The organism is Streptomyces humi (genome assembly GCF_001005085.2).
GTDB lineage: Bacteria > Actinomycetota > Actinomycetes > Streptomycetales > Streptomycetaceae > Streptomyces > Streptomyces humi.
The window spans coordinates 1-57,071 of the sequence record NZ_LBMU02000070.1; the positions used below are offsets into that span (position 1 = coordinate 1).

General features: G+C 72.9%; 51 protein-coding genes and 1 tRNA gene (1 of these 52 running past the window's edge). 27 read left to right on the plus strand and 25 right to left on the minus strand.

What is annotated here, in order from left to right; all coding sequences use genetic code 11:
* Positions 1–61: 61 nt before the first annotated feature.
* Positions 62–877: a hypothetical protein gene (locus AAW13_RS28200; RefSeq protein ID WP_052768776.1), complete on the minus strand. Its 816-nt coding sequence runs from the start codon at positions 875–877 to the stop codon at positions 62–64.
* Between the two features lie 2 nt (positions 878–879).
* Entirely contained in the window at positions 880–1,407 is a 528-nt protein-coding gene (locus AAW13_RS28205; RefSeq protein WP_046734654.1) for an RNA polymerase sigma factor, read from the minus strand.
* A 296-nt stretch (positions 1,408–1,703) separates the two neighbouring features.
* On the opposite strand from AAW13_RS28205, the gene AAW13_RS28210 reads away from it, so the two are divergent.
* From AAW13_RS28210 to AAW13_RS28220, 3 genes are all read left to right on the plus strand, one after another.
* Entirely contained in the window at positions 1,704–2,720 is a 1,017-nt protein-coding gene (locus AAW13_RS28210) for an aspartate-semialdehyde dehydrogenase (RefSeq protein WP_046734655.1), read from the plus strand.
* 207 nt (positions 2,721–2,927) lie between these two features.
* Positions 2,928–5,501, plus strand: coding sequence for an aminopeptidase N (gene pepN, locus AAW13_RS28215; RefSeq protein WP_046734656.1), 2,574 nt, complete (start codon positions 2,928–2,930; stop codon positions 5,499–5,501).
* Positions 5,502–5,691: 190 nt separating this feature from the next.
* Positions 5,692–6,150 carry a DUF5707 domain-containing protein gene (locus AAW13_RS28220; protein ID WP_046734657.1) on the plus strand — a complete coding sequence of 153 codons (459 nt, stop codon included), beginning with the start codon at positions 5,692–5,694 and terminating at the stop codon, positions 6,148–6,150.
* A 5-nt stretch (positions 6,151–6,155) separates the two neighbouring features.
* On the opposite strand, the gene AAW13_RS28225 is transcribed toward AAW13_RS28220, so the two are convergent.
* Positions 6,156–7,589, minus strand: coding sequence for an FAD-dependent monooxygenase (locus tag AAW13_RS28225; protein ID WP_046734658.1), 1,434 nt, complete (start codon positions 7,587–7,589; stop codon positions 6,156–6,158).
* A 299-nt stretch (positions 7,590–7,888) separates the two neighbouring features.
* On the opposite strand from AAW13_RS28225, the gene AAW13_RS28230 reads away from it, so the two are divergent.
* A complete protein-coding gene (locus AAW13_RS28230; protein ID WP_046734659.1) occupies positions 7,889–8,488 on the plus strand; it encodes a TetR/AcrR family transcriptional regulator in 600 nt (199 codons plus the stop codon).
* 123 nt (positions 8,489–8,611) lie between these two features.
* Here AAW13_RS28230 and AAW13_RS28235 read toward each other — a convergent pair whose 3' ends face one another.
* The 3 genes from AAW13_RS28235 to AAW13_RS28245 all read right to left on the minus strand — a co-directional run bounded on the left by AAW13_RS28235 (position 8,612) and on the right by AAW13_RS28245 (position 11,491).
* Complete coding sequence (locus AAW13_RS28235) at positions 8,612–8,878, minus strand: hypothetical protein (RefSeq protein WP_046734661.1); 267 nt, start codon at positions 8,876–8,878, stop codon at positions 8,612–8,614.
* Positions 8,879–9,199: 321 nt separating this feature from the next.
* Positions 9,200–11,281 carry a 4-alpha-glucanotransferase gene (malQ, locus tag AAW13_RS28240; protein ID WP_046734411.1) on the minus strand — a complete coding sequence of 694 codons (2,082 nt, stop codon included), beginning with the start codon at positions 11,279–11,281 and terminating at the stop codon, positions 9,200–9,202.
* The gene (locus tag AAW13_RS28245) at positions 11,282–11,491 is read right to left on the minus strand and encodes a hypothetical protein (RefSeq protein ID WP_046734412.1); all 210 of its coding nucleotides are present in this window, start codon (positions 11,489–11,491) and stop codon (positions 11,282–11,284) included. It lies immediately after the preceding gene.
* Between the two features lie 211 nt (positions 11,492–11,702).
* Between AAW13_RS28245 and AAW13_RS28250 the strand changes: the two genes are divergently transcribed.
* The 3 genes from AAW13_RS28250 to AAW13_RS28260 are packed head-to-tail and all read left to right on the plus strand — an operon-like array spanning position 11,703 to position 14,286.
* Complete coding sequence (locus tag AAW13_RS28250) at positions 11,703–12,236, plus strand: PadR family transcriptional regulator (protein WP_046734413.1); 534 nt, start codon at positions 11,703–11,705, stop codon at positions 12,234–12,236.
* Positions 12,233–12,931 (plus strand): ABC transporter ATP-binding protein, encoded by a 699-nt coding sequence (locus tag AAW13_RS28255; protein ID WP_046734414.1) that lies wholly within the window; start codon positions 12,233–12,235, stop codon positions 12,929–12,931. Before AAW13_RS28250 ends, AAW13_RS28255 begins: the two co-directional genes overlap by 4 nt.
* On the plus strand, positions 12,928–14,286 hold the full coding sequence (locus tag AAW13_RS28260; RefSeq protein WP_046734415.1) for an FtsX-like permease family protein: 1,359 nt from the start codon (positions 12,928–12,930) through the stop codon (positions 14,284–14,286). Before AAW13_RS28255 ends, AAW13_RS28260 begins: the two co-directional genes overlap by 4 nt.
* Before the next feature lie 87 nt (positions 14,287–14,373).
* On the opposite strand, the gene AAW13_RS28265 is transcribed toward AAW13_RS28260, so the two are convergent.
* Positions 14,374–14,910 (minus strand): HNH endonuclease, encoded by a 537-nt coding sequence (locus AAW13_RS28265; RefSeq protein ID WP_046734416.1) that lies wholly within the window; start codon positions 14,908–14,910, stop codon positions 14,374–14,376.
* 339 nt (positions 14,911–15,249) lie between these two features.
* Here AAW13_RS28265 and AAW13_RS28270 point away from each other — a divergent pair, with 339 nt between their 5' ends.
* The 14 genes from AAW13_RS28270 (at position 15,250) to AAW13_RS28335 (ending at position 34,799) form a co-directional block, all read left to right on the plus strand.
* On the plus strand, positions 15,250–16,353 hold the full coding sequence (locus AAW13_RS28270; protein WP_046734417.1) for a mechanosensitive ion channel family protein: 1,104 nt from the start codon (positions 15,250–15,252) through the stop codon (positions 16,351–16,353).
* Positions 16,354–16,756: 403 nt separating this feature from the next.
* On the plus strand, positions 16,757–17,968 hold the full coding sequence (locus AAW13_RS28275; protein WP_046734430.1) for an ROK family transcriptional regulator: 1,212 nt from the start codon (positions 16,757–16,759) through the stop codon (positions 17,966–17,968).
* A gap of 139 nt (positions 17,969–18,107) precedes the next feature.
* Positions 18,108–19,460: an ABC transporter substrate-binding protein gene (locus AAW13_RS28280; protein ID WP_046734418.1), complete on the plus strand. Its 1,353-nt coding sequence runs from the start codon at positions 18,108–18,110 to the stop codon at positions 19,458–19,460.
* A 2-nt stretch (positions 19,461–19,462) separates the two neighbouring features.
* A complete protein-coding gene (locus AAW13_RS28285; RefSeq protein ID WP_046734419.1) occupies positions 19,463–20,404 on the plus strand; it encodes a carbohydrate ABC transporter permease in 942 nt (313 codons plus the stop codon).
* A 2-nt stretch (positions 20,405–20,406) separates the two neighbouring features.
* Complete coding sequence (locus AAW13_RS28290) at positions 20,407–21,303, plus strand: carbohydrate ABC transporter permease (RefSeq protein WP_046734420.1); 897 nt, start codon at positions 20,407–20,409, stop codon at positions 21,301–21,303.
* 6 nt (positions 21,304–21,309) lie between these two features.
* Positions 21,310–22,578, plus strand: a complete 1,269-nt coding sequence (locus tag AAW13_RS28295) for a 6-phospho-beta-glucosidase (protein ID WP_046734421.1) — start codon at positions 21,310–21,312, stop codon at positions 22,576–22,578.
* A complete protein-coding gene (locus tag AAW13_RS28300) occupies positions 22,569–23,540 on the plus strand; it encodes an N-acetylglucosamine kinase (protein WP_046734422.1) in 972 nt (323 codons plus the stop codon). The genes AAW13_RS28295 and AAW13_RS28300 overlap by 10 nt, the downstream gene beginning before the upstream one ends.
* Positions 23,541–23,851: 311 nt before the next feature.
* Positions 23,852–25,204 (plus strand): hypothetical protein, encoded by a 1,353-nt coding sequence (locus tag AAW13_RS28305; RefSeq protein ID WP_046734423.1) that lies wholly within the window; start codon positions 23,852–23,854, stop codon positions 25,202–25,204.
* 14 nt (positions 25,205–25,218) lie between these two features.
* A complete protein-coding gene (locus AAW13_RS28310; RefSeq protein ID WP_046734424.1) occupies positions 25,219–26,256 on the plus strand; it encodes a glutamate ABC transporter substrate-binding protein in 1,038 nt (345 codons plus the stop codon).
* Positions 26,257–26,303: 47 nt separating this feature from the next.
* Positions 26,304–27,635, plus strand: coding sequence for a hypothetical protein (locus AAW13_RS28315; RefSeq protein WP_046734425.1), 1,332 nt, complete (start codon positions 26,304–26,306; stop codon positions 27,633–27,635).
* Complete coding sequence (locus tag AAW13_RS28320; protein ID WP_046734426.1) at positions 27,632–30,139, plus strand: serine/threonine-protein kinase; 2,508 nt, start codon at positions 27,632–27,634, stop codon at positions 30,137–30,139. Before AAW13_RS28315 ends, AAW13_RS28320 begins: the two co-directional genes overlap by 4 nt.
* A 3-nt stretch (positions 30,140–30,142) precedes the next feature.
* Positions 30,143–31,603 carry a PP2C family protein-serine/threonine phosphatase gene (locus AAW13_RS28325; protein ID WP_046734431.1) on the plus strand — a complete coding sequence of 487 codons (1,461 nt, stop codon included), beginning with the start codon at positions 30,143–30,145 and terminating at the stop codon, positions 31,601–31,603.
* A 131-nt stretch (positions 31,604–31,734) separates the two neighbouring features.
* Complete coding sequence (locus AAW13_RS28330; RefSeq protein WP_046734427.1) at positions 31,735–33,075, plus strand: vWA domain-containing protein; 1,341 nt, start codon at positions 31,735–31,737, stop codon at positions 33,073–33,075.
* Between the two features lie 77 nt (positions 33,076–33,152).
* Positions 33,153–34,799, plus strand: a complete 1,647-nt coding sequence (locus tag AAW13_RS28335; RefSeq protein ID WP_046734428.1) for an FHA domain-containing protein — start codon at positions 33,153–33,155, stop codon at positions 34,797–34,799.
* A 93-nt stretch (positions 34,800–34,892) separates the two neighbouring features.
* Here AAW13_RS28335 and AAW13_RS28340 read toward each other — a convergent pair whose 3' ends face one another.
* Positions 34,893–35,879, minus strand: a complete 987-nt coding sequence (locus AAW13_RS28340; protein WP_071659713.1) for a methyltransferase domain-containing protein — start codon at positions 35,877–35,879, stop codon at positions 34,893–34,895.
* A 77-nt stretch (positions 35,880–35,956) separates the two neighbouring features.
* Here AAW13_RS28340 and AAW13_RS28345 point away from each other — a divergent pair, with 77 nt between their 5' ends.
* A complete protein-coding gene (locus tag AAW13_RS28345) occupies positions 35,957–36,361 on the plus strand; it encodes a globin (protein ID WP_046731536.1) in 405 nt (134 codons plus the stop codon).
* 36 nt (positions 36,362–36,397) lie between these two features.
* Here the strand turns inward: AAW13_RS28345 and AAW13_RS28350 are convergent, their stop codons facing one another.
* From AAW13_RS28350 to AAW13_RS28385, 8 genes are all read right to left on the minus strand, one after another.
* Complete coding sequence (locus tag AAW13_RS28350) at positions 36,398–37,123, minus strand: DUF8010 domain-containing protein (protein ID WP_046731535.1); 726 nt, start codon at positions 37,121–37,123, stop codon at positions 36,398–36,400.
* Positions 37,120–37,533, minus strand: a complete 414-nt coding sequence (locus AAW13_RS28355) for an acyl-CoA thioesterase (RefSeq protein WP_046731534.1) — start codon at positions 37,531–37,533, stop codon at positions 37,120–37,122. The genes AAW13_RS28350 and AAW13_RS28355 overlap by 4 nt, the downstream gene beginning before the upstream one ends.
* Positions 37,534–37,539: 6 nt before the next feature.
* Positions 37,540–39,204 carry an energy-dependent translational throttle protein EttA gene (gene ettA, locus AAW13_RS28360; protein WP_046731533.1) on the minus strand — a complete coding sequence of 555 codons (1,665 nt, stop codon included), beginning with the start codon at positions 39,202–39,204 and terminating at the stop codon, positions 37,540–37,542.
* A 134-nt stretch (positions 39,205–39,338) separates the two neighbouring features.
* A complete protein-coding gene (locus AAW13_RS28365) occupies positions 39,339–39,704 on the minus strand; it encodes a hypothetical protein (RefSeq protein WP_071659714.1) in 366 nt (121 codons plus the stop codon).
* A 31-nt stretch (positions 39,705–39,735) separates the two neighbouring features.
* Positions 39,736–41,094, minus strand: a complete 1,359-nt coding sequence (locus tag AAW13_RS28370) for a Cys-Gln thioester bond-forming surface protein (protein WP_420855499.1) — start codon at positions 41,092–41,094, stop codon at positions 39,736–39,738.
* 404 nt (positions 41,095–41,498) lie between these two features.
* Positions 41,499–41,960 (minus strand): single-stranded DNA-binding protein, encoded by a 462-nt coding sequence (locus AAW13_RS28375; protein WP_046731530.1) that lies wholly within the window; start codon positions 41,958–41,960, stop codon positions 41,499–41,501.
* A gap of 282 nt (positions 41,961–42,242) precedes the next feature.
* Positions 42,243–44,375 (minus strand): GTPase, encoded by a 2,133-nt coding sequence (locus AAW13_RS28380; RefSeq protein ID WP_338059065.1) that lies wholly within the window; start codon positions 44,373–44,375, stop codon positions 42,243–42,245.
* Between the two features lie 390 nt (positions 44,376–44,765).
* Positions 44,766–46,373, minus strand: a complete 1,608-nt coding sequence (locus tag AAW13_RS28385; RefSeq protein ID WP_046731528.1) for a dynamin family protein — start codon at positions 46,371–46,373, stop codon at positions 44,766–44,768.
* Positions 46,374–46,694: 321 nt separating this feature from the next.
* On the opposite strand from AAW13_RS28385, the gene AAW13_RS28390 reads away from it, so the two are divergent.
* Positions 46,695–46,767 (plus strand) — tRNA-Arg (locus AAW13_RS28390).
* A gap of 236 nt (positions 46,768–47,003) precedes the next feature.
* On the opposite strand, the gene AAW13_RS28395 is transcribed toward AAW13_RS28390, so the two are convergent.
* Complete coding sequence (locus AAW13_RS28395) at positions 47,004–49,283, minus strand: ATP-binding SpoIIE family protein phosphatase (protein WP_046731527.1); 2,280 nt, start codon at positions 49,281–49,283, stop codon at positions 47,004–47,006.
* Positions 49,284–49,499: 216 nt separating this feature from the next.
* Entirely contained in the window at positions 49,500–50,189 is a 690-nt protein-coding gene (locus AAW13_RS28400; protein WP_046731546.1) for a GAF and ANTAR domain-containing protein, read from the minus strand.
* A gap of 221 nt (positions 50,190–50,410) precedes the next feature.
* Here AAW13_RS28400 and AAW13_RS28405 point away from each other — a divergent pair, with 221 nt between their 5' ends.
* Positions 50,411–50,695 (plus strand): chaplin, encoded by a 285-nt coding sequence (locus tag AAW13_RS28405; protein ID WP_046731526.1) that lies wholly within the window; start codon positions 50,411–50,413, stop codon positions 50,693–50,695.
* Positions 50,696–50,772: 77 nt separating this feature from the next.
* Here AAW13_RS28405 and AAW13_RS28410 read toward each other — a convergent pair whose 3' ends face one another.
* From AAW13_RS28410 to AAW13_RS28440, 7 genes are all read right to left on the minus strand, one after another.
* A complete protein-coding gene (locus AAW13_RS28410) occupies positions 50,773–51,639 on the minus strand; it encodes a tyrosinase family protein (protein ID WP_046731525.1) in 867 nt (288 codons plus the stop codon).
* Complete coding sequence (locus AAW13_RS28415) at positions 51,623–52,123, minus strand: tyrosinase family oxidase copper chaperone (RefSeq protein WP_046731524.1); 501 nt, start codon at positions 52,121–52,123, stop codon at positions 51,623–51,625. The genes AAW13_RS28410 and AAW13_RS28415 overlap by 17 nt, the downstream gene beginning before the upstream one ends.
* 123 nt (positions 52,124–52,246) lie before the next feature.
* On the minus strand, positions 52,247–52,762 hold the full coding sequence (locus AAW13_RS28420) for a hypothetical protein (RefSeq protein ID WP_046731523.1): 516 nt from the start codon (positions 52,760–52,762) through the stop codon (positions 52,247–52,249).
* A gap of 140 nt (positions 52,763–52,902) precedes the next feature.
* Complete coding sequence (locus AAW13_RS28425; protein ID WP_046731522.1) at positions 52,903–53,487, minus strand: vitamin K epoxide reductase family protein; 585 nt, start codon at positions 53,485–53,487, stop codon at positions 52,903–52,905.
* A complete protein-coding gene (locus AAW13_RS28430; protein WP_046731521.1) occupies positions 53,487–53,987 on the minus strand; it encodes a DUF5949 family protein in 501 nt (166 codons plus the stop codon). The genes AAW13_RS28425 and AAW13_RS28430 overlap by 1 nt, the downstream gene beginning before the upstream one ends.
* A gap of 155 nt (positions 53,988–54,142) precedes the next feature.
* Complete coding sequence (locus AAW13_RS28435) at positions 54,143–54,433, minus strand: hypothetical protein (RefSeq protein WP_046731520.1); 291 nt, start codon at positions 54,431–54,433, stop codon at positions 54,143–54,145.
* Positions 54,434–54,675: 242 nt separating this feature from the next.
* The gene (locus AAW13_RS28440; RefSeq protein ID WP_046731519.1) at positions 54,676–54,915 is read right to left on the minus strand and encodes a chaplin; all 240 of its coding nucleotides are present in this window, start codon (positions 54,913–54,915) and stop codon (positions 54,676–54,678) included.
* 214 nt (positions 54,916–55,129) lie between these two features.
* Between AAW13_RS28440 and AAW13_RS28445 the strand changes: the two genes are divergently transcribed.
* The 3 genes in view from AAW13_RS28445 to AAW13_RS28455 are tightly spaced (at most 56 nt apart) and all read left to right on the plus strand, a layout consistent with a single transcriptional unit that may run on beyond the window.
* Positions 55,130–55,549 carry a hypothetical protein gene (locus AAW13_RS28445; RefSeq protein ID WP_052768643.1) on the plus strand — a complete coding sequence of 140 codons (420 nt, stop codon included), beginning with the start codon at positions 55,130–55,132 and terminating at the stop codon, positions 55,547–55,549.
* Positions 55,550–55,605: 56 nt separating this feature from the next.
* The gene (locus AAW13_RS28450) at positions 55,606–56,748 is read left to right on the plus strand and encodes a glycosyltransferase (protein ID WP_046731518.1); all 1,143 of its coding nucleotides are present in this window, start codon (positions 55,606–55,608) and stop codon (positions 56,746–56,748) included.
* Positions 56,745–57,071, plus strand: partial view of an exopolysaccharide biosynthesis polyprenyl glycosylphosphotransferase gene (locus AAW13_RS28455; RefSeq protein WP_046731517.1) — the beginning only. It continues 1,095 nt past the right edge of the window; 327 of the gene's 1,422 nt are visible here — the first part of the coding sequence; the start codon lies at positions 56,745–56,747; its stop codon lies beyond the right edge, outside the window. The genes AAW13_RS28450 and AAW13_RS28455 overlap by 4 nt, the downstream gene beginning before the upstream one ends.

Genomic DNA, 57,071 nt, shown 5'->3' on the forward strand with positions numbered 1-57,071 from the left:
GGGGTGGATGAAGGCCAGGGGTGGATGAAGGCCAGGGGTGGCTGGGCTGGGGGGTGGGTGTTCAGTTCTGGCAGGGGAGGGTGCGGGACGCGGGGAGGTCGCGGAGGATCCAGGTCCGCTCCGGGGCGATCTCCGACTCCCCCACCGCCAACCGGTCGGGGGTCTGCTGTCCCCGCGTGATGCCGACGAGGAGGCGGACGCCCACCCCGATCCGGGTGTCGGTGCCGGAGGCGAGCGGGAACCGCACCTCCTCGGCGGTCCTCGCCGGCTTGTAGGCGCGGGTCACGCGCAGGGTGACCCGCGCCTCCCCGGAGTCCGGGATCTCCCGCACCGCGGTCACCGTGCCCTCCACGACCAGCCGGGCGCAGGCCAGGTAGCCGGGGCCGCCGGCCTGCTCCTGACCCTTGGCACCGGACGCGCTGCCGGCCGCGGCGTCACTGCTCGCCCCCTTCGACATGGCCTCCGAGCCGCTGTGGGACGCGAGCCACCCGATGCCGAACACGGCCGACGCGAACGCGGCGGCGAGGGCACCGGCCAGGCCCAGCGCACGCACACCGGAGTGCCGCCGGGGACGCGGACGCCCGACCGGACGCGGCTGCGACTGCGGCTGCGGCTGCGGCTGCGGCTGCGGGGACGGCGGCGGGCCGGCGAGGGCGTCCCCCAGGATCCCGAGCCCCGCACGCAGCAGGGCCACGTCGTCGGCGGCGGCACGATACCCGGCCATGAAGACGGGGTCGGCACGCTGGACATCACTGAGCTCCCCGTCCATGAGCACGGCCAGCAAGGCATCGTCCTCGACACCCCGTCCGCCGCCGCCGTGATCACCCACGTCGCCCCGGCCGTCGTGCCGCTCGTGTCCGTCGTGTTCGGCGGGCATGGTCACACCACCTCGTCCTCGTGCAGGCGGGCGCGCAGGGCCCGTACCGCCGTGTGCAGCCGGCTCTTGACGGTGCCTTCGGGGATGCCGAGCCGCTCGGCTATCCCCCGTACCGGCAGGTCGGCGTAGAAGCGCAGGACGAGGATCTGGCGCTGGGCGTCCGGCAGTTCGTCCAGGCCGCGGGCGACGGCGGCGGAGAGCAGGCTGCTGTCGTCGCCCACGGCGTCGTCGGGCCGGCGGAGGGCGGCCAGCCGTTCACCGAGGCGTTCCTGGCGGCGCTTGGCGCGATGCCAGTCCATGGCGAGGTTGGAGGCGACCACCGCCGCCCACGCCGAGACGTCCCGCGGTGCCTCCCGGCCGCCCGCGGCCCGCTCCAGCAACCGCAGCCGTACCTGCTGTACCCCGTCCGGCAGGTCCGCCTGCGGTACCCCGCCCAGCGCGAGCACCGCCCGCACCCGGCGTTCCTGGTCCGCGTCCAGGGGGTCACCGTGCTGATCCCCCTCGACGCGGCGGGCCTTTCTGCGCAGCACGACCCACCCCCTCACGCGTTTCCCCTACGACGCCACGGGTCCCGGAAACGTTCGGCCGGAGCCGGGATTTCTTTTCCGAGGCGTACGTCACACCGCCGCGCAGCGCAGCACAGCTTGCGGCACGACGGCCACGTGAAGGTAATTTCTCCAGCTCAGCGCGGGTGCGGGCGGGAGTTCCACAGGCCGGTTGATCCGGTCGGCGGGTATGCCGCGCAAAGAATTGGACAGGCTGACCCGGGTCGGCCGCATGATGGAAAGGCCGCAGACACACGTCAACGTACGCAGAGGGAGACACCGTGAGGGTCGGAATCGTCGGAGCCACCGGTCAGGTCGGCACGGTCATGCGCAGGATCCTCACGGAGCGCGACTTCCCGGTGACCGAGCTGCGCCTGTTCGCCTCGGCGCGTTCGGCCGGCACCGTGCTCGACGGTGTGACGGTGGAGGACGCGGCGACCGCCGACTACACCGGCCTCGACATCGTGCTGTTCTCGGCGGGCGGCGCCACCTCGAAGGCGCTGGCCGAGAAGGTCGCCTCGCAGGGTGCCGTCGTGATCGACAACTCCTCCGCCTGGCGCAAGGACCCCGAGGTCCCGCTGGTCGTCTCCGAGGTCAACCCGCACGCGATCGCCGACCGCCCCAAGGGCATCATCGCCAACCCGAACTGCACCACGATGGCCGCGATGCCGGTCCTGAAGGTGCTGGACCGGGAGGCTGGTCTCCAGGCCCTTGTCGCCACCACCTACCAGGCGGTCTCCGGCTCCGGTCTCGCGGGCGTCGCCGAGCTGCACGGCCAGGTGCAGAAGGTGGCCGCCGACGCGGAGAAGCTGACCCACGACGGTTCGGCGGTCGACTTCCCCGAGCCGCAGGTCTACAAGCGGCCCATCGCCTTCAACGTGCTGCCCTTCGCCGGCAACCTCGTCGACGACGGTCTGAACGAGACCGACGAGGAGCAGAAGCTGCGCAACGAGTCCCGCAAGATCCTGGAGCTCCCCGAGCTGAAGGTCTCCGGTACCTGCGTGCGCGTCCCGGTGTTCTCCGGCCACTCCCTCCAGATCAACGCGCGGTTCGCCCGGCCGCTCTCGCCGGAGCGGGCCACCGAGCTGCTGTCCGAGGCGCCCGGTGTCGAGCTGTCCGACATCCCGACCCCGCTGCAAGCGGCCGGCCAGGACCCCTCGTACGTCGGCCGGATCCGCCGGGACGAGACCGTCGAGAACGGGCTGGCGCTGTTCGTCTCCAACGACAACCTCCGCAAGGGGGCCGCGCTGAACGCCGTGCAGATCGCGGAGCTGGTGGCGGCGGAGCTGTCGGAGTAAGGACGCCTGAAGCGCCTCAGGGGGGTGCCGCGGTCTGCCGTCGTGCGGCCGCGGCACCGTCCTGGCCGGTCGCGCGGGTCCCCGCGCCCCTCCGGGGCGCGTCACCGCGAGGGCGCTGACTGGCCATCTCTCGGGTTTTCCCTCGACGCCCCGGGCACTGTCCCATGGAAGGATGGCGCAACCCACACATAACGAGGAGATGACCGCGTGCCTGGCACAAACCTGACTCGCGAAGAGGCACAGCAGCGGGCGAAGCTGCTCACCGTTGACTCGTACGAGATCGATCTCGACCTCTCCGGCGCGCAGGAGGGCGGTACCTACCGGTCCGTGACCACGGTGCGCTTCGACGTCGCCGAAAGCGGCGCCGCGTCCTTCATCGACCTGGTGGCCCCGGCGGTCCACGAGGTCACCCTGAACGGTGACTCGCTGGACCCCGCCGAGGTCTTCGCGGACTCCCGGATCGCGCTGCCGGGCCTGCTGGAGGGCCGCAACATCCTCCGGGTGGTCGCGGACTGCGCCTACACCAACACGGGTGAGGGTCTGCACCGGTTCGTCGACCCGGTCGACGAACAGGCCTACCTCTACACCCAGTTCGAGGTGCCGGACGCCCGCCGGGTCTTCGCCTCCTTCGAGCAGCCGGACCTGAAGGCGACCTTCCAGTTCACGGTCAAGGCGCCCACAGGCTGGACGGTGATCTCCAACTCGCCGACGCCCGAGCCCAAGGACGACGTCTGGATCTTCGAGCCGACGCCGCGCATCTCGTCGTACATCACCGCGCTGATCGTCGGCCCGTACCACTCCGTGCACAGCGTGTACGAGAAGGACGGCCAGTCGGTCCCCCTCGGCATCTACTGCCGTCCCTCGCTCGCCGGGTTCCTGGACTCGGACGCGATCTTCGAGGTGACCCGGCAGGGCTTCGACTGGTTCCAGGAGAAGTTCGACTACGACTACCCGTTCAAGAAGTACGACCAGCTCTTCGTACCGGAGTTCAACGCGGGCGCGATGGAGAACGCGGGCGCGGTGACCATCCGCGACCAGTACGTCTTCCGGTCCAAGGTGACCGACGCGGCGTACGAGACGCGTGCCGAGACCATCCTGCACGAGCTGGCCCACATGTGGTTCGGCGACCTGGTCACCATGGAGTGGTGGAACGACCTGTGGCTGAACGAGTCGTTCGCCACGTACACCTCCATCGCCTGCCAGGCGTACGCGCCCGGGTCGCGCTGGCCGCACTCGTGGACCACCTTCGCCAACTCCATGAAGACCTGGGCGTACCGGCAGGACCAGCTGCCCTCCACGCACCCGATCATGGCCGAGATCCGTGACCTGGACGACGTCCTCGTCAACTTCGACGGCATCACGTACGCCAAGGGCGCGTCCGTCCTGAAGCAGCTGGTCGCGTACGTCGGCATGGACGAGTTCTTCACCGGCGTGCAGGCGTACTTCAAGCGGCACGCGTACGGCAACACCCGCCTGGCCGACCTGCTGGGCGCCCTGGAGGAGACCTCCGGGCGCGACCTGAGCACCTGGGCGAGGAAGTGGCTCCGGACGGCGGGCATCAACATCCTGCGCCCGGAGGTGGAGACGGACGGCGACGGTGTCGTCACCTCCTTCGCCGTCCGTCAGGAGGCCCCGGCGCTGCCGGCCGGTGCCAAGGGCGAGCCGACGCTGCGTCCGCACCGGATCGCGATCGGCCTGTACGACCTCGACGAGGCGAGCGGCAAGCTGGTGCGCACCGACCGGATCGAGCTGGACGTGGACGGCGAGCTGACGGCCGTACCGCAGCTGGCCGGCCGGCGCCGCCCGGCGGTGTTCCTGCTCAACGACGACGACCTGTCGTACGCCAAGGTCCGCCTCGACGAGGAGTCCCTGCGCCTCGTCACCGAGCACCTGGGCGACTTCGAGTCCTCGCTGCCCCGCGCGCTGTGCTGGGCGTCCGCCTGGGACATGACCCGGGACGCCGAACTCCCCGCCCGCGACTACCTGTCCCTCGTGCTGTCCGGTATCGGCAAGGAGTCCGACATCGGTGTCGTGCAGTCCCTGCACCGCCAGGTGAAGCTGGCCGTCGAGCTGTACGCCGACCCGACCGCCCGCGAGGCGCTGCTCACCCGCTGGACCGACGCCACGCTGGCCCACCTGCGGGCGGCCGCGCCGGCGAGCGACCACCAGCTGGCCTGGGCCCGCGCGTTCGCGGCGACCGCCCGCACGCCCGAGCAGCTGGACCTCCTGGAAGGCCTGCTGGACGGCACCCAGACCGTCGAGGGCCTGGCCGTCGACACCGAACTGCGCTGGGCGTTCGTGGAGCGGCTGGCCACGGTCGGCCGGTTCGACGAGGCGGACATCGCGGCCGAGTACGAGCGGGACCGGACCGCCGCCGGTGAGCGCCACGCGGCCACCGCCCGCGCCGCCCGGCCGACCGAGGAGGCGAAGGCCGAGGCGTGGGCGTCGGTCGTCGACTCCGACAAGCTGCCGAACGCCGTGCAGGAGGCGGTGATCGGGGGCTTCGTCCAGACCGACCAGCGTGACCTGCTGGCCCCGTACACCGACAAGTACTTCGAGATCCTGAAGTCGGTGTGGGACTCCCGCTCGCACGAGATCGCCCAGCAGATCGCGATCGGTCTCTACCCGTCCCTCCAGGTCTCCGCGGAGACCCTCACGAAGACGGACGCCTGGCTGGCCTCGGCCCAGCCGAACGCGGCCCTGGCCCGTCTCGTCTCGGAGTCCCGCGCGGGCGTCGAGCGTGCCCTGAAGGCCCAGGCCGCGGACGCGGCCGCGCGGTAGCGGACGGTACGGCACAGCGGGCGCCCGGTGCACGGCACTGGGCGCCCGCTCGTGGTTCTCCTCCGGATACGTGTCTTCTGCTCCCCATCACCCAGGGCGAGTTGAGTATCCGCACTCAGTTCCGGGGTGCCCGGGTGTTGCGAGCATCGGTGCAACGAAGCGGCCCTCGAACACCTACGGAGAACCTGTCATGTCCCGTCGTATCGCACTGTCCGTCGTCGCCGGTGTCGTCGTTCTGGGAGGTGCCGGCGCCTTCGCCCTCGCCTACGCCGGGGACCAGGACAAGGCGCCGGTGCTGGCGCACAGCGGCACCCGCTACACCGCCCCCGCCGGCGGGCACGGGGGCTCGTTCTCCTTCACCACCGAGGTCACGGCGTCCTCCGGGGTGCAGAGCCTGAAGGTGCTGGCCTGGCCGGAGAAGTCGGAGTTCGCGAAGAAGCGGCTGACCGCCGAGGAGATGACCCAGGTGGAGTCGGCGACCTGCACACCGGCCGGCGCGAAGACCGTCCGGTGCGTGTACAGGTCGCCGGTGTCCGCCGCCGACGCCGCGTCCTCCGCACACGGCCTCTGGCACGTCGCCGTGCTCGCCACCGCGAAGGACGGACACACCACCTTCGACACCAGGGCCGCGGACTTCACCCTCGCCTGAGCCGGTCACCCGAGGTGGGCGGCCAGCGCCCGCCCGATGTCCGCCGCCCGCGCGTCGTCGGCCGCCCAGGCCGCGTAGCCGTCGGGGCGGACCAGGAGGGCCGTCCGGCGGTCGCTCGCCCAGTGGGCCGCCGTCAGACGGTCCGCACGCGCCGGGTCCGCCTCGTACGACCCCGGGGTGACCAGGACGAACCGGCCGTCGCGCAGGGCCTCGTGGAGGCGGCCGCCGCCGGCCAGCGCGAGGTCGGGGACGCGGGCGCCGGTGAGGGGGTGGGCGCCCCTGGGGGCCGGGTACCGGTAGCCGATGCCGGTGACCTGGCCGATCGCCCGGCGGCGGGCCGGCGGGAGGTGGTTCAGGGCGGTCGCGAGCGCGGCCCGCACCGGCAGCTGCCAGCCCTTGGCCATCGCGAGGCGGACGATCGCGCCGCTGCTGCGCAGGACCGTCCTGCCCACGGGGTGGCGTTCGCTCTGGTAGGTGTCGAGCAGGGCGGGGGCCGCGTGCCCGCGCAGGACGGCGGCGAGCTTCCAGCTCAGGTTGGCCGCGTCCTGGAGGCCGGTGTTCATGCCCTGGCCACCGGCCGGGGTGTGCACGTGCGCGGCGTCACCGGCCAGGAAGACCCGGCCGACCCGGTACTCCGGGACCTGGCGCTCGTCGCTGTGGAAGCGGGACATCCAGCGGGCGTCGTGCATCCCGTAGTCCCGGCCCAGCGCCAGCCGGGTGATCTCCTTGATCTCGTCGAGTCCGACCGGCTCGTGGTCGGGGACGTCACGGCCGCGGTGCCAGCAGATCACCCGGTGGTAGCCGTCGCCGAACGGCACGAGGAAGGCGAACGCGTCGCCGACCGCGGCGGCCGTGAGCACCGTCTCGGGCCGCTCGGCGAGCAGCACGTCGGCGAGGACGACGGACCGGATCGCCGACCGCCCCGGGAACGGCATCCCGACCGCCTCCCGCACCGCGCTGCGCATCCCGTCGGCGCCGACGACGTACGCGGCGCGCAGCCTGTCGGCGCCCCTGACGTGCACGGTGACCCCGTCGGCGTCCTGGGTCAGGCCGGTCACCTCGCACTCGTTGCGGAAGTCGACGCCCGCCGCCACCGCCCGGCGCTCCAGCACCTTCTCGACCTCGTACTGCGGGAGGACGAGGACGTGGGGGAACCGGGAGGGGAGCGTGCCGAGGTCGAGGGTGAGGCCGTCGAAGAGGTTCAGGCGGGTGATCGGGCGGCCCACCGCCTCGAGGTCGTCGGCGACTCCGCGGGCGTCGAGCTGCTCCAGGGCGCGGGCGTGCAGGACGAAGGCGCGCGAGAGGTTGCTGATGCCGTGCGGGCGTTTTTCGAGGAGGGTGACCGGGATGCCGGCGACGGCGAGGTCACCGGCGAGCAGCAGCCCGGTGGGGCCGGAGCCGACGACGATCACGCGCGGCGGTTCGGTGGTGCCGTTCATGAGGACCTCCTGGGTGCCGGCGTCTTGTGTGGGTCAACAGGTGTGGCCGAACACTTGTGGGCCAACAGATGTGGGCCAACGAGCGTTGGTCAACGCTTGTTGGCAAGCGTAGGTCGCGCGAGGCTGCCGGTCAACACTTGTTGGCCCACGATCGTTGACCTACGCCCGTTGACCTACGACTGTTCGGCCTAGGCTTGCCGGCAGCCGCCGGTTGGCCCACACCCGTTGGCCACAGCTGTTGGCCCACACCCGTTGGCCCACAGTTGTTGGCCCACGAATGTTGGCCTACGCTCGTTGGCATGACCGGCTCCCCCAGTAGAGACACAGCGCCCGTGGGCGGCTCGGCGGCGCGCCGCTCCGATGCCAGCCGTTCCGCCATCCTGGCCGCCGCCCGCGAGCGCTTCGCCACCGACGGATACGAGCGCGCCACCATCCGCGCCATCGCCAGGGACGCGCACATCGACCCCTCCATGGTCATGCGCTACTTCGGCAACAAGGACGGCCTCTTCGCCGCCGCCGTCACGCTCGACCTGCGGATGCCCGACCTGTCGCAGGTACCGCGCACCGAGGTCGGGCACGCGCTGGTGGGGCACTTCCTGACCGTCTGGGAGGAGAACGAGGAGCTCACCGCGGTGCTGCGGGTCGGCGTCACCAACGCTGCGGGGGCCGAGCGGTTGCAGGGCATCTTCCGGGACCAGGTGGTGCCGGTGGCCCAGCGGGTGTGTCCCGATCCCGAGCAGGTGCAGACGCGGGCGGGGCTGTGTGCCGCGCAGCTGATGGGGCTCGCCCTCACCCGCTACGTGGTGCGGCTGCCGCCGGTCGTGGCGCTGGGCCGCCCGGAGATCCTGGCGTGGCTCGGGCCGACCGTCCAGCGGTATCTGACGGCACCGAGTCCCTGAGGGGGCCGGGAACGGCCAGGGGGCCGGGGAAGCACCGAGGGCGCCGGCCGACTTCCGTACGCCGCGAGGCGGTCCGTACGGAAGGCGGCCCGCGCCCTCGGTATAGAAGCGGAGAAGCTGAGGTCAGACCTTGGCCTTGGCCTTCGCCGAGCCGGGCTTGACGACCCGCACCGTGGACTTGTCCAACACCATCACCAGGCCGGCGATGACCGCGAACAGCACGAGCGGGGCCAGGACGTAGAGGCCCAGCGTCTCGATGACGCTCAGGCCGTTGCCGGGGTCGTCACCGTCGTCGCGCGTGAGCGCGAGCGCGGGGGACGACATGAGCAGCATCATCAGCGTCGTACCGGCAGCCAGGGCGCCGGCGCGCAGGGCGTTCTTCTTGTCCACGATCCCCAAGTTAGCGGGCCGACTTCGGGGACGCGCGCCCGGGGTCCCCCTAGCCGCCTCCGGGCACCCCGGCCGCCGCCCCGGGAACCACCGCCTCCCGACGTCCCGACCCCGGCGTCACCGGTCGACACCCGGCATCACCCCGGCCGGAACCCGGCATCGCCCCGGCCGGAACCCGCCATCACCCCGGCCGACACCGAACTCACCCCGGCCCGCGCTCGCCTGCCCCGCCCCGCCCCACACCGGGCTCACCCCGGCCCGCGCTCCGGCTCACCCCGCCTCACCCCGGCCCGCGCTCACCCGCCCCGCCCCATCCCCGGCTCACCCCGGCCCGCCGTCCCCGGCCGGGGAGCCTGCCGGGTCGTTCTCGCGGAGGACCTCCAGCAGCGCCCGTACCCTCCGCGATCCCCGCAGTTCCTCCAGCGTCACCGGCCGGCCCTTCGCGTCGGCGATCGGCAGGCGCCAGTTCGGGTACTGGTCCCAGGTGCCGGGCAGGTTCTGCGGGCGGCGGTCGCCGATGGCGTCGGGGAGCCAGACGCCGATCATGCGGGCCGGGGTGCGGAGCAGGAAGCGGTGCACGGCCCGGATCCCGGCCTCCTCGTCGCCGACGTCGGTCCCGGCCAGCAGACCGAGGCTGATCAGCAGGGCCAGCCACTCCGCCGTGTCGGCCTTCGCGTCCGCCAGTTCCTCCGCGGTCGGCCGGGTCAGCAGGCCCAGCCGGTCGCGGAGTTCGACGTGTTCGCCGGTGAGGCGGGCGGCGGTGGGCGGCAGGTCGTGGGTGGTGGCGGTGGCGAGGCAGTCGGCACGCCAGCGTTCCGGGGGCAGGGGGCGGCTGTCGCCGTCCCAGTCCCGTTCGAACCAGAGGACGGACGTGCCGAGCACGCCGTGGCGCTGGAGCGTCTCGCGGACGCCCGGTTCCACGGTCCCCAGGTCCTCCCCGATCACCACCGAGCCCGCCCGGGTCGCCTCCAGGGCCAGCAGGGCGAGCATGGCCTCGGCGTCGTAGCGGACGTAGGTGCCCTCGGTCGGCGGGCCGCCCTGGGGGACCCACCAGAGCCGGAACAGGCCCATCACGTGGTCGATGCGCAGGGCGCCGGCGTAGCGGAAGAGGGCGCGGAGCAGGTCCCGGTAGGGGGCGTGGCCGGAGGCGGCGAGTCGGTCCGGGCGCCAGGGCGGCAGGCCCCAGTCCTGGCCGCGGGCGTTGAAGGCGTCGGGCGGGGCGCCGACGGACATCCCGGCGGCGAAGAAGTCGCGCTGCGCCCAGGCGTCCGCGCCCTGGGGGTGCACACCGACGGCGAGGTCGTGGACGATCCCGACGGGCATCCCGGCCTCGCGGGCGGCCCGCTGGGCGGCGGTGAGCTGGGTGTCGGTGAGCCAGGCGAGCCGGGTGTGGAAGGCGACGCGGTCGGCGAGTTCGGTACGGGCGCGGGCGGTCTCGGGCGAGCGGGGGTCGCGCAGCGGCTCGGGCCAGTGGTGCCAGTCGGAGCCGTGCCGTTCGGCGAGCGCGTACCAGGTGGCGTGGTCCTCCAGGGCCTGGCCCTGTTCGGTGCGGAAGGCGTCGTAGGCGGCCTGCCGTCCGGGGCCGAGCGGGACGGCGGCCGCTTCCTCCAGCGCCTCGCGCTTCAGTTCCCACACCGCGTCCCGGTCGATGAGCGCGCCCTGGTCGAGGACGGCGGAGCGCAGACGGGCGGCCCGTTCCGCGAAGGCCGCCCCGTGGCCGTACTCGGGGACGGACTCCGGTCGCAGGTGGACCGGGTCGGGGAAGCGGCGGGACGAGGGGCGGTACGGCGACGGGTCGGTGGGGGCGCCGGGTACGGCCGCGTGCAGTGGGTTGACCTGCACGAATCCGGCGCCGGCGGTGCGTCCGGCCCAGTCGGCGAGGTCGGCGAGGTCACCGAGGTCGCCCATGCCCCAGGAGCGCTCGGACAGGAGCGAGTAGAGCTGGACGAGGAGTCCGTAGGAGCGGTCGGCGGGCGTGGGCAGCCGGTCAGGGGCGACGACGAGGTGACAGCGGCCGCTGCGGCCGTCGGGCGCGGTGGCGGTCAGCAGGTGCACGCCGGCCGGCAGGTCCTGTACGTCGTCGCGGGTCCGCCCGTCCTCCGTGCGCACCTCGACGCGGGTGCCGGCGGGCAGGTCGAGGGCGATTTCGCCGCTGCCCGTCCAGTGGACGAGGGTCGGTGGCAGCAGCCGTTCGGCGAGGTGGCGCTCCCGGTCGGCGAGGGCGGCGCGGACGGCCCGCGGATCGCTCGCGTCGACGCCCAGGGCGCCCAGCACGGCGATCACGGCGGAGGCCGAGGCGGGGACCGTGCGGTCCGGGGAGGGGCTGTAGGAGGTGGCGACGCCGTGCAGCTCCGCCAGCCGGGACAGCTCCCCGTCGAGGGGAGCGTCGAGGGCTCCGCTCATCTACAACCCCGGCTCGCTGGTCAGCGGGGCGGCGTCGGCGAGCGGCGGTTCGCTGGTCAGGGGTTCGGCGTCGGGCAGCGGCGGCTCGCTGGTCAGCGGCGCCTCGACGCGGACGGCCTCGGCGCTGAACACGCACGGGCAGGGTTCGTCCACGGTCTCCACCGGGGGTTTGAACTGGGCCGGGATCGGATGATGAACCGTTGCGGCCACGGTGGCCTCCTTGTCGGTACGTCGGGTACGGCGGTATCTGCCGGATCAGCGGTATCTCCCGGATCAGCGGTGTCTACCGGATCAGCGGTGTCCGCCGGACCGGCGCTGTCCGCCGGTCGGGAAAGGCCTACCCAGTGAACCGGACCGCACGCGTGGCGGAATCCGAACTGACTATTCACTCAGCACATGTATTCAGTGCATACTGATCTCCATGAGCACCCGGCACATCCTCCTGGGGCTGCTGGAGGCAGGGCCGAGTCATGGCTACGACCTCAAGCGGCGCCACGACGAGCGCTTCCCGCAGGCCCGGCCGCTGGCCTACGGGCAGGTCTACACGACCCTGCAACGCCTGGTCCGCGACGGTCTGGCGGAGGTCGAGGGGACCGACGCCGACGGCGGACCGGAGCGGACCCGCTACCGCTCGACGGAGGCGGGCGCGCACGAACTGGCCGTGTGGGCGGGCGCGATCACCCCGCCGGCGCCCTTCGTGGCGAACGAGATCTTCGCCAAGGTCGTCGTGTCGATCCTCGCCGGCGGCGACCCGGCCGCCTACCTCGGCGCCCAGCGCGCCGCGCACATGGAGCGGATGCGCGAGCTCACCGCCGTCAAGACGGCTCCGACCGCCGATCTGACGACCGTGCTCTCGGCGGACTTCGCCCTCAACCACCTCGACGCCGACCTCCGTTGGATGAACACGACGGCGGCCCGGCTCACCACTCTGACCGCGGAGGTCGACTCAGCATGAGCAACCAGGGGGGCACCCCGCCGCCGCTGCTGGCGGGCCGGGACCTGGCCAAGGCACACGGCAGGACCGAGGCCCTGCGCGGCGCCTCGGTCGAGCTGCGCGCGGGCGAGATCCTCGCCGTGACCGGCACCAGCGGCAGCGGCAAGTCCACACTGCTGCACTGCCTCGCCGGGATCGTCCGGCCGGACGCGGGCTCGGTGACGTACGCCGGGGAGCGGCTGGACCGGCTGCCGGAGAAGCGGCTGAGCGAGCTGCGGCGGACCGACTTCGGGGTGGTCTTCCAGTTCGGGCAGCTGATCCCGGAGCTCACGGCGCTGGACAACGTGGCGCTGCCGCTGATGCTCGCGGGAGCGACGCGCGCGGACGCCCGGACGCGGGCCGGGGAGTGGCTGGAGCGGTTCGGGGTGCGCGGGCAGGGGGAGCTGCGGCCGGGCGCGATGAGCGGCGGGCAGGCCCAGCGGGCCGCGCTGGCCCGGGCGCTGGTGACCGGCCCGAAGGTGGTCTTCGCGGACGAGCCGACCGGGGCGCTGGACTCGCTGGCGACCGAACAGGTGATGACCGCGCTGGCGCACACGGTCCGGGAGGCGGGCACGGCCGTCCTGCTGGTCACGCACGACGCCCAGGTGGCGGCGTACGCGGACCGCGAGGTGCGGCTGAGCGACGGGGCCGTGCTGCCTTCGGAGGTGACCGCGTGAGGGCCGATGTGAGGCTCGCCTGGCTGCTGACGCGGGGGTCGGACCGGCGGGAGTGGTGGCGGGTCGCGCTGACCGCGCTCGGGGCAGGACTCGCCACCGGGTTCGCGCTGGCGGCCGTCGCCCTCGCCGCGGTGCGCGGCACGTACGACATCGGGCTGGCGCACGGCCTGCTGGACCGGCCCGGGGAGCGTTCCGGGGTGGTGTTCAGCCTGCTCCTGCTGCTGATCCCGGTGCTCGGCTTCCTCGGCCAGAGCGCGCGGATCGGTGCCGTCCACCGGGACCGGCGGCTGGCCGGACTGCGGCTGGCCGGCGCCACGTCCTGGCAGGTCCGCCGGATCGCCGCGCTGGAGACGGGCCTGGTCTGCCTGCTGGGCTCCGGGCTCGCCACCGTGGTCGCGGTCCCGGTCCTGCTGTCCCTGTGGTCGCGGCCCACCGCACTCGCCTGGGCCGGGATCGTGCTGGTCGCCCTGGGCGTGCCGGTGCTGGGAGCGGCGGCGAGCGCGCTGGCGCTGCGCCGGGTGGTGGCCTCGCCGCTCGGCCGGGTCCGCCGGACACGGTCCGCGCGGCCCCCGGGGCGGCTGTTCCTGGTGGTGACCGGTCTGAGCACGGTACTGGTGCTGCTGACCGTGCTGACCCCCGACAACGGGGACCGTCTCGCCTCCTCCCCGGCCCCGCTGCTGGTCTTCGCGCTGATCGCGCTGGCCGGTCTCGCGGTGGTGTGGCTGCCGGGCTGGTGGTCGGGGCTGCTGGGCCGGGTGCTCGCGGACCGCGCGGGGCGGCCGGCGCTGCTCATCGCGGCCGAACGGCTGCGTGACGACCCCTGGGCGGCGGCCCGCACGAACGCGGCCGTGCTGCTGGTGACGCTCGTGGGCACGGGCTTCGCCGGGATACGTCAGGTGCTGCTCGCCGATCTGCACGCCATGCGCCGCGACGGCTCGCTCGGCACGGACCTGTCCTTCTACACGACGGGGATCGATCTGACGGGCGCCGCGCTGCTCGTCGCCCTGGCGATCGTCCTGTCCGCTCTCGCCGTCGGCACCGCGGAGTCCGTGGCGGCCCGGCGCCGGGGACTGGCCGCGCAGACCGCCGCCGGGGTGCCGCGGGGGGTGCTGGTCCGGGCGCTGCTGTGGGAGACCGCGCTGCCGCTGGCCCCCGGTGTCGTGCTGGCGGGCGCGGCCGGGACCGCGATCGGCGTCTGGTACGCGGCGCTCGCCACGCGGCACACCGCCGTGGGGGTGCCGTACACGGCGCTGCTGGTCCCGGTGGCCGTGTACGCCTGCTGTCTGCTCGCGGCGGCCACCTCGCTGCCTCTGCTGCGCCGCTCGGTGCGCCCGGCCGAACTGCGCTACGCGTGACCGCCGGATGAGCGTCCGGTCCCGGGGGCGCAGGGGACTCCCGGGGCCGGGGCCCACGTGTGCTCGGGTATGCGAAGGCCCGGGTCGTCAGGCGGAGATGCCGTCGATCCGGGCCAGGGCGTCGTCCGCGCCGTACGGCTGCAAGTAGGGCAGCCAGCGCGGGTCCCTATGGCCGGTGCCGATGATCCGCCAGGCCAGGCCGGTGGGTGGGGCGGGCTTGTGCCGCAGCCGCCAGCCGATCTCGACGAGATGGCGGTCGGCCTTGACGTGGTTGCAGCGGCGGCAGGACGCCACCACGTTGTCCCAGACGTGCTGACCCCCGCGACTGCGCGGGATGACGTGGTCGACGCTGGTTGCGACGCCACCGCAGTACATGCACCGGCCCCCGTCGCGCGCGAAGAGCGCCCTGCGGGTGAGAGGAACGGGCCCCCGGTAGGGAACCCGTACGAATCGCTTGAGCCGGACCACGCTGGGTGCGGGGACTGTGACGGTCGCGCTGTGCATATAGGCGCCGGAATCCTCCAAGGCGACTGCCTTGTTCTCCAGGACGAGGACGAGCGCGCGGCGGAGCGGTACGACGCCGAGCGGCTCGTACGACGCGTTGAGGACCAGGACATGCGGCACGGGTGCCTCCTTGGGCGTCGGCGGCGCGTGGCTCGCGCCGGGACGATCTGTGGCCAGTCTCCCCTCTTCGCTGGTGGCCGCGCCACCATGTCCGCGTAACGGGCTGGGAGTGTTTTCGACCACATCGCATTCATCCCCCGGCCGCCCCCCTCCTCAAGCAGGGCTGTTCAAACGGCAGTGAGCGCGGTCTCTCCTTCACGTTTCGGTGCGGTGCGCACACGATGCGCCGTTAGTGTGGTGATCCTGCCCGTCCGGTGACCTTTTCGTGACCTTGACCGCCGTATCCGACCGTGATCGCCGTACCGGAGGGCAGCACCGCACCGCCTGGAGGTACCCGCCGTGTCCTTGCCCGCCGTCCTACTGGCCGCCGGTTCGTCGCCGTCGCCGACCCCTTCGGGATCGTCGACCCCGGCGGTGCCCACGCTCCAGGACGCCCAGGAGAGCGCCACCAACGCCGCGAGCTGGGTCGAGCAGAACTGGTCGACCTGGCTGGCGATCGGGCTGAAGGTGCTGCTGATCCTGGTGATCGCGGTGGTGCTCAGAAGGGTCGTGCTGCGGGCGATAACCAAGCTCATCGACCGGATGAACCGGACGGCCGAGTCCGCCGAGGGCACCACCCTGGGCGGGCTGCTGGTCAACGCGGAGCGGCGGCGGCAGCGGTCGCAGGCGATCGGGTCCGTGCTGCGGTCGGTGGCCAGCTTCGTGATCCTCGGCACGGCCGCGCTGACCGTGCTGTCCGCCTTCCAGATCAATCTGGCACCGCTGCTGGCCTCGGCCGGTGTCGCCGGTGTGGCGATCGGTTTCGGCGCCCGCAACCTGGTCACGGACTTCCTGTCCGGTGTCTTCATGATCCTGGAGGACCAGTACGGCGTCGGTGACACGATCGACGCGGGGGTGGCCGCCGGCGAGGTGATCGAGGTCGGCCTGCGGGTGACCAAGCTGCGCGGCGACAACGGCGAGATCTGGTACGTCCGCAACGGCGAGGTCAAGCGCATCGGCAACCTGTCGCAGGGCTGGGCCACCGCCGGCGTGGACGTCACCGTCCGGTCCAGCGAGGACCTCGACGGGGTCCGGGCCGTGCTGGACGAGGTCGCCGAGAAGATGGCGAAGGAGGAGCCCTGGAACGAGCTGCTGTGGGGCCCCATCCAGGTACTCGGCCTGGACTCCGTCCTCATCGACTCGATGGTGGTGCGGCTCTCCGCCAGGACCATGCCCGGCAAGGCGCTGACCGTGGAGCGCGAGCTGCGCTGGCGGATCAAGCGGGCTTTCGACGCGGCGGACATCCGGATCGTCGGCGGGGTCCCGACCGCCCTCTCCGAGGAGGAGGCGGCCGACCCGGTGGCGGCGGTGGCGGCCCCGGCGGTCTTCGCCGACGCGGACTCCCCGCAGGTGGCGGCGACGACGCCGATACCTCCGCAGAGGCCGACGGCCCCCGGGAAGTAGGGGAACGGCAGCACGCTCGTCCGAGTGACGGGCGGGGAACCGGCGGGGAACCCTCGGCACCGCCCCGTTCCTGGCTGGCTGACCGGTTTCCCGACGCAGCACTGAGCAGCACGGAGCGGCACTGAGCAGCACGGAGCGGCTTCCGAGCGGCTACCGCGGTCTCCGCGCCGAAAGGCCCGTCCGGTCTCCCGGGCGGGCCTTTCGCATGTCCGTGTCCAGGTAACGACTGGGTTGCCGCACCGGCGGGCTATTGACGCCCTTCTCCCGGCGGCCTACTTTTCCAGCCAACAGGAAACTTTCCTAACAGTGATCAAGGGGAACCGGTCCGGACCTCCCACCCGGCTGGACCGACGACCCGGGTCACTGGGAAACTGAGCGGCTGGAAAGGCAGGTGTCGAACCACATGGCAGGAACCGCCGGTACGCCGGGCACCCCTCGCGTGCTGCGCGCCATGAACGACCGCGCCGCACTGGACCTGCTGCTGGAGCACGGCCCGCTGTCCCGCACCCGGATCGGCAAGCTGACCGGCCTCTCCAAGCCGACCGCCTCCCAGCTGCTGGCCCGCCTGGAGGCGGCCGGACTGGTCCTGGCGACCGGCACCAGCGAGGGCCGTCCCGGCCCCAACGCCCAGCTGTACGCGGTGAACCCGGCCGCCGCGCACGCCGCCGGACTCGACGTCAGCCCCGACCGGATCCGCGCCGCCGTCGCGGACATCACCGGCCGCACCGTCGGCGAGTACGAACTCCCCACCCCGGGACGGCGCTCCGCCCACCCCGTCGTACGTCAGGTCACCGACGCGCTCGACGGCGCGGTGAAGGCGGCCGGGCTGGCCCGGGACGACGTGCGCCGGCTGGTCATCGGCACCCCCGGCGCCTTCGACCCGAACACCGGCCGCCTGCGCTACGCCTCGCACCTGCCCGGCTGGCACTCCCCCGCGCTGCTCGACGAACTCGCCGCCGCGCTCCCGATGCCGGTCGAGTACGAGAACGACGTCAACCTCGTCGCCATCGCCGAACAGCGGCTCGGCGCGGCCCGCGGCCACGGCGACTTCGTGCTGCTGTGGAACGAGGAGGGCCTCGGCGCCGCCCTGGTCCTCGGCGGCCGGCTGCACCGCGGCTGGACCGGCGGCGCCGGAGAGGTCGGCTTCCTGCCGGTGCCCGGCACCCCGCTGGTGCGCCAGGTCACCAAGGCCAACAGCGGTGGCTACCAGGCCCTCGCCGGTTCCCAGGTACTGCCCGGGCTGGCCGCGGAGCTCGGCATCGACGACGTACCCACCGGGTCGCGCGCCGAGGCCGGTGCCGCCCTCGTCGCCCGCGCCGCCGACCACGGCACCGGACCGCACCGCGAACTCCTGAAGACCTACGCGACCCGGCTAGCCACCGGTCTCGCCGCCCTCGTCTCCGTCCTCGACCCCGAACTCATCGTCCTCAGCGGCACCGTGCTGACCTCCGGCGGCGAGGTGCTGCGCGCCCTCGTCCAGGCCGAGCTGGAGGAGCTGGCGGCCGCCCGGCCGCGGCTCGTCGTCGGCGACGTCCGCGAACACCCCGTGCTGCGCGGCGCGCTGGAGAGCGCACTCGCGACCACCCGCGACGAGGTCTTCGACACCTCGCGCTAGCCGGCCCCGGTTCCGCCCCGTCTTCGCCCTCCTTCATCCGTATTCACCCGTCTCCGCCCTCCTTCACCCGTCTTCACCCGTCTTCTCGTCACGCCCGCATCCGTTCTTCCCGTCCCGCCCGCCCCTGGGAGATCCCGTCATGCCCACACGCACATCCTCGACCGCCCGAAAGACGGCTTTTGCCCTGACCGTCCTGACCAGTTCACTGGCCCTGCTCACCACCGCCTGCACCGGGCAGTCCTCCTCCGGCGCCTCCGACGACGCCTCCGCGGACACCACCATCAACTTCTGGCACGCCTGGAGCGCCCCCAACGAGGTGAAGGCGGTCGACGCGCTGATCGCCGGCTTCGAGAAGGCGCACCCCAACATCCACGTCAAGGTCGTCAGCAACATGACCGACGACAAGATCAACCAGGCGCTGCGCTCGGGCGGCGACAAGGCCCCGGACGTCATCTCGTCGTTCACCACCAACAACGTGGGCAAGTTCTGTTCCTCGGGCGCGCTGGTCGACCTCAACCCCTTCTTCAAGAAGTCGGGCATCGATCCGCAGACGACGTTCCCGAAGGCGATGAACGAGTACACCCAGTTCGAGGGCGACCGCTGTTCGGTGCCGCTGCTCGGGGACGCGTACGGGCTCTACTACAACAAGACGGCGTTCAAGGCGGCAGGCATCACCAGCCCGCCGAAGACGTGGTCCGAGTTCGAGACCGACGCCAAGAAGCTGACGATCACCCAGGGCGACAGCTACAAGCAGCTCGGTTTCATGCCGGACTACCACGGCTGGGAGACCACGACCGAGCACTACCTCGGGCAGTTCTCGCCGACGTACTTCGACAGCGAGGGCAAGTCGCAGGTGGCGAAGGACCCGGCCTTCGAGAAGGCGTTCACGCTCCAGAAGCAGCTGGTCGACCAGCTCGGCGGCTACCAGAAGCTGGAGAAGTTCCGGGCCACCCTGGGCGACGAGTGGGGCCCCAAGCACCCCTTCCAGACCGGTCAGGTCGCCATGCAGCTCGACGGTGAGTGGCGGCTCGGGATGGCCCTGGACGCCAAGCCGAAGTTCGACATAGGCGTCGCCCCGCTGCCGGTCCCGGACGACCAGGCCGCCCAGTACGGCAAGGGCTACATCACCGGCACCATCGCCGGTGTCGCCGCCACCAGCAAGAAGCAGAACGCGGCCTGGGAGTTCGTGAAGTACATCAGCACCGACACGGACGCGGTGGTGAACTTCTCCAACGCCATCCACAACGTGCCCTCCACGCTGGCCGCCCTCAAGTCGCCGAAACTGAAGTACGACCCGCGGTTCAAGACGTTCCTGGACATCGCCGCGAACCCGGACTCCACCACGGCACCGGCCTCCGTCAACGGCGGTGTGTACCTGACGACGGTCCAGCAGCTCGGCTACGACTACGAGAGCGGCAAGGTCACCGACCTGAAGGCGGGCCTGAAGCAGGCCGCCGCGCAGATCGACACGGACATCGCGCAGGCCAAGTAGCGATGAGCACCGTCACGTTGGCGTCGAAGCGCCGCCGGTCGGCGCTTCGTACGGCCGCCTTCATGTCGCCCTGGCTGATCGGCTTCGCGGTGTTCTTCGCGTATCCGCTGATCTCGACGGTCTACTTCTCGTTCATGCACTACGACGGTTTCCGACCGCCGACGTGGAGCGGCACGAAGAACTGGACGTACGTCTTCGAGCACTATCCGTTCTTCTGGCCCGCGATGCGCAACACCCTGTGGCTCGTGGTCGTGATGGTCTCGCTGCGGGTCGTCTTCGGACTCGGCATCGGGATGCTCATCACGAAGATCAAGACGGGTACCGGTGTCTTCCGCACCCTCTTCTACCTGCCGTACCTGGCCCCGCCGGTCGCGGCGACCATGGCGTTCGCGTTCCTCCTCAACCCGGGTACCGGGCCGGTCAACTCGATCCTCGAGAAGGCCGGCATCCCGGCCCCCGGCTGGTTCAACGACCCCACCTGGTCGAAGCCGGCGCTGACCCTGCTGGCCCTGTGGGGTGTCGGCGACCTGATGGTCATCTTCATGGCCGCGCTGCTCGACGTACCCGCCGAGCAGTACGAGGCGGCGGAACTCGACGGCGCGTCGGCATGGCAGCGGTTCCGGTTCGTCACCCTGCCGAACATCTCGCCGATCGTGATGTTCGCGGTCGTCACGGGCGTCATCCAGACGATGCAGTACTACACACAGCCACTGATCGCCGGAAAGGTCGCCTCCGGTGTCATCCAGGGCGCGGGAACGCAGTTCGAGCCCGGTTATCCGGAGAAATCGACGCTCACCCTCCCGCAGCTCGTCTACAACCTCGGTTTCCAGCGCTTCGACTACGGCTCCGCCTGTGTCGTCGCCCTCGTCCTCTTCGCCCTGTCCATGGCGTTCACCGCTCTCCTGATGCGGCGCCGGGGCGGTCTCATCCAGGCAGGTGACTGACGATGACCCAAGTGCTGGACCGGCCGGCGGAACTGGCCCCCGGGCCGCTGTCCGCGGCCGAACGCACCGCCCGCCGCAAGGCGTTGCTGAACTGGGTGGCGGTGCACTCCCTCGGCGTCGCCGCCGCCCTGTTCTTCACGCTCCCCTTCGTGTTCGTGTTCCTGACCTCGCTGATGAGCGACACACAGGCACTGAGCCGGGACCTGATCCCGCACACCTGGGAGTGGGGCAACTACCGGAAGGTCTTCGACACACCGGGCTTCCTGACCTGGTGGAAGAACACCCTGCTCTACGCGGGCCTGGGCACCGTCCTGACCGTGGTCTCCTCGCTGCCGGTGGCGTACGCGCTCGCGAAGTTCCGCTTCCGGGGCCGCAATCTCTCCCTGATGCTGGTGATCTCGATGATGATGCTGCCGCCACAGGTGGTCGTCATCCCGATGTACCTCTTCTGGGCGAAGCAGCTGGACCTGTCGGGCACCCTGTGGCCGCTGATCGTGCCCATGGCGTTCGGTGACGCGTTCTCCATCTTCCTGCTGCGCCAGTTCCTGATGACGATCCCGAACGAGTACCTGGACGCGGCGAAGGTGGACGGCTGCGGGGACCTCAGGACCCTGCTGCGGGTGGTGCTCCCGATGGCGAGGCCCGGCATCGCCGCGGTGGCGTTGTTCCAGTTCTTCTACGCCTGGAACGACTACTTCGGCCCCCAGATCTACGCCTCGGAGAACCCGGGCGCCTGGACCCTCTCCTACGGCCTGGAGTCGTTCAAGGGCATGCACCACACCGACTGGAACCTCACCATGGCCGCGACCGTGCTGGTCATGGCCCCCGTGATCCTCGTGTTCTTCTTCGCCCAGAAGGCGTTCGTCGAGGGCGTCACGCTCACCGGAGTGAAGGGTTAACCAAGCATGAAACTCACTGTGGTCGGCGGAGGCTCGACCTACACCCCCGAACTCGTCGACGGCTTCGCGCGGCTCAGGGACACCCTGCCCGTCGAGGAACTGGTGCTGGTCGACCCGGCCGCCGAACGCCTGGAACTGGTGGGCGGACTGGCCCGCCGCATCTTCGCCAAGCAGGGTCACGGCGGCCGTGTCGTCACCACCTCCGACCTGGACGCGGGGGTGGAGGGCGCCGACGCGGTGCTGCTCCAGCTGCGCGTCGGCGGGCAGGCGGCCCGGCAGCAGGACGAGACCTGGCCGCTGGAGTGCGGCTGCATCGGCCAGGAGACCACCGGCGCGGGCGGCCTGGCCAAGGCGCTGCGCACGGTCCCGGTCGTCCTGGACATCGCCGAACGGGTCCGCCGTACCAACCCGAACGCCTGGATCATCGACTTCACCAACCCGGTGGGGATCGTGACCCGCGCCCTGCTCCAGGCCGGCCACAGGGCGGTCGGGCTGTGCAACGTGGCGATCGGCTTCCAGCGGAAGTTCGCGAACCTGCTCGGGGTCACGCCGTCCGACATCCACCTCGACCACCTCGGCCTGAACCACCTCACCTGGGAGACCGCGGTCCGCCTCGGCGGCCCCGAGGGCGACGACGTGCTGCCCAAGCTGCTCGCGGAGCACGGCGAAACGATCGCCGCGGACCTGAAGCTGCCGCCGGCCCTCCTCGACCGCCTGGGGGGCGTGATCCCCTCGTACTACCTGCGCTACTACTACGCGCACGACGAGGTGGTGCGGGAACTGCGCACCAAGCCGTCCCGGGCCGCCGAAGTGGCCGCGATGGAGAAGCAGTTGCTGGAGATGTACGGCGACCCGACGCTGGACGAGAAGCCGGAGCTGCTCGCGAAGCGGGGCGGCGCCTACTACTCGGAGGCGGCGGTGGACCTGACGGCGGCGCTGCTGGGCGGCGCCGGGAACCCCTACCAGGTGGTGAACACGTACAACGGCGGCACGCTGCCCTTCCTGCCCGACGACGCGGTGATCGAGGTGCAGGCGGCGGTGGGCCCGTCCGGCGCCCTGCCGCTGGCCGTCCCGGACGTCGACCCGCTGTTCGCGGGCCTGGTGGCGAACGTGACCGCGTACGAGGAACTGGCGCTGGAGGCGGCGCTGCGCGGCGGCCGGGACCGGGTCTTCCGGGCCCTGCTCGCCCACCCCCTGGTCGGCCAGTACGAGTACGCCGACGCCCTGACCGACCGACTGATCGCGCACAACCGGGAGCACCTCGCGTGGGCCTGACCGCAAGTGTCCTCGCCATCGACGCGGGCAACAGCAAGACCGACGTCGCGGTGGTGGCGGCGGACGGCGAGGTCCTCGCCACGGCACGGGCCGGCGGCTTCCGGCCGCCGGTGGTGGGTGTGGAGCAGGCCGTGGACGAGGTGGCCGGGGCGGTCGCCGAGGCGTACGCCGCCGCCGGGGTCACCTCGGTCGCCCATGTCTCGGCCTGCCTCGCCAACGCCGATCTGCCGGTCGAGGAGGAGCAGTTGGCCGCCGCGCTGGCGGCCCGCGACTGGGGCGGCTCGGTGACCGTCCGCAACGACACCTTCGCCATCCTGCGGGCGGGCGTCGCCGAGCCCCGGGGCGTCGCCGTGGTGTGCGGCGCGGGCATCAACTGCGTCGGCATGCGCCCCGACGGCCGTACCGCCCGCTTCCCGGCGATAGGGCGGATCTCCGGTGACTGGGGCGGCGGTTGGGGCCTGGCCGAGGAGGCGCTGTGGCACGCGGCCCGGGCCGAGGACGGCCGGGGGGAGCCGACGGCCCTGGCCCGCACGCTGCCCGCGCACTTCGGGCTGACGTCCATGTACGCGCTGATCGAGGCGCTGCACCTGGAGCACGTCGAGCACGGCCGCCGGCACGAGCTGACGCCGGTGCTGTTCGCGACGGCGGCGGAGGGTGATCCGGTGGCGCGGACGGTCGTGGACCGGCTGGCGCAGGAGGTGGTGACCATGGCGACGGTGGCCCTGACCCGGCTGGAACTCCTCGACGAGGAGACGCCCGTGCTGCTGGGCGGCGGGGTACTGACCGGCGGGCATCCGCAACTGGACGACGGGGTGCGGGAGCTGCTGGCGGTCCGCGCCCCGAAGGCGGTCCCGAGGGTGGTGACGGCCCGTCCGGTGCTGGGCGCCGCGCTGCTGGGCCTGGACACGGTGGGCGCGGGCCCGGACGCGCAGGGGAGGGTGCGGGAGCACTTCGAGAACTGACGTCGTGTGAAAGCGCCCCGTCAGGGGCGCTGGGGGTACCCCCGGCCGAAGGCCGGGGAAGGAACCGCGCGACCAGCGCCCACCCCACCCGCGCCCCGGAACGACGCCACACCACCCCTCCGGAACCGAACCGAACCCCCCGGCGTATTCATGGGCAGGGGTTCCGCTGCGATCCGATCAAGATCCAGTGAACGCCGGTGCCGAATGTCAGTCCGGGCGGCGATACTGGGCGGCGACCGGATGACCATGGGGGAGGTCGAGTGACACACCCGCCGACAAGCAGTACGGCACCGCCAGGAGCAGGCCCCGCCGTGCCCGCCCCGGCCCCCCGGGTCCCCCAGGCCGCCCCGCGCCGCCCCGCGTTCGTGGAGGGCGTCGACCGGCTGCGGGCCGCCGCCACCACGGAGCCCGGCCGGCTGCGCCTCATCGGCGCCGTGCTCGCCGCGCTGATCGTCGCGTTCGGTGCCGTCACCGCCTGGCAGATGAGCGACCGCGCGGCCGCCGCCGACGACGTGCTGCACCGCAGTCAGCCGCTCAGTTCGAGCGCGGCGGACATCTACCGTTCCCTGGCGGACGCCAACACCGCGGCCTCCGACGGCTTCCTGGCCGGCGGCCAGGAGACGGCGGCCTCCCGCACCACGTACGAGCAGGACATCCGCAACGCCGCCGAAGGCCTGGTCAACGCCGCCGCCAACTCCGAGCCCGGCTCGCCCTCCGAGGCGGCCGTGGCGAAGCTGAACAGGCTGCTGCCGGAGTACAAGGGGCTCGTGGAGCGGGCCAGGGTCTACAACCGGCAGGGCTACCCGGTCGGCGGCGCCTACCTGCGCTACGCGAACGACAAGATGCAGCACGAGATGCTCCCGGCGGCGCAGCAGCTGTACACGAAGGAGAACGCGCGGCTCGCCTCCGACTACTCGGACGCGACACCGTACCCCTGGGCGGCGATCGCCCTCGGTCTGCTGGCGCTCGCCGCGCTCGCCTGGGCCCAGCTGCGCCACTACCGCCGTACCAACCGGGTGCTGAACCACGGCCTGGTCGCGGCCTCCGCGGCGACCGTCGTCACGCTGCTGTGGCTGGTCGTCGGCCACAGCATCGCGCGCGCCGGCCTGGACGACTCCTACGACCACGGCGTCCGCTCGCTGAACGTGCTGCACGACGCCCGGATCGCCTCCCTCAAGGCCCGTGGCAACGAGAACCTGAGCCTGGTGGCGCGCGGCGCCGAGACCGTCAAGGTCGGCGACCAGACGTACGACACGTACTACTACGACTTCGACAAGGACATGGACGCCCTCGGCAAGGGCCTCGCCCAGGCGGCGGCGCTCGCGGACGACTCGGGCGGCAGCAAGCCCGTGGTGGCGGCCCAGGGGAACATGAAGGTGTGGAAGGAGCGGCACGCCGACGCCCGCCGCGAGGACGAGAACGGCGACTACGCGGCGGCGCTGGCCAAGGTGATCGGCCCGAAGGACGCGACCGGCGAGTGCTTCGACAGCGTCGACGCCAACCTGAAGACCGCGCTGGACCACGAGCAGCGCGAGTTCCAGCAGCAGGCCACCGACGGGCGGGACGCGATGACCGGGCTGCCGATCGGTACCGCCATGCTGGGGGTCGCGGCGGCGGCGGGCGCGCTGTTCGGCATCGGACGCAGGCTTTCGGAGTACCGGTGAGAGGGGGCGTGGCGATGTTCGTACGAAGGCTGCGGTTGTCCCTGCGCGGCTGGGGCGGGGTGGGCGCGATGGCGGTCGGCTGCGTGCTGGCGCTCGCGTTCGTGCTGCTGCTGCCGCTCACCCAGTCGCACGGAGAGGACGGCGGCGACAGCGCGTCCGGCGGCGGGAAGCTGGCCACCGGCCGCCAGGCGCGCGCCGGCGACTGCGTGGACTCGCAGGTGCAGAACGACACCTGGGCGCCGTCGGGCGCCGACGGCGCGACGATCGAGGCCATCAAGGCCCGCAAGGGTTCCGCGCGGAAGCTGGTCGTGGGCGTCGACCAGAACAGCTACCGCTGGGGCTACCGCAACCCGAACAACTCGGATGCGGACCTGGAGGGTTTCGACATCGACCTGGTGCACCGGATAGCCAAGGACATCCTCGGCGACGCGAACGACGTGACGTTCAAGGCGATCCCGACGAGCCAGCGGATACCGGCGCTCCAGCAGGGCCGGGTCGACATGGTGGTGCGCACCATGACCATCACCTGCAAGCGACTGGACGACGTCGCGTTCTCCGCGCCGTACTTCAGGACCGGACAGCAGGTGCTGGCCCCCAAGTCCTCGCCGGTCAGCGGGTACAACACGACGCTCGCGGACAAGCAGGTGTGCGTGGCCGCCAGTTCGACGGCTCTCGACGACGTGACCGCCGACCGGCAGTCCGGCAAGGTGCCCTCCTCGGTCAGGATCACCGTCGTCCCCAACCAGCTGGACTGCCTGGTGCGGTTGCAGCTCGGCGAGGTCGACGCGGTCATCACCGACGGCGCGCTCGCCGCCAGCCAGGCCGCGCAGGATCCGACGGTCGCGCTCAAGGGCCCGGCGTTCACCACCGAGTACTACGGCGTGGCGATGAACAAGAAGGCGACCGATCTGGTACGCCGGGTCAACCAGATCCTGGTGGACTACCGGTCCGACGGCTGGCAGGACTCGTACACCAAGTGGTTGTCGGCGACACTGGGAGCGGACTCGGCGGCGTCGGAACCGCCCGCGCCGCAGTACCTGCGCACGAGCTGACCCGCATCCGCGCGGCCATGCCCCGACGAGCGAGCGAGAGGTGATCGATGGGCGTCACGGACCCCGCCGGGCCGGTGATGGACCGGGACGAGGTGGACCGTGCGCTGGCGCGGCTCGGCGCGGAGCACGAGGCGATCGAGACCTCGCTGCTCGCCCTTCAGGACCACGCGGGCCGCAGACTCCTCGAAGGCGCCGAGCTGACCGGGACGACCCGGGAGCGGTGGACGACCGCCGAGGCGTCGATCAGCCTGCTGTGGGCGTACTTCGACGCGTACTCGGACGCGTTGCGCGGCGCCCGGGAGATCCGGGCCCGGCGCCGCTGGTCCAGCCGTGAGGACCTGGTGGAGCTGACCGAGCTGCTGCGCGGCGAGTCGGTGACGGTGGCCGGCAGTGCCACGGCGACGGCGAACGCGCCGACGCTGCTGTCCGCGGCGGGCCGGCTCAGCGAGCGTTTCTCGCTGGCGGCCCTGGTCGACCGGATGAACGAGCTGTACGCGGCCTCGCTGGACATGGTCGTGACCGCGGACGCGGTCTGGTCGGCGCTGCCCGCGCGGATCGATTTACTCGCCGCGGAGCTACAGCGCACCCGCAAGCTGGCGCACTCGGTGGGGGTGCGCCCCGGCGAGCACCCGGCGGGTGACGACCTGGAGCGGATCACCCGGATACTGACGAGGCTGCGTGAGGACGTGGTCTCGGACCCGCTGAACTTCTGGGTTCCCGCGCAGGGCAGTTCGGCCCCGGGCGGCGGCCGTCCGGACACCACGGTGTACGACCGGGAGGCGCGGGCGCTGGAGGACGTGCGGCGCGAGATCGACGCCGTGCTGACGGTACGGCAGGACGCCGAGGCCCGGCTGATCAAGCTGCGGGACGTGCTGTCCCGCGCGGACCGCACCCTCGCCGAGGCGCGCACCGCGCGCGGTGAGGTGCTGGCGAAGATCGCGGCGACCGAGGTGCCGGTGGTCAGCGGTCCGCCGACCGCGTTGCAGGAGCAGCTGGCGACGGCCGCCGAGTACCGCAGACAGGCCCAGTGGCACCGGCTGTCGCCGCTCCTGGAGTCGCTGGAGCAGAAGGCGGACGACGAACTGCTGCGCGCCCGCGAGTCGTTGACGGCGGTCACCGCGCCGCTCGCGGTGCGCGCGGAGCTGCGCGGCCGGCTGGACGCGTACAAGGCGAAGGTGGCCCGGCACGGGCTGGCCGAGGACCCGTTCCTGATCGAGCGGTACGACGCGGCGCGGCGGATGCTGTGGAGCGCGCCCTGCGACCTCAGGGTCGCGGAGCAGGCGGTGCTGCGCTACCAGCGGGCGGCGGCCGAGGCGCTGGGGGCGCCGCGGGTGCCGCAGCAGGGCGGGCCCGAGGACCGGAGGGGGGAGCAGGTATGAGCCAGGCGGGACAGACGTGCCAGAGGCCGGGCTGCGAGGGGTCGTACGAGGACGTCGGCGGCGGCGAGCTGTACTGCGACACCTGCGGTCTCGCGCCGGTCGTCTCGGCGAAGGGGACGCTCGACTCGCCGCCCACCGGGATCACGGTCGGCGGCCGGGAGTCGGCGGGCAGCGGGAGTTCGCGCGCCACCGGCCGCAGTTCGCGTACGTCGTCGCAGTCGTCGAAGTCGCGGCGCTCGGTCTCCGGGCGGCTGTCGCGGTCCCTGTCGGGCCGGTCGACGGGGCGTTCGGTGTCGGTGCGCAGTTCGGGTTCGTCGACCAGCACGTCGGGGCGCAGCAGGCTGGGCGCGGGCCTGGTGGCGGTGCCGCAGGTGCCGAAGCCGGACCCGCGCGAGATGGTCCTGGACAACCCGGAGGTGCCCGAGCGCAAGCGGTTCTGTTCGCGTTCGGACTGCGGGGCGCCGGTGGGGCGGGCCCGGGGCGAGCGGCCGGGCCGGACCGAGGGGTTCTGCACCAAGTGCGGCAACCCGTACTCGTTCGTGCCCAAGCTCAAGGCCGGTGACGTGGTGCACGGCCAGTACGAGGTGGCGGGCTGTCTGGCGCACGGCGGTCTGGGCTGGATCTACCTCGCCGTGGACAAGGCGGTGGCGGACCGCTGGGTGGTGCTCAAGGGCCTCCTGGACACGGGTGACCAGGACGCGATGGCCGCCGCGATCTCCGAGCGGCGGTTCCTCGCGGAGATCGAGCACGCCAACATCGTGCGGATCTACAACTTCGTCGAGCATCTCGACAAGCGCACCGGTTCCCTCGACGGCTACATCGTCATGGAGTACGTCGGCGGCAAGTCACTCAAGGAGATCGCCAACGCCCGGCGCACCCCGGAGGGCCGCCGCGACCCGCTGCCGGTGGAGCAGGCCTGCGCGTACGGCATCGAGGCCCTGGAGGCGCTCGGCCATCTGCACAGCCGCAACCTGCTGTACTGCGACTTCAAGGTCGACAACGCGATCCAGACCGAGGACCAGCTCAAGCTGATCGACATGGGCGCGGTGCGCCGCATGGACGACGAGGAGTCGGCGATCTACGGCACGGTCGGCTACCAGGCCCCGGAGGTCGCCGAGGTCGGCCCGTCGGTCGCCTCCGACCTGTACACCGTGGGCCGCACGCTGGCCGTGCTCACCTTCGACTTCCAGGGCTACACGACGGTGTTCGTGGACTCGCTGCCCGACCCGGACAACATCGAGGTCTTCCGGCAGTACGAGTCCTTCTACCGGCTGCTGGTGCGGGCCACCGACCCGGACCCGGCCCGCCGGTTCGCCTCCGCGCAGGAGATGGCCGAGCAGCTGACGGGGGTGCTGCGGGAGGTCGTGTCGGTGCAGACCGGCCGGGCCCGGCCCGCCCTGTCGACGCTGTTCGGGCCGGAGGTGAAGGTCACGGACACGGAGTTGTTCCCGAAGCTGGACGGGGAGGTGTCCCGGCTGGGCGGCCGGGCGGTGGCCTCCAGAACGCTCGCGCTGGAGCCGCCGGGCGGGTCGACGGCCCGCTCCGATCCGGCGCCCTCCCTCGTGAAGGGTGTCGCCACCCCGGCCGCCGGGCTCGCCCTGCCCGTCCCGCTGGTCGACCAGAGCGATCCGAACGCGGGTCTGCTGGCGGGTCTGATGATGACCGCGGCGCCGGGCGAGCTGCTCGGGGCGCTGGCCGCGGCGCCCACGCAGACCGTGGAGACCCGGCTGCGGGGGATCCGGGCCCGGCTGGAGAGCGGCGAACACGAGGCCGCGCTGACCGCGCTGGGCGAGCTGGAGGGCGAGCGGCCCGACGACTGGCGGGTGGTCTGGTACCGGGGGGTGACCGCCCTGGTCACCGGTGACTTCGAGGGCGCGGCGCTGTCCTTCGACGCGATCTACGACGCGTTCCCCGGCGAGAGCGCGCCCAAGCTGGCGCTCGGCCTGTGCGCGGAGGTGCTGGGCCAGCTGGACAACGCGGCCGAGTACTACCGGCTGGTGTGGGCGACCGACCCGAGTTTCGTGAGCGCTGCCTTCGGGCTGGCCCGGGTGCAGCTGGCGGCCGGCGACCGGCGGGGTGCCGTGCGGACGCTGGAGTCGGTGCCGGAGGCCTCGATCCACTACACGGCGGCCCGGGTGGCGGCCGTCCGGGCGCGGTTGCGGCACCGGACCGCGGCGCTGGACGACACCCCGTTCCTGGACGATCTGACGGCCGCCGCCGGGCAGATCGAGGGGCTGGACGCGTACGGTCTGGATCCGGCCCGGCGCGAGCAGTTGTCGGCGGAAGTCCTCGGCTGCGCGCTGGACTGGATACTCTCCGGGGGCCAGGGCGTACAGCCCGCCACCGGTGGCCGGGTGCTGCTCGGCAGCGGTCTGGACGAACGGGGCCTCCGCTTCGGCCTGGAACGCTCGTACCGCACGCTGGCCAGACTGGCGACCGGCGGTGAGGAGAGGATCGACCTGGTGGAACGGGCCAACCGTTACCGCCCCCGGACGTGGGTGTAGTTGATGTCGCAGATGCCCCAGCAGGCCGCACCGGCGAAGTGCCCGAGCTGCGCGGAGCCGCTCGAATCGGGTGACCTGTTCTGTGGTGCGTGCGGGTACGACCTGTCGGCCGTGCCCGCCGCGCCGCAGGACCACCCGACCCTCACCATGGGCGCCCCCGGTGTGGGACCCTCCGGTGTGGACTGGCCCCCGCCCGAGCCGGAGAGCTCCTCGACGCCCGCTGCCCCGCATCTGCCGACCGATCTGCCCGGCACCGACTCGGGCGGCAAGCCGCTGCCCGCTTCGGCACCGCACGGCTCGCCGGTACCGCCCGGATCTCCGGCGCCCCACGGTTCGCCGGTACCGCCCGGTTCTCCGGCGCCCCACGGCTCGCCGGTGACGCCGGCGTCCGGGGTGCGGTTCGACCGGCCGCCGGTGCCCGACGACGACTACGCGTTGCAGGCGCCGGACCCGCGGGTGGCCGCCTCAGCCACCGGGAACGCCGAGAACGCCGAGAACGCCGAGAACACAGCGGGCGCAGCGGGCGCCGAGAGCACCGGTTCCGGGGCGGCGCAGGTGTGCGTGGCCTGCCGGGCGGGCCGGGTCGACGACGACGGCTACTGCGAGAACTGTGGGCACGCCCAGCCCCGCGAGCGCGACCACATGGAGCAGGAGTCGGGGCCGGTGGCCGCCGTCAGCGACCGCGGGCTGCGCCACCACCGCAACGAGGACGCGTTCGCCGTCGGCCACACCGCGCTGCCCGACGGCACCCCGGCGGTGCTCGCGGTCGTCTGCGACGGGGTCTCCTCGGCGACCCGTCCCGACGAGGCCTCGATGGCCGCCTCCCGGGCCGCGGGCGAGGCGCTGCTCGCCGCGCTGCCGCAGGGCACCCATCCGCAGGCGGCGCTGCACGAGGCGATCGTCGCCGCGTCCCACGCCGTCAACGCGCTGGCCGACGAACCCACTTCGGCCCGTGAGCACACCCCGCACCAGAACGCGCCGGCCTGCACGATCGTCGGTTCGGTCGTCACCTCGGGCCTGCTGGTGGTCGGCTGGGTGGGCGACAGCCGCGCCTACTGGGTGCCGGCGGACCGCAGTTCACCCCCGGCCCGGCTCACCGAGGACGACTCCTGGGCCGCGCAGATGGTGGCCGCGGGGCTGATGAGCGAGGCGGAGGCGTACGCCGATGAGCGGGCCCACGCGATCACCGGCTGGCTCGGCGCGGACGCCTACGAACTGGAGCCGCACACCGCCTCCTTCAAGCCGGACCGGCCCGGTGTGGTGGTGGTGTGCACGGACGGCCTGTGGAACTACGCGGAGTCGGCCGAGGAGATGTCCGAGATCGTGCCCGCGGACGTGGCGCAGCGACCGCTGCACGCGGCCCGGGTCCTGGTCGGTCACGCCCTGGACGGCGGGGGCCACGACAACGTAACAGTGGCGCTGCTCCCGTTCCCGGCGCCGTCACAGGGGGCAGGATCCGCCTGAGGCCGCCGCAAAACGGCCGTAAACGGGAGAGCGGAACGGGGCAGCGCAGGGGAAGCACAAGCGGACCGGAGGGGACCGGTCCGCACATCGTCAGCACCCATCACGCTGGGTGGAGGGGGACCGGAGCAGTCATGGCCAATTTCTCGAAGTCGAACGTGCCGCAGTTCTCGGTGGACGTGTACCAGAACGAGTACCTGCCGGACGGCGGCCGCGAGGTCAACGCGATCGTCACGGTGACCTCGACCGGCGGGGGCACCGTCGGGACCGCGGTCGGGGCGTCGTACGCACCCGGGCAGGGGCCGTCGGCCGGCGTGGTGGTCATGGTCGACTGCTCGGGCTCGATGGACTACCCGCCCACCAAGATGCGCAACGCCCGGGACGCCACGGCGGCCGCGATCGACACCCTGCGCGACGGCACCCACTTCGCGGTGGTCGGCGGCACGCACGTGGCCAAGGAGGTCTATCCGGGCGGCGGGCGGCTCGCGGTGGCCGACCGCACCACCCGGGAGCAGGCCAAGCAGGCGCTGCGCAGACTGAGCGCGGGCGGCGGCACGGCGATCGGCACCTGGCTGCGGCTGGCCGACCGGCTGCTCTCCTCCGCGGACGTCACGATCCGGCACGGCATCCTGCTCACCGACGGACGCAACGAGCACGAGTCGCCGGAGGACCTGAGGGCCGCCCTGGACTGCTGCGCCGGACGGTTCACCTGTGACGCCCGCGGTGTGGGCACGGACTGGGAAGTGAAAGAAGTCACAGGGATAGCCTCCGCGCTCCTCGGCACCGCCGACATAGTCGCCGATCCCACGGGTCTGGCCGCCGACTTCACGCAGATGATGGAGACGGCGATGGGCAAGGAGGTCGCGGACGTGGCGCTGCGGCTGTGGACCCCGGTCGGCACGACCGTCAAGTTCGTCAAGCAAGTGGCGCCCACGGTGGAGCAGTTGACCGACCGGCGCACCGAGGCCGGGCCGCGCGCCGGGGACTACCCGACCGGCTCCTGGGGAGACGAGTCGCGCGACTACCACGTCTGCGTGGAGGTCCCCTCGGCCGGTCTCGGCCAGGAAATGCTCGCCGCCCGGGTCTCGTTGGTGGTCCCGCAGCCCGACGGCAGCGTGCAGAACCTGGGCGCGCAAGGCCTGATCAGGGCGGTCTGGACGGACGACATGGCCGCCTCGACCTCCATCAACCCGCAGGTCGCCCACTACACGGGCCAGGCCGAACTGGCACAAGCCATCCAACAAGGTCTGGACCTTCGCAAAGCGGGCGATATGGACGGAGCAACCGCCAAACTGGGGCGGGCCGTTCAGTTGGCAAGCGCTTCCGGGAACGCGGATACTGCGAAACTGCTTGCGAAGGTGGTGGACGTGGTCGACGCCGCGACGGGTACTGTGCGACTGAAAGCGAAGGTTGCGGAGGCCGACGAGATGACTCTCGAGACAAGGTCCACAAAGACTGTTCGTGTAAAGAAGTGACCTGAGAACGGACCCAGCAGTACCGCAGGACACCCAGACAGGCTCAGGACGAACCTGACAGAGAGGGAAGCGCCGACATGCCGACCTGCCCGAACGGACACCAGTCGGGTTCCGACGACTGGTGCGAGGTGTGCGGTCACCGCATGGCCGGTGCCGTACCTCCGCAGCCCCCGCCGACCGCCGGCGGCGGCTACGGCTTCCCGCCGCCCGCGCCCGGCGCCCCGGCCGGCGGCCCGGGGGGCGGCCCCGGGGGCCGTCACCTCTCGGCCGTGCCGAACGGCTCCGAGGCGGAGCTGTGCCCGCAGTGCCGTACGCCCAGGGAGGGCGGTGCGCCGTTCTGCGAGGAGTGCCGCTGGAACTTCCTGACCAACACGGCCACCTCGTACACCCCGGCCGCGCCGCGCCCGCCGGCGCCCGGCGCGGGCGCGCCCACCTTCCGGCCGCCCGCCCCGCCGTCGTACGGCGGCAACACGGACTCGTACGAGTACCAGGGCTCGCGGCCCTCGCAGATGAACCGTCCCGCCGAGCCGATCCCCTCCTTCGGCAGCGAGCCCTCGGGCCCGACGCCGTTCGGGGGCGACCGCGGCGGCCGCCCGTCGGGCCCCCCGTCCCCTCCGGCGTTCGGCGGCGACCGCGGCCAGTCCGGTCCCCCGCCCTTCGGTGACGACCGCGGCCAGTCCGGTCCCCCGCCCTTCGGTGACGACCGCGGCCAGTCCGGCCCTCCGCCCTTCGGCGACGACCGGGGCCAGTCCGGCCCGCCCCCCTTCGGTGGTGACCGCGGCCAGTCGGGTCCCCCGGCGTACGGCGAGCGCGGCCAGTCGGGCCCCCCGCCCTTCGGCGGTGACCGCGGCCAGTCCGGCCCGCCTCCGTTCGGCGGCGAACGCGGGCCTTCGGCCTTCGGCGGCGGTCCGGGGCAGAACGCGGGCGGTCCCCCGCCGTTCGGCGGCGCGCCCGGCACCGGTCAGGCGTCCGGCCCCTACACCCGCGACCCGGCCGGCGGTCCCGCGGCGAGCCCCTTCGGCGGCGACCCGTCCCGGCCGCCGGTGCCGCAGCCCGGCGGTCCCGGTGCGACCGCGGGTGGCGCTCCCGGCGCCTACCAGCAGTCCGCCCCGCCGGCCCCGCCCGGTTTCCCGCAGGAGACCCAGCGGCCCCCGGCCGGCGGTCCGTCCTTCGGCGGCGGTGACGACGACTGGGTGATCTCCCCGCCGACGGGCGGCCCCGGCGCACCGGGCGCCCGCGCCGGCGGCTACGGCTATCCGCAGCCCGGCCCCACGCAGGCCCCGCCCGGCCCCGGCTTCCCGCAGGCCCCGCAGGGACCGGCGACCTGGACGGCGACGATCGGTCCGGACCGCGAGTACTTCATGGCGATGATGCAGCGCTCGGGCCCCGAGGCGGCCGGCCTCAACCTGCCCGCGTACTCCCCCGAGCAGCAGCGCACCCTCACCGGCAACCAGGTCACCATCGGCCGCCGCCGGCACTCCACCGGCGACACCCCCGACATCGACCTGTCGGTGCCGCCGGAGGACCCGGGCGTCTCGCACCAGCACGCGGTCCTCGTCCAGCAGCCGGACGGCAGCTGGGCGGTCGTCGACCAGAACTCGACGAACGGCACCACGGTGAACGGCGGCGAGGAACCGATCCAGCCCTTCGTCCCGGTGCCGTTGCAGGACGGCGACCGGGTGCACGTGGGCGCCTGGACGACGATCACCGTCCGCCGAGGCTGAGCCGGAGCGCCCCCCAGGGGCGCGGGGCGGTACCGACGTGCGGCTCCGCCGCGAGGCGCAAGCCCCCCACCGGCGCGCAGCCGACGACGATGCTCAGGCCGGGAGCGGCCAGACGAACGGCCCCTCCCGGTCATCCAGCCACACCCACTCCCCGTCCGCCTCCACGGTCACCCCGTACCGCTCCCGTCCCGGCCTGTCCTCCCCCACCCACACCGCATAGGCCTCTTCCGGCGCGAGCACGCCCCGGGTCAGCTCCGCCAGGAACTGGAACGACTCGTCCTCCAGGGCCCAGGTCGGCACCCCGCCCACATCCCCCACCCCGGCCCTCGCCATACCCCGCAACGGCACGAAGAACGCCGCCGACGCCAGAAACCGCCCCTCGGCACTCCCCGCACCCGCCACGGCCAGCGCCAGCAGCCCCGTGGAGACCGGCGTGAGGATCCGCGCCCCCGCCCCGCACTGCTCGACCCAGGCCCGTGGCACACCCGGCAGCGCGCACGTCGCGATGATCCGGTCGTACGGCGCCCGTTCCGGCACCCCGCGCGCCCCGTCTCCCGTGACGACGGCCGGCCGGTACCCCGCCGAGGCCAGGTGCCGCCGTGCCGACTCGGCGATCTCCGGCTCCACGTCGACGGTCGTGACCAGGCCGTCGTCCCCCAGCCGGCGGGCCAGCAGCGCCGCGTTGTATCCGGTCCCCGTACCGATCTCCAGCACCCGGTCGCCGTCGGCGATCCGCAGCGCCACCAGCATCCGCGCCATCAGCGACGGCTGGCTGCTGGAGGACAGCAGCTCACCGTCGCGCAGCCGGGTGGCCAGCGGAACGTCCTCGTAGGCGCCCCGCACCCACCGCTCCCGCGCGGCCCGGTCGGGGCTCTCGCCCCAGCGGCGCTCGTACCCGCGCGCCCCGGCGACGTAGTAGTACGGCACGAACAGATGCCGGGGCACCGCCTCGAAGGCCGCCCGCCACACCGGCTCCGTCGCCCAGACCCGCTCGGCGTCGATCTCCCGCACCAGCTCGCCGCGGGCCACGGCGGCGAGCTCCTCGATACCGGCGTCGGTACCCGCGTCGTAGGCGCCCATACCCCAAGCCTAGGCACCCGCCGGCGGACCGGTCCTACGCCTCGAGTCCTGGGTCACCCGTCTGAGACCATGTAGGGGTGAGAGAGATTCGGCGCGGCACGCTTCAGGAGAAGACCTTCTACGAGCAGGTCGGCGGGGAGGAGACGTTCCGCCGGCTGGTCCACCGTTTCTACGAGGGCGTCGCCGGGGACGAGCTCCTGCGGCCGATGTACCCGGAGGAGGATCTGGGCCCCGCGGAGGAACGGCTGACGCTGTTCCTCATCCAGTACTGGGGCGGCCCCACGACGTACAGCGACAACCGCGGCCACCCCCGGCTGCGGATGCGGCACGCCCCGTTCACGGTGGACCGGGCGGCGCACGACGCGTGGCTGAGGCACATGCGGGTGGCGGTGGACGAGCTGGGACTCTCCGAGGAGCACCGGGAACAGCTCTGGAACTACCTGACCTACGCGGCCGCCTCGATGGTCAACGCCCCCGACTGACCCGTCGCGTCGGGGAGCAGGCGGGCCGGGGCGGGTTCAGCGGACGCTGACGCCCAGGGTCCCGAGTCCCGCCCGGCGTACGGCGATCGACCCGAACGGTGTCCGCAGCCGCAGCCAGGCCCCGGCCGACAGCAGGACGACCTCGTCGGCGGTGTCCGGGCCGGCCGGATCCGCCGCGGACACGGCGGCCGGGCCGGTCGCGCCGGCCGGCCGCAGGAAGCCCAGCGACTGGGCGGCGTGCACGGCCCGCACCGGGAGTCCGGTGGCGCCCACGGTCCGGGACCAGATGTCCCGGCCGATGTGGTCGAGCGCGCCGCGGGTACGCCCGTCCGGCGCCAACTCGGCCGTACGGGAACGGAATTCACCCACCGCCGCGGCCACGGTCGCGCGCAGGTCCTGCGGCACGGGCAGGCCGGGCTCCGGCCGCCAGCCGCTCCGCGGCGGCAGCACACCGGCCCACGGCGGCCCGGTCACGGCCCCGGGCACGGCGGCCGTACCGGCCCGCTCGTCCACGGACTCCAGCAGTTCCCCCGCGGACACGGTCACGTCCAGGGTGACGTCGAGACCGTCCTCGTACGGCTTGGCCAGCCGCACCGCGCGGACCGCCAGCACCTCGAAGGACGGCGGCCGGCCGAAGACGGCGAGCGCGGTGCCGGCCGCCTGGAGGCGGACCGCGGCGGACCGGTCGTAGTGGAGCAGCCGGGAGAGGAAGGCCGCGAGGTCCGCCGCCTCCCCGTCGTCGGCCAGGTGGAGCTCCGTCATGCGGCGACGGCCTCCTCCTTGTCGTCGTCCCGGTACTCCGCCAGGAAGTCACGTTCCTCGGCGGTGAGCCGGCGAGGCCGGCCGGCCTCGAAGTCGAACGGCACGACCACCGTCGAGGCCCGGACGTAGACCAGCTCGTCGTCCTTCACCTCGTAGGTGACGGTGAAGGACGCGGCCCTGATCTCGGTGACCCACAGCTCGATGTCGACCGGGTGGTGCCGGTGGACGAGCTGCCGCTTGTAGTCGATCTCGTGGCGCGCCACCACCGACCCCTGCTTGAACTCCTTGTCCGGGCGGAACAGCCAGTCGATCCGGGCCTCCTCCAGGTAGCGGACGAAGACCGCGTTGTTGACGTGGCCGTACGCGTCCATGTCGGACCAGCGCAGGGGGCAGCGGTAGATGTGGCGCAAGACCGATCAGCCCCGGGTCAGCTTCTTGTAGGTGGCACGGTGCGGACGGGCGGCGTCCGGGCCGAGCCGCTCGATCTTGTTCTTCTCGTACGACTCGAAGTTGCCCTCGAACCAGAACCACTTGGAGTCACCCTCGTAGGCGAGGATGTGGGTGGCGACCCGGTCCAGGAACCACCGGTCGTGGGAGACGACCACGGCCGCGCCCGGGAACTCCAGCAGCGCGTTCTCCAGGCTGCCGAGGGTCTCGACGTCGAGGTCGTTGGTCGGCTCGTCGAGGAGCAGCAGGTTGCCGCCCTGCTTGAGGGTGAGGGCCAGGTTCAGCCGGTTGCGCTCGCCGCCGGAGAGGACGCCGGCGGGCTTCTGCTGGTCAGGGCCCTTGAACCCGAAGGCGGACACGTAGGCGCGGCTCGGCATCTCGACCTGGCCGACGTTGATGTAGTCGAGCTCGTCGGAGACGACCGCCCACAGGGTCTTCTTCGGGTCGATGTTGGCGCGGCTCTGGTCGACGTACGAGATCTTGACGGTCTCGCCGACCTTGATGTCGCCGGAGTCCGGGGTCTCGAGGCCCTGGATCATCTTGAAGAGGGTGGTCTTGCCGGCGCCGTTCGGGCCGATGACCCCGACGATCCCGTTACGGGGGAGCGTGAAGCTCAGGTCGTCGATCAGGACCTTGTCGCCGAAGCCCTTGCTGAGGTTGGTGACCTCGACGACGACGTTGCCGAGCCGCGGACCCGGCGGGATCTGGATCTCCTCGAAGTCCAGCTTCCGCATCTTGTCGGCCTCGGCGGCCATCTCCTCGTACCGCGCGAGACGGGCCTTGGACTTGGCCTGCCGCCCCTTGGCGTTCGACCGGACCCACTCCAGCTCTTCCTTGAGCCGCTTCTGCCGCTTGGCGTCCTTCTGGCCCTCGACCTTGAGGCGGGTGGCCTTGGTCTCGAGGTACTTGGAGTAGTTGCCCTCGTAGCCGTGCAGGCGGCCGCGGTCGACCTCGCAGATCCAGCCGGCCACGTTGTCCAGGAAGTACCGGTCGTGGGTGACGGCGACGATGGTGCCGTCGTACTTGGCGAGGTGCTGCTCCAGCCAGTTCACGGACTCGGCGTCGAGGTGGTTGGTGGGCTCGTCGAGGAGCAGCAGGTCGGGGGCCTCGAGCAGCAGCTTGCAGAGCGCGACGCGGCGCTTCTCACCACCGGAGAGGTTGGTGACCGGCCAGTCGCCGGGCGGGCAGCCGAGGGCGTCCATGGCCTGCTCGAGCTGGGCGTCGAGGTCCCACGCGTTGGCGTGGTCCAGCTCCTCCTGGAGCTTGCCCATCTCGTCGAGCAGCGCGTCGGAGTAGTCGGTCGCCATCAGCTCGGCGATCTCGTTGAACCGGTCGAGCTTGCCCTTGACCTCGGCGACACCCTCCTGGACGTTCTCCAGGACGGTCTTGTCCTCGTTGAGCGGGGGCTCCTGGAGCAGGATCCCGACGGTGTATCCCGGCGACAGGAACGCGTCGCCGTTGGACGGCTGGTCCAGCCCCGCCATGATCTTCAGAATGGTCGACTTACCGGCACCGTTCGGGCCGACCACACCGATCTTCGCGCCGGGCAGGAAGTTCAGCGAAACGTCATCAAGGATCACCTTGTCGCCGATTGCCTTGCGCGTCTTGCGCATGGTGTAGATGTACTCAGCCAAGAGAAACCGTCCGGCAGCTTGAAATCTGGCAGTGGGCAGATACATCCCATCTTGCCTGACGTCCAGCCTCGGGTGTTAACCCGTTTGGTCCGGGGGCTGTGAGCTGGGGTTTCGCGGTGCGGGGCCCGGGGTTGTCAGGGCGTTCTGCCGGCGTGGCCCTGGTGGGGGCGGGTGTGGGTCAGGGCGAGGGTGGTTGCGGTTGCCGCTGCTGCGAGTGCGGCGGCCCGGAAGGCGTGGGAGGAGCGCCAGGACAGGATCGACCAGCGGGACTGGGCGGAGAGGACGGATCCCGTGCTCAGCCAGGAGCCCGCCGAGAGCAGGGACAGGGCCGAGCCGACGGAGGCTGCCGACAGGGCGCTGCCGATCGAGCCGATCGAGAGGGCCGAGCCGACCGAGCCGATGGAGAGCACGGAGCCGACCGAGCCGATCGACAGCACCGAGTCCTGCGACCACAGGGACAGGACGGAGCCCGAGGACGACGCGCGAGAGGGGTTCGTCATGACGTCATCGTGCCCGGTGCCGTGACCCCGGTCAGTCGATTTGCTCGTTCTCCCGCCGGCGGAGCACCACCAGGACCGCGCCGCCGACGACCACCAGGCCGATGGCCACGCCCGTGATCACGCCGGTGGCGGAGTCGCCGCCGGTGGCGGCCAGGTTGACGTCGGCCGCGGTGCCGCCCACCGAGGCGGGGCTCGGTTCGCTCAGGGTCTGGGTGGTGAGGCCGGCGTCGGTGCTCTGGGTCTTGCAGTCGAAGACTCCGGTGAAGCGGCGTTCCAGGTCGTGGGGGCCCGTGATCGTGAAGTCGTAGGGCTGGTCCTCCTGGAGCGGCACGGTCACCGTCCGCCGGGCGCCCGCGGGGATCGTGTACTCGGTGTTCATCACCTCGAAGGTGAACGGCTTGTCCCCGGTGTTGGCCGCGGTGATGTCCAGGCCGCCCTTGGCGCAGTCCTTCTCGGCCGACAGTGCCGGTACGGCGCCCTGGTCCGCCCAGGCGGCGTTCGCGGTCGCGGCCACCGTGGACTCGCTGGAGCCCGCCAGGATCTGGGTCTGGCTGCGGCTCTCGGAGGTGAGGGCGCGGCCGACCGGGACGGTGGTGGACGCCTGGAGGGTCAGTTCGGCGGTGCCGTCCTGCGCGTCGTCGGGCACCTTGAAGTACAGCTCGGTGCCGTCCTCGGCGGTACTGACGGGCTTGCCCGCCTTGTCGGTGATCCGTACGCCGCTGAGGGCCGCGTCGGCCGGCGGGACCACGGTGACGGAGCGCGCGTTGGTGTGGACCGTCACCGGGCCGAGCAGGTCGCCGGGCCGGCCGGAGACCGCGGGCGGGGAGAGGGTGAGGGAGGCCTGCGGTTCGTTCTGGCCGCCGGCGCTCTTCTCCAGGTAGTCGGCGAGCTTCTCGGCCTGCGGGTCGACGGCGTCGACGTCCGCGCCGTCGGCCGCGTCCGAGTACCGCCAGATCGCCACCTGGGTGCCGGCCGCCGCGTCCTGCTCGGTGAGGCCGGCGACCCCTGCCTTGCGGGCGAGCGCGGCGAGGTCGTTGACCTGCGGGTAGGAGTTCTGAAGGATCCAGCGGATGTTGCCGGCGTGCTTGTTGGCGCCCAGCGAGGTGCCGCTCCAGGACGTCTCGTGGTACTTGGCGTCCCGCTGGGTGGGGTTGTGCAGGTCGACGCAGTACGTCTGGAGCATGCCGCCGCCGTCCACGGACATCTCGAACAGGCCCGCGGCCACCTGCTCGTCGCCGCTGTCGCCGTGCACCACGGCCGCGCCGTAGGTCTTCAGGCCGTTCATGGTGGCGGACACGCCGCTCTGGCTCTGCGTGGTCCCGTCGTCGGCCGCCGCCCGGCCGGCACCGGTCAGCACGGCGGCGGCGACCAGGCCGGACGCCAGTGTCACGGCGGCGAGGCGGGCCACGACTCTCGCGGACCCGGCCGTACCGGAGTGCCTGGTGGACGCGCGGGGCGCCGAGGGACCAGAAAACGCAGCGAGCACAGAATTCCCCTTCGAGCAGGACCCGTTGGACGCGGGGGGTGGTCCCACCAGCAGAATCAGCGGCCCCAGGGGCCATGCCCGGCATCCTATGGATCAGCCGGACCGGCCTTTCGCGGTGAGATGGTCCGATGAGCGATCCGATCCGCAATCGTTATCGCGGGAGCGCGGACGATCGGGACTTGTCGACAAATCCGCTCGGTCGGCATGGCGGGTGCTTTCGGGCGCATTCGCCGACAAGCCGTCAACGAGTGCTCACACGCGCCCGGTTCGGGAGGACGCGCGTGAACTCGGCTTGCCAGGTGCTTGTTTCACGCCGCCGGCACCGGTTCCGGTCGCTGCGTCGCCGGGGTGCCGGCGGGTTCCGCCGGTGTCTCCCAGTCGGGTTCCGGCCGCGGCGGTGCCGCCGTCTCCGGCCTGTTGGGGCGTCGGAAGGCCGTCGTACCGCGGGCCAGGTCGTGGCCGATCGCCACCGCGTCGATGTCGGCGGAGGTCCACTGCTGGCCCTCCCGCGTCTCGGTGCGCACCTTCAGCCGCCCCTGCACGACGACCGGGTCGCCGACGGACAGCGAGGTGACCGCGTTGGTGGCGAGCTGCCGGTTGGCCCACACCGTGAAGAAGTTGGTGTGGCCGTCCGTCCAGGTGTTCTTCTCGCGGTCCCAGTAGCGCGCGGTCACCGCCAGCCGGAAACGCGCCGACGGCCCCGCCGCCGGCTCCCGGTACACCGGCTGCGTCGCCACGTTGCCCACCACGCAGATCGTCGTCTCGTTCATCAGGCACCCCTCCCTCGTCCGGCCGCCGGGGCCGGGCGGGTCCGCGTACGGGTCCGTCCCGTACGGCTGTCCGTCGCGGCGGTCGCCGCGGGACTCACGGCGGACCCCGCGACACTCACGGTGATCGCCGCGGGACCAGGGTGCCGCCGCCGCGCCGGATCCGCCGAGGGCTGTGGACGGCCGTCCGGGCGGTGGAGAACTCCACCACCCGGACGAGTGACCCACGCCCCCGAACGGCATCACCTCGACCCCGTTCCGGCCCGTGTCACCTGCCCGACGGTCTCACCCCACGCCCGCCCCCGTCCGCGTCACCCTCCCGTACTGCTCGCGCACCTCCTGGTACCGCAGCAGTTCCGCCGCCACCGGATCCAGCACCCGGGCCCGTCCGCACCCGGCCGCCGCCTCCCGCAGCCGGCGTTCCGCGTCCAGGCCGTACCGCCGGGCCGGTCCCCGTGCCGCCATCCGGCAGCCCCACTCGACCAGCGGCCCGCCGACGATCCCGGCGACCATCAGCAGCACCGGGACACCCAGGTTGGGTGCCGTCACCCCGGCGATCTGCGCCACCAGCCACAGCCCGCCGACCACCTGAAGGAGCGTCATCGACGCCTGGGCGAGCACCGCCACCGGCCACCAGCCCGGACGCGGGGGCCGGCCCGGCGGCAGCCCCGCCCGCTCGGCCAGTTCGTCGAGCGCCTCCGGCAGGCCCTGCGAGCCGCGTACGGCCGCCTCGCGCACGGCCTGCGCCCAGGGCGCCGGCAGTCCGGCCGAGGCGCTGTCGCAGACCGAGCGCACCGCCTGTTCGACGCGCTGGCGCGCGGTCGCCTCCTCCTCCGGCGGGGCCGGCTGGAGCCGCCCGGTGGGCGGTTCGCCGCGGCCCTGGCGCCAGCGCCACAGTCGCAGCCAGGGGGTGCCGCAGGCCCGGTTGGCGTTGCGCCGCCAGGCCCGTTCGGCGGCGTCCCCGGCGGCGGTGGCGCCGACCGCGTCCGCGAGCCGAGCGGCGAACTCCTCGCGTGCCTCCTCGGTGAGCCCGGCGCGGCGCCCGGTGGCGTAGACGGGCCGCAGCCGGGCCGCCGCGGCGTCCACGTCGGCCGCGACCCGCCGGGCCGCCGCGCCCCGCTCGGACACGAACTGGCCGAGCGCCTCCCGCAGTTCGCCGACGCCGTCGCCGGTGAGCGCGGACAGCGCGAGCACGGTCGCGCCCGGGTCGCCGTACTCGCCGAGCGCGACGCCGTCGTCGTCGAGGAGTCTGCGCAGGTCGTCCAGGACCTGGTCGGTGGCCTCGCCGGGGAGCCGGTCGGTCTGGTTGAGGATGATGAACATGACCTCCGCGTGGCCGGCCATGGGCCGCAGATAGCGCTCGTGGAGGACGGCGTCGGCGTACTTCTCGGGGTCGACGACCCAGATCACCGCGTCGACCAGCTTCAGGATCCGGTCGACGTGTTCGCGGTGCTGGACGGCGGCCGAGTCGTGGTCGGGCAGGTCGATCAGGATCAGGCCGCGCAGAGCCGCGTCGGCCTCCGGGTTGTGCACGGGGCGGCGCCGCAGCCGGCCGGGGATGCCGAGCCGGTCGATGAGGGCGGCGCTGCCGTCGCTCCAACTGCACGCGATGGGGGCGGCGGTGGTGGGCCGTCGTACGCCGGTCTCCGAGATGGCCACACCGGCGAGGGCGTTGAAGAGCTGCGACTTGCCGCTGCCGGTGGCGCCGGCGATGGCGACCACGGTGTGCTGGCCGGAGAGCCGGCGGCGGGCGGCCGCCTCGTCCAGGACCCGGCCGGCCTCGGCGAGGGTGTGGCTGTCGAGGCGGGTGCGGGAGAGGCCGACGAGTTCGCGCAGGGCGTCGAGACGGGAGCGCAACGGGCCTTCGTACGCCAGCGGGACGGGGGTCGGGGCGCCCGGGCCCCGGGTCTCCGACACGGGGACGGCCGGTTTCGCGGTGACCTCGGTGCTCCGGCGGGCGATGAGACCGTCGTCCCAGGCGTCGTCCGCCGTGCCGCCGGCGGTCTCGGCCGGTGTGGCGCCGGAGTCGGCGTTCGGGGTGCCGTCGGTGCGCTCGCGTTGTTCCTTCACGCGCGCGTGCGGCACCTTGTCGGCCTCGATGGCGATCTCCGCGAGGTCCGTGAGGTCCGCGTCCGGATCCACGTCCGCGTTCGCGTCCACACCGGCGCCCGTGCCCGTGCCCGCGCCCGTGCCCGTGCCCGCGGCAGCGCCCGGTTCGCCGCTGCCGCCGCCGTCCCGGGCCCGTGGAGCGACCGGCACGGCGTCCCGCGCGGGGCCACCGGCCCGGCCGTGGGCGGAATCCCGGCCGGAATCCCGGCCGAAGTCCCGGCCGAAGTCCCGGGCTGAGTCCCCGCCGAGCTCGCGGCCGGAGTCCCCGCCGGAGTCCGGTGCCGGCTCCGGCACGGGGCCGTCCGTCACGGCACGCTCCCTCGCAGCACGTTCCCTCACGACACGCTCCGTTGCCGCACGCTCCGCCGCGGCGCGCTCCGCCGGCCCGCGCTCCGCGGAGACGCGGTCCCCCGCGGGGTTCCCCGTGGAGCGCTCCGCCGTAGGACGACCCCCTGTAGGGCGGCTCCCCGTGGAGCGTTCCCCGGCCGGACGGTCCACCGCGGAGCCCTCCGCTGCGGGGCCTTCCGTCGCGGAGCCGTCTGTCGCGGAGCCCTCCGTCGCTGAGCCCTCAGCCAGGGGGCGGGCCCGTGCGGAGTCCGGTGCGGGCAGGCCGCTTTCGAAGTCGCTGGTGTAGTCACTGGTGTGATCCATGCGTTTCAGGTGATCCGTGTGGTCGTGGTCAGTGACGGCGGTCACCGGTCACCTCTCCTTCTGGAGGACGGACAGGGCGGCGATGAGTTCGGCCTGGGGTTCGGGATGGATGTCTAGGGCGTCGAGCGGGCCGAGGCGGCGCTCGCGTTCGATGTGCATGACGCGGTCCATGTGCTCGGTGAGCAGCCGTCCCGCGCGATCGCGCAGCCGCAGCGCCCCGTGCGCGCCGAGCCGCTCGCCGAGCCGCTCCCCCGCCGCGCGGGTGCGGCGGCCACCCAGCAGCGCGGTGGCCACCAGGGCGGCGACGGCCTCGGAGTCGGGCGCGACGCTGCGGTCGAGTTCGCGCACCTCGTCCTCGGCGTACTCCTCCAACTCGCGCCGCCAGCGCCGGACGGCGAGACCGATGCGGTGCTCGGCGCTCTCCAGGGAGGGATCGCGGTCGGTGAGCCCGGCGGCCCCGGAGGCGGGTTCGCGGCGCCACGCGTCGTCGATGCGTTCGTCGGCCGCGGTGACGGAACACAGCAGCAGCGCGGCGAGGCTCTCCACCAGCGCGTCGAGGAGTTCGCCGGGGGTGCAGTCGAGCGGGAAGGCGCGCCAGCGTTTGAGGGCGTCGCCGGCGAGGACGGCACCGCTGTGCAGCCGGCCGCGCAGCCGCGCGTGCTCGCTGTCGTACGCCGCGTCGACGGCGCCGGTCAGGCGTAGCGCGGCGGCGTACTGGGCGGCGGCGGCACCGGCCAGTTCGGGCATCCGGGCCCGCAGCGAGTCGAGGACGCCGTGGGCGGTGCGGGCCAGGGTCTGCCGGCGGGCGCCGGGATCCTGCGCCTGGTGCACGAGCCACGCCCGCAACGGGGCGACGGCGGTGGCCGGGAGCAGTCCGCCGCCCCAGGCCGACTCGGGCAGTTCGGGCACCGTGAACCGGGGTACGTCGCCGAGCCCGGCCTTGGTGAGCAGCGCGCCGTACTGCCGGGAGACCTCGGAGACGACCGTGTGCGGGACCCGGTCGAGGACGGTCACCAGGGTCGCGTCGTACTCCTTGGCGGTGCGCAGCAGGTGCCAGGGGACGGCGTCGGCGTAGCGCGCGGCGCTGGTCACCATCACCCAGACGTCGGCGGCGCACATGAGTTCCGCGGCGAGCACGCGGTTGCCGACGACCAGGGAGTCGATGTCGGGGGCGTCGAGGAGGGCGAGGCCGCGCGGAAGGCTGTCGGCGGTCTCGATGCGCAGCACGTGCCCGGGGTCCTCGGCGGGCAGGATGGGTTCGTCACCGGGTTCCCGGTGCGGTTCCCACACCCGGGTCAGGTCGGGCAGCACACGCATCCCGCTGAACCAGTGGTGGTCTTCCGGATGGCAGACCAGAACCGGTGTCCGGGTGGTCGGGCGCAGTACGCCCGCCTCGCTGACCCGGCGCCCCACAAGGGAGTTGACGAGAGTCGACTTGCCGGCGCCGGTGGATCCGCCCACGACGGCCAGAAGCGGCGCTTCGGGCTCTTTGAGGCGGGGCACCAGATAGTCGTCGAGTTGCGCGAGGAGTTCGTCGCGGTTGGCGCGCGCGCGTGCGGCCCCCGCCAGGGGCAGCGGGAAGCGTGCGGCCGCGACACGGTCGCGCAGGGCGGAAAGTGTGTCGAGCAGCTGAGGCCGTACGTCCAAGGTCACCACATGCGAAGAATGCCCAATTTTAGGGGAATTCTGAAGCATATAGACATGTCTGCGCGCCGATAGAACACAACGGACGGAAGGGACGACTGGGACGGAGGCACAGTCCAGGCATAACGAGTGCACAACACCCGGTGCGTCGGGCGCGAAAAGCGATGCACGATTCGTACCTGCCTGCGATTATCAGGACCGCTTCACCGAACCTCCACATTGAGCCACGGAGGCGAAGCAACAGGGACGAGGAGCGGGGAGTTCTATCCTTGTCCCCGGCAACGTGACGGACCGGCCCGCACCAGGGCGGTACGTACGAGGCCAGCACAGCCGGCCCCCGTAGCTCAGTGGATAGAGCAGGCGCCTTCTAAGCGCTTGGCCGCAGGTTCGAGTCCTGCCGGGGGCGCCCATCCCAGAGTCCTCCGTTTTCCGCTCTTCCCGCTCTTCCCGCGAAACCGCAGGTCACGTCCGCGTGTCCCGGATCGCGCCGGCCATGGGCGCACGCGTCGCCGGCCTCCCCGTAGAGTCGCGGGCCGTCCCGCCAAAAGGGCTGGTTGTCGACGGCGGGCGACCGGCCGGTTCAGGCGGGCGGTCGGTCGGTTCAGGGGCCGGCCGGTCGGTTCAGGCGGGCTGCCGACCGGTTCAGAGGGCGGCGGCCAGGTCCGGGAGGGGTGCCGCGGGTTCGCTCTCGTCGAGTTCGGCCCAGACGGTCTTGCCCTGGCGGGCGTGCCGTGTCCCCCAGCGTGCGGCGAGCCGCGCGACCAGCAGCAGACCGCGTCCGCCCTCGTCATAGGTGCGGGCCCGGCGCAGATGCGGGGTGGCACCGCCGGCGTCCGACACCTCGCACAGGAGCCCGCGCCCCGGAGCGGGGACACCGGCCGCCTCCTCCGGACGCCCCGGCTCCTCCGGACGCCCCGGCCCGTCCGCGCGTCCCCGACCGTCCGCGCGCCCCCGACCGTCCGCGCGCCCCGGCCCGTCCAGTGGCCCGGTGCGGATCAGGCGGAGCCGGATGGGGGGCCGGCCGTAGCGGACGGCGTTGGTGACCAGTTCGCTGACCACCAGCCCGGCGGCGAAGCCGAGCTCCTCCAGCCCCCAGGCGGTGAGCTGCCGCGCGACGTCCACGCGGGCCGGGCCGACCGCCGCCGGTTCGGGGTCCAGGTCCCAGACGGCGACCTGGCCGTCCCCGAGGGTGTGGGTGCGGGCCAGCAGCAACGCCACGTCGTCCCGGGGCCGGTCGGTGGGCAGCAGGGCGTCCAGCACCGTGTCGCAGGTGTCCTCCAGGGAGTCGGCGGGCCGCGCGAGGGCCTCCCGCAGGGTGGCGAGGCCCTCGTCGACGTCGGGGCCGTGGGCTGCGATCAGGCCGTCGGTGTACAGGGCGAGCAGGCTGCCCTCGGGCAGTTCGGCCTCCACCGCCTCGAACGGCAGCCCGCCCAGACCCAGCGGCGGCCCGGCCGGCAGGTCCAGCAGCGCGGCGGTGCCGTCGCGGTTCAGCACGGTGGGCAGCACGTGCCCGGCGCGGGCCAGGCAGCAGCGACCCGCCACCGGGTCGTAGACGGCGTACAGGCAGCTGGCGCCGAGGTCCCCGCCGGCCGGCCGGTCCGGGTCGGCCGAGCCCTCCGCGGCCAGCCGGATCACCACGTCGTCCAGGTGCGTCAGCAGTTCGTCGGGCGGCAGGTCGAGGTCGGCGAGGGTGCGTACGGCCGTGCGCAGGCGGCCCATCGTGGCGGCGGCGTGGATGCCGTGGCCCACGACGTCGCCGACGACCAGGGCGACCCGGGCGCCGGACAGCGGGATCACGTCGTACCAGTCACCGCCCACCCCGGCCCGGGCGCCGGCCGGCAGGTAGCGGCAGGCGACCTCGACCGCCGACTGCTCCGCCGTACGGTGCGGGAGCAGGCTGCGCTGGAGGGTGAGGGCGGTGGTCCGGGCGTGCGTGTAGCGGCAGGCGTTGTCGACGGCCACCGCCGCCTTGGCCGCGATCTCCTGGGCGAGCAGCAGGTCCTCGTCGTCGTAGGGGTCGGGGTCGCGGTACCGGGAGAAGCGGGCCACGCCGAGCGTGGTGCCGCGTGCGCTCAGCGGCACGACCAGCCAGGAGCGGGTCCCCCGGGTGTGCCGGGAGGACTGTCCGGTGGCCAGGGCGCGGGCCTCCGGCGACCCGTCCGGGCAGCTGTGGACCCGGGCCCGGACCTCGGCGGGGACCGGTCGCGCTGCCGCGGCCGCCCGTTCCGGGGCGCCGGCCGCCCGGGTCCCGCGGGCCAGCCTGCACAGCAGGAAGGGCTCGGTTGTCGGGGTGTCGTGGCCGCGCACCATGGCGTCGAGCAGGTCGACGGTGACCAGGTCGGCGAAGTGCTCGGCGGCGAGGTCCGCCAGTTCCTGGGTGGTACGGGTGATGTCCAGGGTGGTCCCGATGCGCAGCCCGGCGTCGTTGACCAGGGACAGCCGCCACTGCAACCGGCGGTCCCGTTCCTCCTGGAAGGCGAGGACGCCCTGCTCGGAGGCGCGGTCGACGTATCCGGTGGCCATCGCGAGCAGCCGGCGGGAGACGGCGTCGATCAGTTCGGGGTCGTCCGTCAGCCGGGGCAGCTCGGCGAGGAAACCGTCGAGGATGACGCCCTCGCCGAGCCGGTGCGCCCGCAGCATCGCGGTGACGGAGGTACCGCGCCGGGCCAGCCGGCGGGCCCGGTCCACGTCGGACGGCGGCGGCTCCAGCGCGCCCGGGTCGACGCCGCGGCCCAGGCCGGTGAGCACCCCGACGACGTGCTCGGTGATGTTCTCGGACGTCATCCGGGCGAGCTCCGCGTCCTGCCACAGCTCGGGGAGCTCGGCGCGCAGGCACCGGGTGACGTCCGCGATCAGCTCGTCCGCCCGGGGAACGAGTTCCCGGGCGACCCGGGAGAGGAACCCGTCGGCGGTGCCGTCCACACAGTCGACGGTACGCCCTGAGGGTGGCCCTCACCCTGCGGTGCCGGCCCGGACGCCCCGGGGAAGGCCCCGAGCCCGGGGCGGGGCCCCACCGTCGTCGCCCGAGGCCCACCGTCGTCGCCCGAGGCCCACCGTCGTCGCCCGGGGCCCGTCGTCGCCCGAGGCCCGTCGTCGCCCGAGGCCCGTCGTCGCCCGAGGCCCGTCGTCGTCCGGGGTTCAGCCGAGGCTGCCCTGTTCGCAGACCCGGCGGGCGACCTCGTAGAGCTTGATGTTGTTCTCCTGCGAGTAGCGGCGCAGCACGTCGAAGGCCTGTTCCTCGGTGAGCCGGTGGCTGCCCATGAGGATGCCCATGGCCTCACCGATCAGATGGCGGGTGGCGACGGCCCGCTCCATCTGGGCGTGGGTACGGGCGCTGGAGAAGGCGACCGCCGCGTGCGAGGCCAGCAGCCAGCCGGCCAGCTCGCTGGCCTCGGTGAAGGCGCCGGGCGACCGGGAGTAGATGTTCAGCGCGCCGAGTTCCTCGTCCTCGGTGTACAGCAGGAATCCCATCATGCTGCCGACTCCGAGGTGGTGGGCCGCGGGCGCGTACGCGGGCCAGCGCGGCTGCTCCTGGCCGAAGTCGCGGATGCGGAAGACCCGCTCGCCCTCCTTGGTACGGGCGGCGTCGAAGCACGGCCCCTCGCGCAGCCGCTCCTGGAGCCGGTCGCTGTCGACGACCAGCCGGCCGGTGGGGGCGAGCGTCTGCACCTTCCCCCCGTGCAGCACCAGGATGCCGGCCGCCTCGCAGCCCTCCACGAGTTCCACGGCCGAAGCCGTGATCCGGGTCAGGGTGCTCTCGACGGACTCCTGCGCCAGCAGGTCCCGCGCCATCGCCGCCAGCTGCTGCGCGAACCGAGCCCAGTCCATCGTCTGCTCCACCTCCCGATGCGTTCCGCCCAGCATGGCACGCCGACGCCTCGGGGGGCCGTCGCGCCCTCGCCCCGAATGCCCGCGCCCGCTCCGGCCCTTGGAGTGATCGTCCGCTGATCTGCGTGACCAGCCGCAGGGGGCGGCGTTGAACGGGGAGTGCGGCGGCTGGTCCTGCCGCCGCACTCCCCGAGCAACAAGGCAACAAGAAGGAGAACGTGATGTCTCGCATCGCGAAGGCCGCCGTCGTAGCCCTCGGCACCGGCGCTGTGGTGATCGGCGGAGCCGGCCTGGCGCTGGCCGACGCGGGTGCCAACGGCGAGGCCGTCAGCTCGCCCGGCGTGCTGTCCGGCAACGTCATCGAGGTCCCGGTCAACATCCCGGTGAACGTGTGCGGCGACACCGTCGACGTGATCGGCCTGCTGAACCCGGCGTTCGGCGACCACTGCACCAACGAAGGCCACCTCAAGAGCGGTGACGGCAAGAACGGCGGCTACGGTTCCTGAACCCCGGCTCGCTGAGGAGCCCCGGCGCCCTGGGCGCCGGGGCTCTCCCGTGTGAGGGCGCCCCTCGTGGGGACACGTCACGCGTACCGGTAGATCCGGCTCACGTCCTCCAGCGACTCCGGGGTCACGTTCCACGGCGGCAGTTTCCCGCCCCGGGCGACGATCCGGCCGTGCTGCGCGTCACCGGGGCCCGGCGGCCTCGCCGGCAGGTAGCGCCGACCGTGGTGCCGGGACCGCCAGCGCTCCCACTGGAGGTCGATGAAGGCGTGGTGGAACCAGAAGACGGGGTCGTTGACCGAGGCGCCGCTCAGCATCGCCCCGCCGACCCAGCGGTGCACCCGGTTGTGGTTGTGCCAGGACGCCTTGCCGCTGCCCCTCCCCCAGCCCTCCAGCCGGTTGCGGAACCCCCGGGTGACCGTCGAGTCCCACGGCGGGACGTCGTAGACGGGGTCGTCCAGCGCCCGGTCGAGTTCGGCCCTGGTGGGCAGGTCGATCGGGTCCCGGGCACGGCCCAGGTCCCGGGCCAGGAACTCGCCGTCGGTGATGCCCTCCCGGATGGTCCAGTGGCCCGCCGCGTAGGCGAAGGGCCCGGTCATCACCTGCTGGTCGCGGGCCCGGCCGTCGCCGCCGAGCAGGTCCTTCGTCCACGGCACACCGGACGCCGACCGTTCCCGCGTCCAGTCCCAGTACGGCACCGTCACCGATTCGTCCACCCGGCGCAGGGCCCGCTCCAGGTCGAGCAGGAAGCGGCGGTGCCAGGGCAGGAAGGAGGGCGCCATGTGGGCGGCGCGCAGTCCGTCCTCGCCGTCGGGGGTGTAGTAGTCGATGTGCACGCGCACGAATTCGTCGTACTCGCCACGCCGTTTGACCTCGAGGAACGCCTTCACCAGCCGGGCCCGCTCGGCGGCCGTGAGCCTGCTGACGTCCTTACGCACGTACGCCATGGTCTCCCCCCATGTGCAGGTGTCCCCCGTGTCCCCCGCCCGCCGGGCCGGGCGCCGGCTCGCGCAGCCGCTGTCCGGGGCCCATCTCGTCGACGGCCGCCCGGGTCGCCGCCAGCGGGGTCGGGTAGGAGCTGTAGTGGTCGACCATGCTCAGCCAGCTGCCGTCGGCCCGCCGCATCAGATGCAGCGGACGGCCGTCCACGGTGACCTGCCACTCGCCGTCGTCGACGGCCCGCACCGCCGGTACCAGGGCCCCGCGGATGCGGCGGCCCCGGTAGGTCTCGTCGAAGGAGGTGCCGGCCGGTCCGTCGGCCGGGAGCACCGGGCGGGAGGCGGCGACCACCGGGGCGAGCGCGAGGGCGGCCAGGGAGGCGAACAGCCCCCGCGTCAGCTCGCGCCGCGTCGGTCTGCCCGCCCCGGCTCTGCCGGGCTGTCGGGCGCCCGGCTCCGCGCCCACCGCCACCCCACCGACTCCGACGACCATGCTCACTCCTCGTCCGGTTGACCGACCACTGTCGGTACCGGTAACCGTCCGAGAGGCCGTCCGGTCACCGCCGGGCCGCCATCCGGCCCAGGAACGGGCCGGAAGGGCGGTGTGCGGCGGGCGTCACCGGCCGGGGCCGGCACCCAGGTCGCCGCCCACGACCGTCTGGAGGACCGGGCCGAGCACGCCGGCCTCGGGCATCTTCAGGTTCGGCATGCCGTAGTGCTGCGGGTCGGGCGCGCTGAGGGGGGCGTCCAGTTCCAGGCCGGGGGTGAGCGCCCGCAGGTCGGAGGCGGGGAGGTCGGCGCCGACGTGGTCGAAGCCGGGGCCGAGGGCGTGCGGGAGCGGCAGCCTGAGGTCGGCGCCGGGCAGTACGCCGTTCATCGGCACCCGCGGCAGCGCGTGCTCCGGGATGAGCCGCCCCTGGACGTAGCGTGGCGTCTCGGGGACACCGGGGACCAGCAGCGGCAGTTCCAGGCCGATCCCGGGGACCTCGGTGTGGAGGGACTTCGCGACGCCGTCCAGTGGCACGGGGACGGGGACCGTGCCGGTCGCGGCGGCGGGCGTGGCGGTGGCGCCCACGGCCACGGCGACGCCCGTGACGACGGCGGCAAGGGTTCCTCGGGTGGTCGGCTTCATGTCAGGTACGGGCCTTTCCGGATGCGAGAGGAGCGAGGTCCGTACCGGGTAACGAGCCGGGAATCGGCATCAGCTCACAATTCGCCCGGGTGCAGCATTAGTCGGCCGGTAGGCAGTCCGGCATTGTGGAATTCCGCTGTTCAGCTCGTCCAGAAATCCCACCAGCGGGTCAGGATCAGCATGCCGACGATCCCGATGTGCAGCAGCGGGAGGACCCAGGTGAACTCGCCGAGGAATTCCCGCAGCCACCGGGGCGCGGGCAGGAACCGGTGGCGTACGACGAAGGAGGCGGCGTACCAGAACAGGAGGATGGTGGCGACCCAGGCCAGGCAGCACCACAGGCACAGCGCGTCGATCCGGTACAGCGACTCGAACTGAAGCCAGGACACGAAGCCGATGCCGAAGGCGCAGCCGGCGGTGAAGGTCAGCCAGTACCAGGCGGGGAAGCGGGCGCCGGCCAGCAGGCTCATGCCGACGCAGATCACGACGGCGTAGGCCACCAGCCCCAGCATCGGGTTGGGGAACCCGAACACCGAGGCCTGGTCGCTCTTCATGACGCTGCCGCAGGACACCACCGGGTTCAGGCTGCACCCGGGCACGAAGCGCGGGTTCCTGAGCAGTTCGAACTCGTCGAGGGTGATGACCCATGAGGCGAGCAGCCCGGCCGCGCCCGCGACCAGCGTCAGCAGCGCGAAGCCCCGGCCGGCGCCCGCGGTTCGGGCCATCAGCCGCGCAGGCTGCGGGCGGGCAGCACCACGTGCGCGGCGGCCGTCAGGGTCTCCTCGGCCCCGGCGAACTCCGTCAGCGCCTCGGGGGTGACGGGCCTGCCGGGCTCGGCGGCGGGCCAGGCGCGGGTGGTGAACACCAGGTAGGCGTAGCCGCGTTCGCCGACCGCGGCGAGCCACTCGTCGGGCGCGGGGCACTGGGCGTTGAGCGGGGCCAGGCTGAGGACCGCCTGGCCGGCCTCGACGAGCAGGGTGACGGGCAGGCCGGGCCGGGCGGTGCCGTCGACGAGATCGCCGCCGACCGGCAGGCCGTTGTTCGCCAGCAGCGCCCCGATCGCGGTCGCGGTGGCCTCGGGACCGCCTTCGGCGTCACCGAGGGAGTAGGCCAGCAGGTAGGGCATGTCGCCGCCGTCGGGGGCCTCGCCGCTCCAGGCCAGTACGACCAGGGTGCCGAGGTCGGCAGGGCGGAACGGGCGGGTCTCGCTTGGGGTTGAGGTCACCGCGCGACCCTATCGACGGGCCGTGGGGCTGCCGGGCGCCCGCTCACCCGACCGGCGGACACCGGCCGGCCGGGCCACACGAACGAGGGACACCCCTCGGCGTCCGTCGAACGGTGTCCCTCGAACGGCCCCGCGGCACTCCGCCCGTGCCGTCCTCAGCTCTGGAGCGGCAGGCCGCCCAGCAGCGGGTTGTGCTGGTTGAGGGCGCCGGTCGCGGTCTTGACCGTGTTGAGCGGGGAGCGCTTGTTCTCGGTGTCGAGGACGTTCGACTGGTGCCGCAGCGGCATCGCCTGGTTCAGGTCCAGGCCGTCCTTGGTGATCGTGTTCACGGCGCCGTTGAGGCTGGTGGGCGTGAGGTCGGAGGTGGTGTACGCGAACGCGGGCGCGGCGGCGCCGACGAGAGCCACGGAACCGGCGACGACGACGGCTGCCTTCAGCGACTTCATCATGTTCCTTTCTTCGGCGGCTTTCGGCAACGCAAGCCGCCCGGGGGAATTCTGACGCCGTGTCTAACGATGTCCCGGCGGGCCGGAAACCCCGTTCCCGGAAGACATATGAGATCCCGGGAACGTGGCCGGGGTCCCGGAAAGGGTGGCGGCGGGCGGGCCGGGGAGGGCCGGAAACGCGGACCGGCCGTCCGCCCGCGGGATGCGCGGGCGGACGGCCGGCCGAAGGAACAGCGGCTGCGTCAGTCGTTGAGGCAGGTCTCGCCGAAGGCGGGGTTCAGCAGGCCGATCACGTCGACGGTGTCGCCGCAGACGTTCACCGGAACGTGGACCGGAACCTCGATGACGTTGCCCGAGATCACGCCCGGGGAGTGGGCGGCGGCGCCGTTCGCGCCGCTGTCGGCGGCGGCCACACCGGCGGCGCCGGCAACGGCCGCGACGGCGGCGGTGGAAAGGACCAGGCCCTTCGCGATACGCGACATGGAGAGGTCTCCTTGGGGTCGAAACAAACATTCGGGCGGATGCCCAGCGCTGTGTCAACGCGTGGCTCCGCCTCGGGTTGTGCCGCCAAAGGAGTGATCTCCGGGAAGCCGCCTTCACGACTCCGACACATATGTCCGGTTTTGACGGATAAATGCCGATGATGACTAGAGTTGCGAACCTCCTGACCTACTCTCCGAAAGAGCGAAGCCGGTCATGCGCAATCCCCTGGGCCCGCTCCGTACCCCCGCCGGCGAGCAGAAGCCGGGCGGGGTACGGCCGAACGGGCTACCCGCTCCGCGTGGCGCCGCCGGTCAGACGGGTCCGATGACCTACAACGGCGCCCGGGCCGGCACCGGCGACTCGCTCGCCCGCACCACGGCCGGCCGCTCACCCACCCCGCTGCGCCGCCCCACCGGTCCGGCCGACGGCGTACTCCGCCGCACGATCAACGAACCCGGTCCGGTACGCGCCCGGCGTGAGCCCGCGTACGCCAGCACGCTCGGCCACGACTCGGATGTGTTCGATCTCGGCACCGGTCTCACGCAGGGCGGTGACCAGCCGACGTTCCGGCTCGTTTCCCAGCCCGACGCGGCGTGGGCGGGCGCGCTCTTCGCCGCCGTGGACGTGCAGTAGTGCGGCGCGTTCCCGCCCGCAGTCCCGAGCGCCCCCCGTGAGCGAGGAAATCGCGTATGCACCGATCAGCCACCGACCCCCGGCCACGGGTCCTCCACCTGGCACAACCCGTCGAGGGCGGAGTGGCCCAGGTCGTCCTGGACCTGACGAAGGCCCAACTCGCGGCCGGTCTGCGCGTCACCGTGGCGTGCCCCGGCGGTGAACTGGCGGCAGGTGCGCGCGAGCTGGGCGCCGAGGTGCGCGAGTGGCACGCCGGGCGCTCCCCGGGCGCCGCTCTCCCGGACGAGGTACGACGGCTCGCCCGCCTCCTCCACGAGGTACGGCCCGAACTGGTGCACGCGCACAGCGCGAAGGCGGGCCTCGCCGGACGCCTGGCCGTGCGCGGGCGCGTCCCGACCCTGTTCCAGCCGCACGCCTGGTCCTTCGAGGCGGTCGGGGGCGCCACCGGCGCACTGGCGCTGAGGTGGGAGCGGTGGGGCGCACGCTGGGCGGACCGGGTGGTGTGCGTCAGCCAGGCGGAGCGTGCGACTGGCGTGCGCGCCGGCATCCGCGCCCGGTACACGGTCGTCCCGAACGGCATCGACACCGCCCGCTTCACCCCGGCCCCCGCGACCGAACGGCCCGCGGCGGCTCCCCTGGTCGTCTGTGTCGGACGGCTGTGCCGGCAGAAGGGGCAGGACGTGCTGGTGCGGGCCTGGCCCGAGGTGCTGCGGCGGGTGCCGCGGGCCCGGCTGGTGCTGGTCGGCGACGGCCCCGACCGGGACGCGCTGCGCCGGCTCGCCCCCGCGTCCGTCGAGTTCGCGGGCGCCGTCACGGATGTCCGCCCCTGGTACCGGGCCGCCGACCTGGTGGTGCTGCCCTCGCGCTGGGAGGGCATGGCGCTGGCCCCGCTGGAGGCGATGGCCTGCGGACGGCCGGTGCTGGTCACCGACGTCGACGGCGCCCGGGAGAGCCTGCCGCCCGGGCACCGCGCACCCTGCCTGGTCCCGCCGGGACGGCCGGGCCCGCTCGCCGGGGCGGTGACCGGGCTGCTGCTCGACCCGGAGCTGCGCGCGTCGCTCGGCGACCGGGGTCGCCGGCACGTCCAGTCCACACACGACGTGCGGCGCACGGCGGAGGCGGTCGCGGAGCTGTACCGCGAACTCCTCGGCGGGCGGCCGCTCGTGTCCTCCGAGCGCAGGGAGTCCATTCACTCGTGACCGCGGAAAGCACCGTCCCCACCCCCGGCCCGCAGCCACGGGATCACGGACTCGCACCCGTCTCGGTGCTGCCGGCCCGTACCGCCGGCGGCTTCCGGTTCCCGCTGCGGCGCCCGCCCGTGCGGCCCCTCTCCCCGGTGCCGCTGCTGGCAGCCGACCTGTGTGCCGCGCTGCTCGGCGCGGCCGCGCTGGACGCGGCCGTACGCCGGCCCGTGCTGGTCGGGCTGCTGGTGACCGGGGCGATACTGCTGCGCCCGCCCACGCCCCGGCGGACGGCAGGCGTCCTGGACGAACTCCCCGCCGTCTGCGGCCGGATCGCGGTC

Coding starts and splice junctions, on each gene's coding strand:
- AAW13_RS28225 (WP_046734658.1), bottom strand. CDS start 7,589: ATGAACGGCACCACCGAACCGCCGCGCGTGATCGTCGTCGGCTCCGGC.
- AAW13_RS28320 (WP_046734426.1), top strand. CDS start 27,632: ATGAGCCAGGCGGGACAGACGTGCCAGAGGCCGGGCTGCGAGGGGTCG.
- AAW13_RS28375 (WP_046731530.1), bottom strand. CDS start 41,960: ATGAACGAGACGACGATCTGCGTGGTGGGCAACGTGGCGACGCAGCCG.
- AAW13_RS28435 (WP_046731520.1), bottom strand. CDS start 54,433: ATGAAGTCGCTGAAGGCAGCCGTCGTCGTCGCCGGTTCCGTGGCTCTC.
- AAW13_RS28400 (WP_046731546.1), bottom strand. CDS start 50,189: ATGGACTGGGCTCGGTTCGCGCAGCAGCTGGCGGCGATGGCGCGGGAC.
- AAW13_RS28200 (WP_052768776.1), bottom strand. CDS start 877: ATGCCCGCCGAACACGACGGACACGAGCGGCACGACGGCCGGGGCGAC.
- AAW13_RS28295 (WP_046734421.1), top strand. CDS start 21,310: ATGAAACTCACTGTGGTCGGCGGAGGCTCGACCTACACCCCCGAACTC.
- AAW13_RS28420 (WP_046731523.1), bottom strand. CDS start 52,762: ATGAAGCCGACCACCCGAGGAACCCTTGCCGCCGTCGTCACGGGCGTC.
- AAW13_RS28445 (WP_052768643.1), top strand. CDS start 55,130: ATGCGCAATCCCCTGGGCCCGCTCCGTACCCCCGCCGGCGAGCAGAAG.
- AAW13_RS28250 (WP_046734413.1), top strand. CDS start 11,703: ATGAGCACCCGGCACATCCTCCTGGGGCTGCTGGAGGCAGGGCCGAGT.
- AAW13_RS28280 (WP_046734418.1), top strand. CDS start 18,108: ATGCCCACACGCACATCCTCGACCGCCCGAAAGACGGCTTTTGCCCTG.
- AAW13_RS28310 (WP_046734424.1), top strand. CDS start 25,219: ATGTTCGTACGAAGGCTGCGGTTGTCCCTGCGCGGCTGGGGCGGGGTG.
- AAW13_RS28285 (WP_046734419.1), top strand. CDS start 19,463: ATGAGCACCGTCACGTTGGCGTCGAAGCGCCGCCGGTCGGCGCTTCGT.
- AAW13_RS28255 (WP_046734414.1), top strand. CDS start 12,233: ATGAGCAACCAGGGGGGCACCCCGCCGCCGCTGCTGGCGGGCCGGGAC.
- AAW13_RS28415 (WP_046731524.1), bottom strand. CDS start 52,123: ATGGTCGTCGGAGTCGGTGGGGTGGCGGTGGGCGCGGAGCCGGGCGCC.
- AAW13_RS28275 (WP_046734430.1), top strand. CDS start 16,757: ATGGCAGGAACCGCCGGTACGCCGGGCACCCCTCGCGTGCTGCGCGCC.
- AAW13_RS28410 (WP_046731525.1), bottom strand. CDS start 51,639: ATGGCGTACGTGCGTAAGGACGTCAGCAGGCTCACGGCCGCCGAGCGG.
- AAW13_RS28330 (WP_046734427.1), top strand. CDS start 31,735: ATGGCCAATTTCTCGAAGTCGAACGTGCCGCAGTTCTCGGTGGACGTG.
- AAW13_RS28230 (WP_046734659.1), top strand. CDS start 7,889: ATGACCGGCTCCCCCAGTAGAGACACAGCGCCCGTGGGCGGCTCGGCG.
- AAW13_RS28425 (WP_046731522.1), bottom strand. CDS start 53,487: ATGGCCCGAACCGCGGGCGCCGGCCGGGGCTTCGCGCTGCTGACGCTG.
- AAW13_RS28315 (WP_046734425.1), top strand. CDS start 26,304: ATGGGCGTCACGGACCCCGCCGGGCCGGTGATGGACCGGGACGAGGTG.
- AAW13_RS28350 (WP_046731535.1), bottom strand. CDS start 37,123: ATGACGGAGCTCCACCTGGCCGACGACGGGGAGGCGGCGGACCTCGCG.
- malQ (WP_046734411.1), bottom strand. CDS start 11,281: ATGAGCGGAGCCCTCGACGCTCCCCTCGACGGGGAGCTGTCCCGGCTG.
- AAW13_RS28340 (WP_071659713.1), bottom strand. CDS start 35,879: ATGGGCGCCTACGACGCGGGTACCGACGCCGGTATCGAGGAGCTCGCC.
- AAW13_RS28365 (WP_071659714.1), bottom strand. CDS start 39,704: ATGACGAACCCCTCTCGCGCGTCGTCCTCGGGCTCCGTCCTGTCCCTG.
- AAW13_RS28450 (WP_046731518.1), top strand. CDS start 55,606: ATGCACCGATCAGCCACCGACCCCCGGCCACGGGTCCTCCACCTGGCA.
- AAW13_RS28440 (WP_046731519.1), bottom strand. CDS start 54,915: ATGTCGCGTATCGCGAAGGGCCTGGTCCTTTCCACCGCCGCCGTCGCG.
- AAW13_RS28405 (WP_046731526.1), top strand. CDS start 50,411: ATGTCTCGCATCGCGAAGGCCGCCGTCGTAGCCCTCGGCACCGGCGCT.
- AAW13_RS28290 (WP_046734420.1), top strand. CDS start 20,407: ATGACCCAAGTGCTGGACCGGCCGGCGGAACTGGCCCCCGGGCCGCTG.
- AAW13_RS28220 (WP_046734657.1), top strand. CDS start 5,692: ATGTCCCGTCGTATCGCACTGTCCGTCGTCGCCGGTGTCGTCGTTCTG.
- AAW13_RS28335 (WP_046734428.1), top strand. CDS start 33,153: ATGCCGACCTGCCCGAACGGACACCAGTCGGGTTCCGACGACTGGTGC.
- AAW13_RS28325 (WP_046734431.1), top strand. CDS start 30,143: ATGTCGCAGATGCCCCAGCAGGCCGCACCGGCGAAGTGCCCGAGCTGC.